General features: G+C 40.1%; 35 protein-coding genes (1 of these 35 running past the window's edge). 20 read left to right on the top strand and 15 right to left on the bottom strand.

What is annotated here, in order from left to right; all coding sequences use genetic code 11:
• Nucleotides 1–1497 precede the first annotated feature (1497 nt).
• Nucleotides 1498–4026, bottom strand: coding sequence for a S9 family peptidase (locus tag ACTIEV_RS07650; protein WP_322194464.1), 2529 nt, complete (start codon nucleotides 4024–4026; stop codon nucleotides 1498–1500).
• Nucleotides 4027–4264: 238 nt separating this feature from the next.
• On the opposite strand from ACTIEV_RS07650, the gene kynU reads away from it, so the two are divergent.
• Nucleotides 4265–5527: a kynureninase gene (gene kynU / locus ACTIEV_RS07645; RefSeq protein WP_439516313.1), complete on the top strand. Its 1263-nt coding sequence runs from the start codon at nucleotides 4265–4267 to the stop codon at nucleotides 5525–5527.
• 82 nt (nucleotides 5528–5609) lie between these two features.
• Nucleotides 5610–6218, top strand: coding sequence for an SGNH/GDSL hydrolase family protein (locus tag ACTIEV_RS07640; RefSeq protein WP_439516312.1), 609 nt, complete (start codon nucleotides 5610–5612; stop codon nucleotides 6216–6218).
• Nucleotides 6219–6316: 98 nt separating this feature from the next.
• On the opposite strand, the gene ACTIEV_RS07635 is transcribed toward ACTIEV_RS07640, so the two are convergent.
• Both ACTIEV_RS07635 and pyrF read right to left on the bottom strand, forming a co-directional pair.
• Nucleotides 6317–7246, bottom strand: coding sequence for a metallophosphoesterase family protein (locus tag ACTIEV_RS07635; RefSeq protein ID WP_322194470.1), 930 nt, complete (start codon nucleotides 7244–7246; stop codon nucleotides 6317–6319).
• 70 nt (nucleotides 7247–7316) lie between these two features.
• Complete coding sequence (gene pyrF / locus ACTIEV_RS07630) at nucleotides 7317–8126, bottom strand: orotidine-5'-phosphate decarboxylase (protein ID WP_322194472.1); 810 nt, start codon at nucleotides 8124–8126, stop codon at nucleotides 7317–7319.
• A gap of 125 nt (nucleotides 8127–8251) precedes the next feature.
• Here pyrF and ACTIEV_RS07625 point away from each other — a divergent pair, with 125 nt between their 5' ends.
• Nucleotides 8252–9334, top strand: coding sequence for a tryptophan 2,3-dioxygenase family protein (locus ACTIEV_RS07625; RefSeq protein ID WP_322194475.1), 1083 nt, complete (start codon nucleotides 8252–8254; stop codon nucleotides 9332–9334).
• 209 nt (nucleotides 9335–9543) lie between these two features.
• Nucleotides 9544–12342, top strand: a complete 2799-nt coding sequence (locus ACTIEV_RS07620; protein ID WP_439516311.1) for a M16 family metallopeptidase — start codon at nucleotides 9544–9546, stop codon at nucleotides 12340–12342.
• Nucleotides 12343–12463: 121 nt separating this feature from the next.
• Here the strand turns inward: ACTIEV_RS07620 and ACTIEV_RS07615 are convergent, their stop codons facing one another.
• A complete protein-coding gene (locus ACTIEV_RS07615) occupies nucleotides 12464–13345 on the bottom strand; it encodes a sulfurtransferase (protein WP_322194480.1) in 882 nt (293 codons plus the stop codon).
• A 138-nt stretch (nucleotides 13346–13483) separates the two neighbouring features.
• On the opposite strand from ACTIEV_RS07615, the gene pruA reads away from it, so the two are divergent.
• Nucleotides 13484–15115: an L-glutamate gamma-semialdehyde dehydrogenase gene (gene pruA / locus ACTIEV_RS07610; RefSeq protein ID WP_322194482.1), complete on the top strand. Its 1632-nt coding sequence runs from the start codon at nucleotides 13484–13486 to the stop codon at nucleotides 15113–15115.
• Nucleotides 15116–15303: 188 nt separating this feature from the next.
• Here pruA and ACTIEV_RS07605 read toward each other — a convergent pair whose 3' ends face one another.
• Nucleotides 15304–15816 carry a fasciclin domain-containing protein gene (locus ACTIEV_RS07605; RefSeq protein ID WP_322194484.1) on the bottom strand — a complete coding sequence of 171 codons (513 nt, stop codon included), beginning with the start codon at nucleotides 15814–15816 and terminating at the stop codon, nucleotides 15304–15306.
• Nucleotides 15817–16191: 375 nt separating this feature from the next.
• Between ACTIEV_RS07605 and ACTIEV_RS07600 the strand changes: the two genes are divergently transcribed.
• From ACTIEV_RS07600 to ACTIEV_RS07570, 7 genes are all read left to right on the top strand, one after another.
• Complete coding sequence (locus ACTIEV_RS07600; RefSeq protein ID WP_322194486.1) at nucleotides 16192–16671, top strand: hypothetical protein; 480 nt, start codon at nucleotides 16192–16194, stop codon at nucleotides 16669–16671.
• Nucleotides 16672–16834: 163 nt separating this feature from the next.
• The gene (gene pdhA, locus ACTIEV_RS07595) at nucleotides 16835–17830 is read left to right on the top strand and encodes a pyruvate dehydrogenase (acetyl-transferring) E1 component subunit alpha (protein WP_322194488.1); all 996 of its coding nucleotides are present in this window, start codon (nucleotides 16835–16837) and stop codon (nucleotides 17828–17830) included.
• A 46-nt stretch (nucleotides 17831–17876) separates the two neighbouring features.
• Nucleotides 17877–18566, top strand: coding sequence for a tetratricopeptide repeat protein (locus ACTIEV_RS07590; RefSeq protein WP_322194490.1), 690 nt, complete (start codon nucleotides 17877–17879; stop codon nucleotides 18564–18566).
• Entirely contained in the window at nucleotides 18566–19054 is a 489-nt protein-coding gene (gene ribH, locus ACTIEV_RS07585; protein WP_322194492.1) for a 6,7-dimethyl-8-ribityllumazine synthase, read from the top strand. The genes ACTIEV_RS07590 and ribH overlap by 1 nt, the downstream gene beginning before the upstream one ends.
• 3 nt (nucleotides 19055–19057) lie before the next feature.
• Nucleotides 19058–19777 carry a (Fe-S)-binding protein gene (locus ACTIEV_RS07580; RefSeq protein ID WP_322194494.1) on the top strand — a complete coding sequence of 240 codons (720 nt, stop codon included), beginning with the start codon at nucleotides 19058–19060 and terminating at the stop codon, nucleotides 19775–19777.
• A 21-nt stretch (nucleotides 19778–19798) separates the two neighbouring features.
• On the top strand, nucleotides 19799–20209 hold the full coding sequence (locus ACTIEV_RS07575; protein WP_322194495.1) for an EVE domain-containing protein: 411 nt from the start codon (nucleotides 19799–19801) through the stop codon (nucleotides 20207–20209).
• A gap of 10 nt (nucleotides 20210–20219) precedes the next feature.
• Nucleotides 20220–20906: an SIR2 family NAD-dependent protein deacylase gene (locus tag ACTIEV_RS07570; protein WP_322194497.1), complete on the top strand. Its 687-nt coding sequence runs from the start codon at nucleotides 20220–20222 to the stop codon at nucleotides 20904–20906.
• Nucleotides 20907–20994: 88 nt separating this feature from the next.
• On the opposite strand, the gene ACTIEV_RS07565 is transcribed toward ACTIEV_RS07570, so the two are convergent.
• A complete protein-coding gene (locus tag ACTIEV_RS07565; RefSeq protein ID WP_250685758.1) occupies nucleotides 20995–22227 on the bottom strand; it encodes a spore maturation protein in 1233 nt (410 codons plus the stop codon).
• A gap of 173 nt (nucleotides 22228–22400) precedes the next feature.
• Between ACTIEV_RS07565 and ychF the strand changes: the two genes are divergently transcribed.
• Genes ychF through ACTIEV_RS07550 form a run of 3 tightly spaced genes read left to right on the top strand, consistent with a single transcriptional unit; the run spans nucleotide 22401 to nucleotide 25594 of the window.
• The gene (ychF, locus tag ACTIEV_RS07560; RefSeq protein ID WP_322194502.1) at nucleotides 22401–23504 is read left to right on the top strand and encodes a redox-regulated ATPase YchF; all 1104 of its coding nucleotides are present in this window, start codon (nucleotides 22401–22403) and stop codon (nucleotides 23502–23504) included.
• A 39-nt stretch (nucleotides 23505–23543) separates the two neighbouring features.
• Nucleotides 23544–24749: an NAD(P)/FAD-dependent oxidoreductase gene (locus ACTIEV_RS07555; RefSeq protein ID WP_322194504.1), complete on the top strand. Its 1206-nt coding sequence runs from the start codon at nucleotides 23544–23546 to the stop codon at nucleotides 24747–24749.
• 47 nt (nucleotides 24750–24796) lie between these two features.
• Nucleotides 24797–25594, top strand: coding sequence for a glutaminyl-peptide cyclotransferase (locus tag ACTIEV_RS07550; RefSeq protein WP_322194506.1), 798 nt, complete (start codon nucleotides 24797–24799; stop codon nucleotides 25592–25594).
• A gap of 13 nt (nucleotides 25595–25607) precedes the next feature.
• On the opposite strand, the gene ACTIEV_RS07545 is transcribed toward ACTIEV_RS07550, so the two are convergent.
• From ACTIEV_RS07545 to ACTIEV_RS07530, 4 genes are read right to left on the bottom strand one after another with little or no spacing between them, the layout of a single operon-like run.
• Nucleotides 25608–26510: a class I SAM-dependent methyltransferase gene (locus ACTIEV_RS07545; RefSeq protein WP_322194508.1), complete on the bottom strand. Its 903-nt coding sequence runs from the start codon at nucleotides 26508–26510 to the stop codon at nucleotides 25608–25610.
• A 12-nt stretch (nucleotides 26511–26522) separates the two neighbouring features.
• The gene (locus ACTIEV_RS07540; RefSeq protein WP_322194510.1) at nucleotides 26523–27041 is read right to left on the bottom strand and encodes a hypothetical protein; all 519 of its coding nucleotides are present in this window, start codon (nucleotides 27039–27041) and stop codon (nucleotides 26523–26525) included.
• A 9-nt stretch (nucleotides 27042–27050) separates the two neighbouring features.
• Nucleotides 27051–28790: a hypothetical protein gene (locus tag ACTIEV_RS07535; RefSeq protein WP_322194512.1), complete on the bottom strand. Its 1740-nt coding sequence runs from the start codon at nucleotides 28788–28790 to the stop codon at nucleotides 27051–27053.
• Nucleotides 28791–28800: 10 nt separating this feature from the next.
• Nucleotides 28801–31842, bottom strand: a complete 3042-nt coding sequence (locus tag ACTIEV_RS07530; protein WP_322194514.1) for a tetratricopeptide repeat protein — start codon at nucleotides 31840–31842, stop codon at nucleotides 28801–28803.
• 161 nt (nucleotides 31843–32003) lie between these two features.
• On the opposite strand from ACTIEV_RS07530, the gene ACTIEV_RS07525 reads away from it, so the two are divergent.
• Entirely contained in the window at nucleotides 32004–32417 is a 414-nt protein-coding gene (locus tag ACTIEV_RS07525) for an acyl-CoA thioesterase (protein ID WP_322194516.1), read from the top strand.
• Here the strand turns inward: ACTIEV_RS07525 and ACTIEV_RS07520 are convergent.
• Both ACTIEV_RS07520 and dacB read right to left on the bottom strand, forming a co-directional pair.
• Nucleotides 32414–32842 carry a DUF6526 family protein gene (locus tag ACTIEV_RS07520; RefSeq protein WP_250685767.1) on the bottom strand — a complete coding sequence of 143 codons (429 nt, stop codon included), beginning with the start codon at nucleotides 32840–32842 and terminating at the stop codon, nucleotides 32414–32416. The two genes, ACTIEV_RS07525 and ACTIEV_RS07520, sit on opposite strands and share 4 nt — an antisense overlap.
• Before the next feature lie 43 nt (nucleotides 32843–32885).
• Nucleotides 32886–34274, bottom strand: coding sequence for a D-alanyl-D-alanine carboxypeptidase/D-alanyl-D-alanine endopeptidase (gene dacB / locus ACTIEV_RS07515; RefSeq protein ID WP_322194519.1), 1389 nt, complete (start codon nucleotides 34272–34274; stop codon nucleotides 32886–32888).
• A 42-nt stretch (nucleotides 34275–34316) separates the two neighbouring features.
• On the opposite strand from dacB, the gene ACTIEV_RS07510 reads away from it, so the two are divergent.
• The 3 genes from ACTIEV_RS07510 (at nucleotide 34317) to ACTIEV_RS07500 (ending at nucleotide 38146) form a co-directional block, all read left to right on the top strand.
• Nucleotides 34317–35573: a competence/damage-inducible protein A gene (locus tag ACTIEV_RS07510; protein WP_322194521.1), complete on the top strand. Its 1257-nt coding sequence runs from the start codon at nucleotides 34317–34319 to the stop codon at nucleotides 35571–35573.
• 210 nt (nucleotides 35574–35783) lie between these two features.
• Nucleotides 35784–37265, top strand: coding sequence for a dihydrolipoamide acetyltransferase family protein (locus ACTIEV_RS07505; protein WP_322194523.1), 1482 nt, complete (start codon nucleotides 35784–35786; stop codon nucleotides 37263–37265).
• 161 nt (nucleotides 37266–37426) lie between these two features.
• On the top strand, nucleotides 37427–38146 hold the full coding sequence (locus tag ACTIEV_RS07500; RefSeq protein WP_322194525.1) for a hypothetical protein: 720 nt from the start codon (nucleotides 37427–37429) through the stop codon (nucleotides 38144–38146).
• A 62-nt stretch (nucleotides 38147–38208) separates the two neighbouring features.
• Here ACTIEV_RS07500 and ACTIEV_RS07495 read toward each other — a convergent pair whose 3' ends face one another.
• Entirely contained in the window at nucleotides 38209–41127 is a 2919-nt protein-coding gene (locus tag ACTIEV_RS07495) for an alpha/beta hydrolase family protein (protein WP_322194528.1), read from the bottom strand.
• 281 nt (nucleotides 41128–41408) lie between these two features.
• Here ACTIEV_RS07495 and ACTIEV_RS07490 point away from each other — a divergent pair, with 281 nt between their 5' ends.
• Complete coding sequence (locus tag ACTIEV_RS07490) at nucleotides 41409–42743, top strand: PAS domain-containing protein (protein ID WP_322194530.1); 1335 nt, start codon at nucleotides 41409–41411, stop codon at nucleotides 42741–42743.
• Between the two features lie 7 nt (nucleotides 42744–42750).
• On the opposite strand, the gene ACTIEV_RS07485 is transcribed toward ACTIEV_RS07490, so the two are convergent.
• Both ACTIEV_RS07485 and ACTIEV_RS07480 read right to left on the bottom strand, forming a co-directional pair.
• Entirely contained in the window at nucleotides 42751–43632 is an 882-nt protein-coding gene (locus ACTIEV_RS07485; protein ID WP_439516310.1) for a DMT family transporter, read from the bottom strand.
• A gap of 78 nt (nucleotides 43633–43710) precedes the next feature.
• Nucleotides 43711–43849: the final stretch of a polyprenol monophosphomannose synthase gene (locus ACTIEV_RS07480; RefSeq protein ID WP_439516309.1), read on the bottom strand. It continues 608 nt past the right edge of the window; only the last 139 of its 747 coding nucleotides appear in the window; its start codon lies off the right edge, out of view; it ends in the stop codon at nucleotides 43711–43713.

The raw sequence follows: 43849 nt of genomic DNA, 5'->3' as shown, positions 1-43849 counted from the left end.
CCTTTTCGGTGCGATTTTCTTGCCCTTTTTCATAACGTTGACCTCCTTTTTTGGTCAACCTTTTTTATATACGGACAAATATTCTCATCTCCTCACAAACCACTCCAATCTCCCACACTGTTCACAAGCGCAGCAATTGGCGGAGCGGTCTGCCCAATCAAAACCAAAGAAGGCAGAGATAGAGCTGTTGAGTAATACTTTTTTGGTCCAAAAACGGTCATGTCCGCAGTGTGGGCAAACTAAGGCTTTGCCATGCAGCACAATAGTCTGCGCTTCCTGTTGTTTGAATAGTTTCATACACAAGTATTGATGGTAAACGATACGATTTTCTCTATGGGGAGGGAAAAAAGATGGGGGAACTCTAATGTAATACTTTTTTGATATGTCTGTATGTTTTCTTCGAGAAATTTCCGAAGCGCAGTACAAGACACTGAATTAAAATGTGGATAAGGCGAACTAAAGGTGAACCCCTAGTGAACCCTTACTGAACCCTTGGTGAATCCCCCTGTGCCCCTTCGTCGCCAACAAATTGAACACTGCCCATTTAGATCAGACCCTTGGTGAATCCCCCTGTGCCCCTTCGTCGCCAACCTTATCGTGAGCTCATCTCGACTTATTCGTGAGGCAATCGTGAGTAGTGAAAGGTGATTTTTTTTGACTTTTGACTTTTGATTTTTGACTTTCAAAAAAACGCATTATAAGCCCCATATAGCCCTTAAAATTTTCAACCTATAACCCCTTAAAAAGAAAAGATCATCGATTTTTCTCTAGGAAAACTACCCTGAGAATGGGTGTTTGCAGGGAAGGGGTTGCTGTTGTATGGTTGCGTGAGTAATCCGTGTTCCGGGTACTATCCTTCCTGTTTATATCTGTACTCCCTAAACCTTCCTCCTAATGATACCCCGTATTCCCCCCTAGGATACTTAGGTCTATCCCTTAGGATACCCTACTCTAGTCCTTATCTTTTTTAGCAAATTTAGCAAAACGCAAAACCGAATAAAACTTTTAGCCGAAAGCCGCATATTTTTTGCTATCCAGAGATGCCTGTGCTTTTGCTTGGTCACCTATTCGCTATCTGCAACCCCTCTGGGGGTTGGAAAATCAAAATCAATGTTTTTTCTACAGTCTGTTACCCCTCCGGGGTATTTGTAAGCGTAAGTAACCTTATTTCTTGATCCTTGTCCCTTCCTTGTTTCCTGTTCCTTATTTCTTGTTTCCTATTCTTTCCCTATGCTTTCACTATGGTTTGACTATGGTTTCCCTATGAAATCACTATCATTCTCTTATGGTTCTCTTATGACGCTCGTAACCCTCTGGTATCCTTTCCTTAGGTTTCTCGTAGCATCATCAGGTAGCTATCAGTACCTTGTCAGGCACCTGTCTTACCCTCACCCCGACCCGCCTCAGCGGATCGGTATGAAAAAAAAAGCAGTGGTCTTCTTTTAAAACCACTGCTTTAAAACTAATACCTAGTAGCAAGCACCTAGTACCTAATTCCTAATTCCTCCTCCCACCAGTACGCCCATTCTGCTCTACTTCCTTATTCATCTCTTCAATATCAGTTTCAGAACGTCCGGTTTTATCACCCAATAAATGTTCAGCAAAATAGTCGGCTTGTCTCCAGAAGAAATATTCTGTCATATCACCATAACCATGACGTTGTCCGGGTAAGATCACCAAGTCAAAACGTTTGTTGGCGCGGATCAATGCATTGGCCATACGAATGGTATTGGCAGGGTGTACGTTGTTATCGATATCACCATGCGACAACATCAGTTTTCCTTTCAGGTTTTTCGCCAGATCAGGATTCTTTTCGATGCTGTACAAGAAAGAGGTATCTCCTTTATCGCTGATCACTTCTTTCACACCATGATGTTGTTCACTCCACCAACGGTTGTATACAGCGTTATCATGGTTACCTGCTGATGACACGGCTACCTTGAAGAAATCAGGATATACCAACATCGCAGCAGTACTCATGAATCCACCACCTGAGTGACCATGGATACCTACTCTGTCGATATCAATGTATTTGTAACGATCAGCGAGTTGTTCTGCAACAGCTTTCTTATCAGCCAAACCATAATCGCGTAAGTTACCATAACCATAATTGTGGTACCACTTACTACGAGCAGGATGCCCGCCACGATTACCCAAAGTGATCACCACAAAACCCATTTGCGCCAAACGATCGGTTCTATCAAAACCACGACCAAAAGCTTTGTTCACCGCTTCAGTTTGTGGGCCCGGATATACATACTCGATCAGTGGATATTTTTTCGTGCTATCAAAATCAAAAGGTTTGTACATCACACCATAGATATCGGTGATACCATCATCTGCTTTAGCTTTGAATATCTCAGGGAACTTATATCCGGATGCAACCAATGAACTGAAATCAGCGGTTTCCAGATCCATGATCTTCTTGCCATCTCCGTTATACAATACCGATTTCGGAACCGTGTTCACGCGAGAATAGTTATCAATAAAGAAACTATTGCCATCATTCATACGCATGGCATGATCATAATCACCGGGGTTCAGCAACTTTAATCCGGTACCATCAAAATTTACGCGATAAGCATGCAAGTAGTATGGATCTTCTCCTGCTTCTTTTCCATTGGCAGAGAAATACAATACACGCTTGGTTTCATCAATCCCTAAAATTTCTTCACAATGGAAAGCACCTGATGTAATCTGGTTTTTCAACTTACCATTTTCATCATACAGATAAAAATGTGCCCATCCATCGCGCTCACTCCAATGAATGAATTCTTTACCACCATTGATCAATCCGATTCGATTGATCTCGATATAAGTGTTGAAACGCTCTTCTAATACAGGTTTTACCGCACCTGTAGCCACATCAGCCATACAAACATCAATACGCTTTAGATCTCGACTGGTACGCGTGAAGTAGAATTTATCTTTGGTACCTAACCAAACAGAAGGTCTCCAATCATCATCACGGGTATTTACTTTTCCTGGATCAGACCATACAGCTACTGCCTGGTCTTTGAATTGAGATACATTGAGTTCTTTGCTGGTTTTATTCGCTACATCAAACAAATACAGATGATCAGTTGGCGACTCTTTTTCACCCGGCATCCAATATTTATAGGTTTCCAATGTTGGACGAGGATTCGCTACACTATTGATTACCCAAAGATTTTTCACTTTGCGGTTGTCTACACGACGCAGTGTGAAATATTTTGAATCAGGCGACCAGAGTGTGAATACAGGTTTTCTTTTCTTTACCTCTTTTTCTTTCTCATCATCGGTCATACCACTGCCGGATAAATTACCATCGTTGTAGTAACCATATCCATCAATACCATCTATAGTCAATGCATATTCTACAATGGTAGAATCGTTTTCATTCTTCAAAGCTTTCTCATAATTGGCTTTGTCCATCCAGTAAATATTGTAATTCTTACCGAATACAATTACGTTACCATCGGGAGAGATATTCGCCCAACTAGGTTTTCTTTTTGGCTTTTTGAAATCAGGCAGTTCGATCAACTCACCTGTCTGCAGGTTGTATTCAAAATAGAATACCTTCTTAGCAGGCGTAGCAGCTGCTGCACCGGCAGCACCACGACGACCGGTAGTAGCAGTATCTTTTTTCACTTCATCCTGTGTACTCTTCACTTCAAACTGGATCCAGTTTTCATCGCGTACAAAACGCATACTGTCGAGTCCGAGGTTTTGCGCATCAAAGGGATCTTTCACAATACGAGTGATCTTAGCAGCCAAATCCGCATTGTTGAACAACTCTTTCTTCTCTCCTTTCACGGGATCAACGATATACCACTTCTTCCCTTCTGTGGTTTCATACATATACCAGAATTTGTCTGAATTCTTGAGCCAGTGTGGATCAACAGCGATACTGAAGATCATTTTACCCAACTTCTTAGGAGAAAAACGAGCGGCCAATGCGTAATTGGCCTTGGTAACGGGGGTTTGTTGCGCAGTAACAGCAAATGCCAACAACAGCCATACCGACAACAGCAAGAATTTTTTCATACAGTCATTTCGTTTTTTGAGAAGCTGAAAATTAGGCGAAACCGCTTAAATGACCCAATCGGATTGGTAAAATTCGGTGAAGGGGGCAGGGCATCAGGTTATCGGGAAATCGGGTGATCAGGTAATCGGGGGGCTGTTTCATGTCATAACACCTACACCCATCCACAATCACCCGATTGCCCGAACACCTGATCACCCAACAACCCAAAAACACTATTTTACGTCCAAATTCATACCGATGTTTGCTTTTACTACAGAACGATCTTATGCACAAGGGGCTGATGCTGCTGATCTGTTGGCCGGATTTAAGAAAGAATTTCATTTCCCAAAAAAAGGTGATCAGGATGTCATCTATTTCTGCGGTAACTCATTAGGCTTGCAGCCTCGCAGTGTGTCATCTGCAATTGAGACTGAGTTAAATACCTGGCGGGATCTGGCCGTAGGTGGATATTTTAATGGCACGAATCCTTGGTTATATTACCATCAATTTTGTATTCCCACATTGGCAAAAATGATGGGGGCGAACGAAAATGAGATCACCGTAATGAATGCATTGACCGTGAATCTTCATCTATTGATGTTGAGTTTTTACAAACCCACTACTTCCCGTTATAAAGTAATCATGGAAGCAGGTGCTTTTCCTTCAGACCAATATGCAGTGGAGACTTTGGTTAAACATTTTGGCTTTGATCCAAATGATACGATCATCGAGATTGCACCAAGAGCAGGTGAAAAAACATTAAGAACAGAAGATATCCTCGCTACCATTCAATCTACGGGAGATGCTTTGGCAATGGTATTGTTTGGTGGGATCAACTATTATACAGGACAACTCTTCGATCTTACATCCATCACAAAAGCAGCACATGCTGTTGGTGCCATCGCCGGATTTGACTTGGCGCATGTTGCGGGTAATGTTCCAATGCAACTGCATGACTGGCAGGTTGATTTTGCGGTATGGTGTTCTTATAAATATTTGAACGCCGGTCCGGGTGCCGTTGGTGGTGTGTTTGTACATGAAAAACATGCCGGCAATGCAGATACACCCAGACTCGCGGGCTGGTGGGGCAATGACGAGAAAAGCCGTTTTAAAATGGAGAAGGGCTTTATTCCAAAAACAGATGCCAGTGGATGGAATATTAGTACTTCCCAAGTATTTAATACCGTGGCATTGAAAGCTTCTTTGGAATTGTTTGAAAAAGCAGGTATTGAAAATCTGAGAAAGAAAAGTTTGCATTTAACAGCTTACCTGGAATACTTATTAAAGCAATTACCACAATTGAATTTTGAAATCATTACTCCTACTGATCCTAAACAGAGAGGTGCACAACTTTGTTTGTATTTTAAGGAAAGAGGTAAAGAGATTCATGATAAAATGATCAGCAGCGGCATTATCGTAGACTATCGTGAACCCGGTGTAATCCGCGTTGCTCCTGCGCCAATGTATTGTAGCTTTGAAGATGTGTATCGGTTTTATGAGATTCTGAAGACTAACTTTTAACTTCAGTGTATCTCTGTGCCTTCAGTGGCAATCAATAAGTAATTGCCACTGAAGGCACAGAAGATCACAGAAAAATGCTTTTATGACAAAACACCATTTCAGCTATCTCGCTTTAGGAGATTCTTATACAATTGGGGAATCGGTTCCTTTACATGAAGGCTTCCCTTATCAAACCGTTCAACTTTTGAGAAAAAAGGGATTGCATTTCCATGCACCGGAAGTGATTGCCAAAACCGGCTGGACCAGCTTTGAACTCGCTGATCATGTATTACATACCGCTCTCAATGAGCATTATGATTTTGTGAGTTTACTTATCGGTGTCAACAATCAATATAGAGGATTAGAAATCAATGAATTTGAAAACGACTTTGAATACCTGCTCAAAAAAGCCATTTATTTTGCCGGCAATAAACCCAATCGCGTGATCGTACTCTCCATTCCAGATTGGGGTGTTACTCCTTTTGCTGCTGATCGTGATACCACTAAAATTAGTAGTGAGATCAATGCTTTCAATAAAGTATGCGAAGACAAAGTCAAAAAACTAGGTGGACATTTTATCGACATCACCACACAAACCAGATTGGCTAAGAATGATGAGAGCCTGCTTGCATCAGATAAACTACACTACTCCGCAAAATCGCACGCAGTGTGGGCAGAAAAAGTAGCAAGCACGATAGAGAGAAATCTTTGATTTTTTGATCCCTGTCTGCCGACAGGCAGGTGTGATTGCTTGATTTTTTTTTACTTTTTACTTTTGATTTTTAACTTTCTTCAATCAAAGATCAAAAATCAAACTTCATATTCGATCATCTCTCGCTTCACCGACCCATCTTTAAAGAATTCGAAGACTGCATAGGCGGGTGCAAACCCTTTGAAAGCTCCGCCCCACCAGTTGCCGCTGATGGCTCCGTTGCAGTAATAATGAATGCCGCGGTATTCAACAATATCTTGTAAGTGTATATGTCCGCTTAAGCAGCAGCGAATATTCGGGTGATTGCGAAACAACTCTGTTAATGTAAAAGAATCTGTATGCAACAGCGCTCTGGAAATTTTCCGATCGCCATTGTCTTCTGTTTTATCAAAAAAGAATCCTGATACAAAGGATACGATGGGGATATGTGAAGCGATACAAATATGAATATTCGGATCCGTTGTTGAGAGTTCTTGCTTTAGCCATTGCATTTGCTCTTCATCCACTTTGGCAATGTATCCGCCATTGTTTTCATGAGCACTATCAAGAATGATGAATTTCCAGTTATCTTTAATAAAGCTGTAATATCTGCCGGGCATTTGATGTTGTTGTACTACCCAGGCTTTATTATACAATGGATCTTTTTTGATCTCGGGCTCTGTCATCTGCCAGCCCCATGCATCGTGATTACCAATACAATGATACATGGATAACTTATTTTCTTCTGCCAGTATTTTATTCCATAAAGCCCACTGTTCTTCTACTTTAGCTTTGGTAGCTTTCATTGCATCCATGATGGCATCTCCCCCATTGAGAATAAAATCAACCTTGGGTCTTAATGCATTCACATGTTTAAACGCACGTTGCATACCCTGTTCCGGTATAGCACCGGTTTTAATATGTACATCCGTCATAAAAGCAAAACGGATGGAAGGCTTGGCATTGGAAGCTACCAATCCACTCAACGGCAACGCAGAAACAGCAGCTGTTGTTAAAGCAGACTGTTGCAAAAAATTTCTTCTATTCATGTGAATGATTAAAATCTAAGAACTCCGTGCAACTCTGAGCCCAACTCTGCGTCCCTGTGGTTAAAAATCACTATAAATATTTTGCCATCTCTTCCTGATAAGCAACAGCCACTTTCTTGGCAGCCAAAGCAAAATCCTCTCCTCCCCCTGCAAAAATGATCGCCCTACTCGCATTCACCAACAATCCTGCATCCCTATTCAACCCATATTTGGATACTTCTTCCAAACTACCTCCTTGTGCACCCACTCCCGGTACCAACAGAAAATGATCGGGAATGATTTTTCGGATATCACTTAAATCACTGGCTCTGGTAGCCCCCACTACAAACATGAGGTTGCTTGGACTTCCCCATTTACAAGTGGTTTCCAATACTTGCTCATACAATCGTTTTCCGTCCATATCTGCCAATGACAAACGCTGAAAATCAAAACTACCGGCATTGGATGTAAGTCCAAGTACAATCGTCCATTTATTTATGTATTCCAAAAACGGACGCACACTATCTTCTCCCATATAAGGAGCAACGGTAACCGCATCGAATGGCAATACTTCAAAAAAGGTTTTGGCATATTGGGAGGAGGTATTCCCTATATCTCCACGTTTAGCATCCGCAATGGTAAAATGTGTTTTTGGAATATATGCCAAAGTCGCTTCCATGATCTCCCACCCTTTAATGCCCTGTGATTCATAAAAAGCAGTATTGATTTTATAAGAAACACAGTGATCTTTTGTAGCATCAATAATCGCCTTATTGAACTCCAGTACTCCATCCGGTTTTGATTGTAAATGACGAGGTATTTTCAGCGGATCTGTATCCAGTCCAACACAGAGATAAGATTTCTTGGAGAGTATTTGGGCTACTAATTCTTGGCGGGTCATGAAACAAAAGTAATAAAACAGAGGAACAGAGAAATATTGAACAGAAGAATTTACAAACTTGGATGTTGTAAATTCCTCTGTTCCTCTGTTTGTCTGTTCCTTATCTTGCAGCCAAACCCTTCATCATGGAAAAACAACCAATGTATTATGGCACTTACTTAGGATTGGATAAGGTATTGGATGCACAGCACCCGGTAAGTTTTCAACCGGGTAATGAACCCGCACATGATGAAATGTTGTTCATCATCATTCATCAGGCTTATGAGTTATGGTTTAAGCAGATTTTATTTGAGCTGGATTATGTCACGGGTGTATTTAGTAAAGAGAAGATCAATGATAATTCAGAGGATATGAACTTGGTTCGTCACCGACTCCATCGGATCATACATATCCTGCAACTGCTGAACAAACAAGTAGAAGTGTTGGATACCATGACACCTCTAGACTTTCTTGAATTCAGAAACTTATTGACTCCATCATCCGGTTTTCAGAGCAAACAATTCAGACTCATTGAAGCTCGATTGGGATTGGAGCTGGACAATCGTCATCATAAAGATTATTACAAACGCACCAATGAAGGTGGCTTTACGAAAAACGATTACCAACATATTACTGAAACCGAAGAGCAACCACATTTGCTGACACTGGTCAATCATTGGTTAGAACGTATTCCATTTTTCCGGGAAGATTTTTGGCAAGGATATGTATCTAAAACCGCGAATGGCAAACATCATCCTTTCTGGAATGATTATAGAGCTGTGTATGCTGCTGGATTAACAGAAAGAGAAAAAAATAAAATCCATGAATTTGATTGGGTCTTTTTTGAAGACAATGCTGCCGGTTTTACGGAAGAACAATTGGCTTCGTTAAAGACAAGTTTCTCTCCTACTGCTCTACGCTCTGCATTGTTCATTATGCTGTATCGTGATTTTCCTTTGTTCCAAACTTCTTATCAGGTATTGGATGCATTGATTGAAATCGATCATCTAATGAGTAACTGGCGACACAAACACCTCATCATGGTTCGTCGTATGATTGGTATGCGTGTGGGAACGGGTAACACTTCCGGCGCCGGATACCTGGAGGGGGCATTAAATAAACATTATGTTTATCGGGATCTATCCGGTTTATCTACCTATCTCATCGAAAGAAAAAAACTACCTGCACTACCGGAAGCTTTGATCCGCAATTTGGGTTTTCAACTGTAAGATATTGCCACTGTCCGCAGGACTCCTTAGGAGAGGGCACAGAAAGCCACTGAAGTATTTTTCTGTGCGTTTCTGCGTTTCCAGTGGCAATCAATTCATCAAAAGTCATATCTTAGTCATCCCTCCGCATCGTTCAACACGATGGTATAATGCATTAATAATTCAGGATATTCGTCTTAAGTTCAATTGATCACTTTTAAATTTTTGTCATGTTGCGTATCAGACAAACACTGCTCTTATTGCTTGTAACCCTAATGGTACAAGCCCAAACCGGATTAGATGCTAAACTGGGTATCGATCCAAAAATTAAAATTGGCAAACTAAGTAATGGTCTTACTTATTATCTCCGTAAAAATATCGAACCTAAAAATCGTGCGGAGTTAAGATTGGTGGTTAATGCAGGCTCCATACTGGAATCTGATCAACAACTAGGTCTCGCCCACTTTGTAGAGCATATGGCTTTCAATGGCACTAAGAATTTCAAGAAACAAGAACTGGTAGATTTTCTGGAGAAAAGCGGTGTCAACTTCGGTGCTGACCTAAATGCCTATACCAGTTTTGATGAAACTGTTTATGAATTACAAGTACCCACAGACAGTATCCAGATCTTTAAAAAAGCCATGCAAATACTAGAAGACTGGGCACATCAGGTAAGTTTTGAACCTGTTGAAATTGATAAAGAGCGTGGTGTGATCGTTGAAGAATGGAGATTAGGCAGAGGTGCAGATGCTAGACTACGTGATAAATTCTTTCCAGTGATCTTAAAAGGCTCTCAGTATGCCAAACGCTTACCCATAGGTACCAAAGAAAGCATTGAGAAATCTCCCTACAGTGAGCTGACAAAATTTTATAAAGATTGGTATCGTCCGGATTTGCAAGCGGTGATCGTTGTGGGTGATATTGATATCGCAGAAACTGAAAAAATGATCAAAGATCATTTTGGTAAGATACCTGCAGTCAAAACACCTAAACCCAGAACCAAATTTGGTGTACCTGCTTTTCCGGAAACCAGGGCTTCTATTCTCACGGATGCTGAACAGCCTTATAATGTTGTGCAGGTGTACTATTTACGTCCTGAGATCAAGGCTTCTAAAACTGAGAAAGAATATAGAGCCAGTCTGATTAGAAACCTTTTCAATCAAATGATGAGCAGTCGCCTTGAAGAGATTGCACAAAAACCGGAAGCACCCTTCCTGTTTGGTAGCAGTAGCTATGGCTCTTTTATTGGTGATAAAGATGCATTTAGCTTGATTGCTGTTGCTAAAACAGCTAAAGACATTGAAGCATCGATCAAAACATTATTGACAGAGAATGAAAGGGTGAAGCAATATGGCTTTGCGCAAACTGAATTGGATCGTGCCGTGAAAAGTACTTTATCTCGAATCGAGAACATGTACAATGAAAGAGATAAAACAAAATCTGTGGAGCTCTTGCAAGAGTATGTTAGAAACTATCTGAAAGACGAATCGATTCCGGGTATTGAAAAGGAATTTGAGATGCATCAAAAGTATTTGCCTACAATTCAATTGTCAGAAGTGAATTCATTGATCAAAGATTGGATCTCTACAGAGAATAGGTCTGTTGTGATCACTGCTCCTGAAAAAGAAAAAGCGGATCTGATGACAGCCGATCAGGTTACAGCATTACTCAATAAACCCATTGGTAAATTGGATGCTTATGTTGATAAAGTAACCAAAGGTGCTTTATTACCGGTTGAGCCTACTGCAGGTAAAGTGGTGAGTGAGAAAAAATATCCTTCGATTGAAACGACTGAATGGATTTTATCCAACGGTGCAAAAGTGATATTGAAACCAACCCAATTCAAAAATGATGATGTACAATTCTCAGCCATCAGTTGGGGTGGTTCTTCTTTGTATGATGATAAAGATTATGTGAATGCCGCCAATGCCTCGGTGATTGCCTCTATCGGCGGTATTGGAGATTTTGACATTCAGGCATTACAAAAAGAACTGGCAGGTAAAAATTGCTTTGTATCAACTTCGGTTGCGAATTACATGCAAGGATTGAATGGTAACAGTACCACCAAAGATTTGGAAACCGCTTTTCAGTGGCTGCATGGCTATTTTGTAGCGCCGAGAAAAGATGCTAATATGTTTGAAGTCATCAAGCAACAGATGAAAGTTCAGTTGGCGAATAAAGACAAAGATCCAGCTTCTGTTTTTGCAGATTCGGTGAATTATATCATGGGGAATTACCATCCGAGAAGAAAACCATTCTCCATGGAAACGATGCAACAATTAGCATTGGATCGTGCGTTTGAGATTTATAAAGAACGATTCAGCAATGCCGGACAATTCACTTTTACTTTTGTAGGCAATTTTGAATTGGAGAATATCAAAACCCTGGTTGAAAAGTATATTGCTTCTCTCCCATCCACCAATCAAAAAGAGCAGTGGAGAGATGTGGGTATCCGTTATCCGAAAGGGGTTGTGAGTAAAGTGATCAGAAAAGGTAAAGAGCCCAAAGCCAGTGTACGTTTAGCATTCACAGGAGAAGTGAGTGAGATCAGTGATCTGGATGAAGTACAGGTTGGACAACTCACCAAAGCACTCGCCATTAAACTCAGAGAAGTACTGCGTGAAGATGCCGGTGGTGTGTATGGCGTAGGTGTAGGAGGAGGTTTTAATCGTGAACCTGTGAACAGTTATGGCATCACCATACAGTTTGGTTGTGCACCGGAGAATGTTGATAAACTGATTGCATTGGTAATGGAAGAAATTAAAAACACGAAAGCCAACGGTGTTCCTGCCGTGAATATCGAAAAAGTGGTGGCCGAACAAACCAGAAGTCTGGAAAATGATATCAAAGAGAATAGTTTCTGGCGTTTTAGACTGGAACAGAACTTTTTCCGTGGCACTGATCCTACACAGATCTTACAAGCTGCTGATAAGATCAAGCTGATCACAGTTGATAAAACCAAAGAATTGGCGAATAAATTATTCAATGAGAATAATATGGTGAAGTTGATTTTGTTACCTGAGGAATAAACATCATCCCTATAAAAAACTTCTTGAAGCTTGGTTTCAAGGAGTTTTTTATAGCCACAGAGGGCACAGAAGCACACAGAGATATTTCAGTGCATTTCAGCGCCCTCTGTGGCAATAAATACTACTGTCTACTCTTCTCCATCGGCAATTCCGGCAATCGACTCCATTCCTGTAAAGATCCGTCATAGATGCGCATGGGATAGCCCAATAAACGACCTGCCAAATACAGCACACTGGCGGTTTGTCCAATAAAACAATACCCAATCATCTCCTTATTCTTATCGGTATTAACCCGATCAAAATATTGTTGTAACTCAGCCATGGGTTTAAAACGAGTGGTACTATCCATCAAATCAGGAAAAGGCAGGTTTAGTGCTCCGGTAATATGTCCGTCTCGTGGATTCCCTGTTGGATCTCCATCATAAAATCGTTTCAACCGGGCATCTACTACTAATTTATCTTTCTGCATCAATGCATCTTGAACATAGTTTTTATCCACCAGCAATTTTGCAAGCTGAACTGTAAAATTTCCTTTATTGACAATGGGCGAAGGTCCGGATACCAAAGTCAACCCCTCTTTTTTCCAAGCTTCCAATCCACCATCCAATAAGCTAACCCGATTATACAATCCCAAGTGTTCTAACGTAAGAAACATTCTCGCCGTAACTGTGATATCTGATTTGGTATAGACTAAAACAACATGAGACTCATTATTCACACCCAAAGACTGTAAGATACGGTTGGCTACATCTGTATTTGGCACGTTGAAATTTCCCTCAGGAGAATGAGCCGCCAACCAGTCGGGCCATAAAAACCGAGCGCCTTCGATATGTTCTTTCTCGTAATCAAGTCGGAGGAAATTTGCTTGCAGGATGACAAGGTCCTTATCAGACCGATGTTCTTGTAGCCATTTTGCATTCACCAAAATCGGTACTGGAACAGGTTTGGCGAATAATGTTATGGTACCGCAAAGAATGATGCTGAGTAATAATGATCGTTTCATAAGGATCGTATTTAGGTACAATCTACCAACTGTATGTAAAACAAAGTGCTAAAAGTGTTCAACGGCATCCTCCCCCTTTTCACTTTTCACTTTTGACTTTTGACTTTTCCCTACCTTGCAGCTTCAAAATCTATCACTATGAGTTTTGGTACTTTCTCCTATCCTATTCCGGCCAACGAACCGGTAAACAGTTATGCTCCCGGCACCCCGGAAAAAGCCGCTTTGAAAAAAGCTATCGCAGACCTCAAAAAGAAAACACTTGATATTCCGATGTATATCGGTGGTAAAGCGGTAAAGACCGGTAAAAAAGTAGCTATCCATCCCCCACATGAAATTGCGCATACCTTGGGACATTTTCATGCGGGTGAAGAAAAACATGTAAACCAGGCGATTGATGCAGCTTTAAAAGCCAAAGATGCCTGGACATCTATGAGTTGGGAGAACAGAGCGCATATCTTTTTAAAAGCGGCTGATTTGCTGGCGACCAAATATCGTTATGTGATGAATGCAAGTACGATGTTGGGGCAGAGTAAAAATGCTTACCAGTCAGAGATTGATAGCACATGTGAGTTGATCGACTTTTTACGTTTCAACGTTCACTTTTTAAGCGAAATCTATAAGCAACAACCGGTATCTGCCCCCGGTATGCATAACCGCATGGAGTGGCGAGCGCTTGAAGGATTTGTGTTGGCAGTTACACCTTTCAACTTTACAGCCATTGGCGGTAATCTTCCTACCTCGGCTGCCATGTGTGGCAATGTGGTGGTATGGAAGCCGGCAAATACACAGATATACTCTGCACAATTGTTCATGCGTATACTAAAAGAAGCAGGTTTACCGGATGGTGTGATTAATTTGATTTATGTGGATGGTCCGACCATTGGAAAAGTATGTTTCAATCACCCGGAATTTGCAGGGGTACACTTTACAGGATCAACAGGTGTCTTCAATAATATGTGGAAAGTGATTGGAGAGAATATCAGTAAGTATCGTTCTTATCCGCGTATCGTTGGTGAAACCGGTGGTAAAGATTTTGTGATTGCACATGCAAGCGCGAATGTTGACGCAGTTGTAACCGCATTAGCTCGTGGCGCATTTGAATACCAGGGACAAAAATGTTCTGCCGCTTCTCGCGCTTATTTGCCTGATAACATTGCTACTGAAGTAAAACAAAAATTGGTCGCTACTTTGAAAACTATGAAAATGGGAACAGTAGAAGACTTTACCAATTTCATCAACGCAGTAATTGATGAAAAAGCTTTTAACAGCATCACCAAATATATCGATGGTGCTAAGAAAGATAAAAAGGCAAAAATCATAGCAGGTGGTAACTACAGTAAAAAAGAAGGTTATTTTATCGAACCTACCATCATTGAAACTACAGATCCAAAATACAGAACCATGTGTGAAGAAATTTTTGGACCGGTACTCACCATCTACACTTACAAAGCCAATGAATTTGAAAAAACATTGGATCTGGTAAACAATACATCTGCGTATGCATTAACAGGAGCTGTTTTATCACAAGACAGAGCTGCAGTAGAATTGGCAACCAACAAACTACGTAATGCAGCCGGCAACTTCTATATCAATGACAAACCAACAGGAGCTGTTGTAGGTCAACAACCATTTGGCGGCGCTCGTGCATCAGGCACAAATGATAAAGCAGGAAGTATGCTGAATTTATTCCGCTGGTTAAGCGCCAGAACCATTAAGGAAACTTATAACCCGCCGGTGGATTATAAGTATCCGTTTATGAATGAAAAATAAGAAAGTTGACAGTTGATAGATGACAGTTGACAGAAAAAAGAGAGGTGAACAAAGTATTTGCTCACCTCTCTTTTTTATTACTTGACAGTTGTAAATATGAACCTACACTTTCACTATTTACTCTCTACAAAAATTATCTATAAAAATAAGTCTTTCCCATCTATCAACTGTCAACTATCAACTGTCAACTATTTTGGTAACACAACACTATCAATCACATGAATCACACCATTACCTGCTTTCAAATCTGTTGCAGTTACAGTAGATACTCCACCATTCTCATCTGTCAGAATTACTTTGCCATCTTTTAAAGAAGCAGTTAAGGAACCGCCACTTACTGTTTTTACTACTACTTTACCTTTACCATCTTTAATTGCTTTTACAACAGCTGCAGCATCCAAATTACCTACAACAACATGGTAAGTCAGGATTTTAGCCAACTGAGCTTTGTTTTCAGGCTTCAGTAAGCTCTCAACAGTGCCAGCAGGTAATTTGCCAAAGGCATCATTAACAGGAGCAAATACAGTGAATGGACCAGCACCCTGTAATGTTTCAACCAATCCTGCAGCTTTTACAGCAGCAACAAGTGTAGTGTGTGCTTTAGAACCAACAGCAACATCTACTACAGTTTTTTGGGCAGATACCGTAACAAATGCACCCATCAGCAATGCGATGGCAAAAGAGAAAAATTTCATTTTCATGTTTTTAGTTTTTATAGTTTGTGTAGATGATTACATGTGCCATCATTAAACAGTTCAATTAAAATTTTCTTTTTTAATTTTTTAACAGCCCTGTTGAAGCTTTCAGAATTTTTGAGTGTTTGGATTAGACAATTGGTGCTAGATGCTACTAGGTACTAGGTACTAGGTACTAGGTACTAGGTACTAGGTACTAGGAAAAAACTTTTCCTATGGGAAAATTATTGCGAGTGATCTATCTTTAATGCTTCATTACATCAGACATCAGACATCAGACATCAGACATCAGACATCAGACATCAGACATCTGCGATCTGCCATCAAAAATCTCTCAACTTTCTTCTTCCAAAAATGTTATTTTAGAATAAACAATTCCATATGGCCATTCCAACTTTAGCATTGATCGGAGCGCTGCGCGAGACTGCGAAGCGATTAGAAGAAGGAGCACAGTACGCATGGGGAAATCATGGTTCCTGTAATTGTGGGAACTTATTACAAGTGATCACAGATCTCTCCAAAGAAGAAATTCTCACTTATGCCCATACAGGTATCGGAGAATGGACAGAACTGGCAGAAGAATATTGTGGTGTTACCGATGCACCAATTAGTTTATTATTGAAAAAATTACAGGATACAGGGTTAACACCCACCGATATCCATAACCTCGAATACTTGGAGGATAGAACCGTATTGAACGCTTTACCAGGTGGATTTCGTTGGTTAAAGAGAAATCAACGAGCCGATGTGATCCTATATTTTAGAACCTATGCCGATCTCCTGGAGGAGCAACTGATTGCACAGATACCGCTTCCTTCCTTCGATTTGAAGGGTGAACCAAGTACAGAAGTAGCCTACTAATTGATCCTCAAAATCATTGACCCGGTTACCAAAAACAGGTAATCGGGTTTATTTTGTCATATAGTCCCTGAAATTCAAGGGATTGGGTTGTTTTCAACAGCCCCCCATCGTACTGACATTTTTGGGTTTTAACCCCTATATTTGCACCTCAAAATTTGACCAAGTGCCGACTAAATTCTCAAAAGAAACTTATCTCTACTGGTATGAGCTGATGCAGCTGATTCGCCAGTTTGAATTGAAAGCCGAGGAAATGTATAAAATGGCGGGTAAGATCCGTGGTTTCTTCCATGCCTATATTGGACAGGAAGCTATTGCCGCAGGATGTATGACCGCTACCCAACCCGATGACCCATTCATTACTGCATACCGCGATCATGGATTAGCACTGGCAAAAGGTGTTAGTGCCAACGCATGTATGGCTGAATTGTATGGCAAGGCAACGGGTTGTGCGAAAGGAAAAGGAGGAAGCATGCACTTCTTTAGCTTGGAGCATAAATTTTTTGGTGGTCATGGTATTGTAGGTGCACAAATTGGAACAGGTGCCGGATTGGCTTTTGCTGAAAAGTACAAAGGCACACAAAATGTAGTGCTTTGTTATTTTGGTGATGGTGCTGCCAGACAAGGGATGTTGCATGAGACATTTAACCTTGCCATGACTTGGAAATTACCTGTGATCTTTATTTGTGAGAACAATAACTACGCAATGGGTACTTCGATTGAACGTACCAGTAACGTAACCGATATTTATAAACTGGCTGATGCTTATGATATGCCCGCTGATAAAGTTGATGGCATGACTGCAGAAGCGGTACATGAAGGAATTGCCCGAGCTGTAAAAAGAGCACGTGCCGGCGAAGGTCCAACCCTCTTGGAAATGAAGACCTATCGCTACAAAGGTCACTCTATCTCCGATCCTCAAAAATATCGTTCTAAGGAAGAAGTAGATGAATACAAAGAGCAGGATCCTATTTCCAAAGTGCGTACTACCATCCTTGAAAATGGTTTTGCAACAGAAGAGTTCTTGAACGATATTGATAAACGCATTGATGCTGTGGTAGAAGAAAGCGTACGCTTTGCGGAAGAAAGCCCATGGCCGGATGATAGTGAAGTATTGAAAGATGTGTACATCGATCAGAACTATTCTTTTATTGTTGATTAATTTTTTTTAGATATATATCCCATTCAAAAACGAACAACTAACTAACATGAGTGATAAGCATGAAGTGATGCAAGACAATCAAGCACTAGCTAAAGCGCAAGGATTTTGGCAACAATATCAAAAAATCATTATTGGCGGCATTACTGCTGTTGTGATTGGTTTTGGTGGCTGGTATGCTTACAGTGAATTTATCGTGAAGCCCAAAGAAGAGAAAGCGGCAGAAGCCCTTTTCAAAGCAGAAGAATATTTCAGAATAGACTCTTCCAATCTGGTACTGAATGGCGATGGTCAAAGTCGCGGTGCTTTGTATGTGATCAAGAATTTTAGTGGTACAAAAGCTGCTAACCTAGCTCACTACTATGCAGGTATTAGTTATCTTAAATTGGGCGATTTCAATAACGCTGTTAAGTACTTGAAAGATTTCTCAACCGATGCACAACAAGTTCAATTACTAGCTTATGGTGCTTTGGGTGATGCTTATGCTGAACAAGGTAAAATAGATGATGCTGTTACCTATTATAAAAAAGCAGGTAGTATTTTCGAAAAAGACGACAATAACTCTGCTGAATACTTGTTCCGCGCTGCGCTTTTATTAGAAACAAAAGGAAAAACAACTGAAGCACTTGAAATCTTTAAAACTATTCAGGCGAAATTCCCTAAGACTGATAAAGGTTTTCAGGCAGACAGATATATCTATCGTTTAAGCATTGAAAAAAACGACCTAGGAGCTAACTAATGGCAACAAAAGGAAATACTTCATTAAACAAAGGCATCCCCGTTATAAAGGATGCCTTTGTTGTTATCGTAAAAACTGAGTGGAACGCACACATCATTAATAAACTGGAAGCAGGTGCTAAAAAAATTTTAAAAGAACAAGGTATCGTTTGTAAAACACTGGTTGTACCCGGCGCTTTTGAAATTCCATTCGCCGTAAAAAATCACTACGCTTATAGCCAGCAACCACCGGATGCCTACATTACATTAGGTACTATTATTCGGGGAGACACCCCTCATTTTGATTACGTATGTAAAGCTGTAACTGATGGCGTTGTTCAATTGAACCTTACACTCGATGTGCCTGTTGTATTTGGTGTATTAACCGTTGACAATGAACCACAAGCCTTGGAAAGAATAGGCGGTGTTCATGGTCATAAAGGTGAAGAGGCTGCCATTACTGCCATCAAAATGATATCACTCAATCGTAAATTGAAGAATCAAAAGTAAAAAATGCAAGTTCAGTTATTTGTACCCTGCTTTGTGGATCAACTATACCCCTCAGTTGCTTTCAATATGGTGAAAGTATTGGAGAAAGCAGGATGTACAGTTACTTATAACGCCAATCAAACCTGTTGTGGTCAGCCTGCATTCAACGCGGGTTTCTGGGGAGAAGCAAAAGATGTTTGTAATAAATTCATTCAAGACTTTAGTGGATCAGATTATATAGTTGCACCGAGCGCTAGTTGTGTGGGTTTTGTAAAAAATTACTACCAAAAGTTGTACGAGTCTTCCGCACAACAACAGACAGCCAAAAAACTGTCTGAAAGAATTTACGAGTTATCCGATTTTTTAGTCAATGTATTAAAAGTCGAAGATCTCGGTGCTCAATTCAATGGAAAAGTAACTTATCACGATAGCTGTGCAGCCCTTCGCGAATGTAAGATCAAAGAAGAGCCCAGAAAATTATTGCGTCAGGTCAAGGGACTTGAACTGATTGAAATGGCAGACAATGAAACTTGTTGTGGTTTCGGCGGCAGCTTTGCCGTAAAGTTTGAACCCATTAGCATTGCCATGGGTGATCAGAAAATTACCAATGCTGCTGCTACTGAAGCTGAATATATCATTAGCACGGATATGAGTTGTTTGATGCATATTGATGGTTGTATCAAACATAAAAGAAGTGGCTTGCAGGTACTGCATTTAGCAGATGTATTAGCATCATTTGATTGATCATAAAATATTCAAAGGATTATGGCATACTGGCTTATTAAATCCGAACCCTTCAAATACAGTTGGGAACAATTTGAAAAAGATGGTAGCACTTTTTGGGATGGCGTGAGAAACTACGCTGCCAGGAATAATTTACGCGCCATGAAAAAAGGAGACCTTGCTTTCTGGTACCACAGTAATGAGGGACTCGAAATCGTAGGTATCGCCAGAGTGATCAAAGAAGCATACCCAGACCCTACCATTGATGATGAAACCTGGTCAGCGGTTGACTTCGCTCCTGCTAAGAAATTAAAGAAACCGGTTGGGCTGGCACAAATCAAAACTGATAAGCGTTTGGCAAATATGGCGCTGGTTCGATTGGGAAGGCTATCTGTACAACCGGTGACAGATGAAGAATGGAAGATCATCATGGAACTCTCCGAAACTAAATAAAGCGCGAACGATGTCCACAAAGCCAAAGTTAGTGGTACTCACCGGTGCAGGCATTAGTGCAGAAAGTGGTATTAAAACCTTTCGCGATAGCGATGGCTTATGGGAAGGACATGATGTATACGAAGTAGCTTCTCCACATGGATGGAAAAAGAATCCCGCATTGGTACTTGAGTTTTATAACCAACGTAGAAGAGATATTGCCAATGCTCTCCCCAATGAAGCACATAAAGGATTAGCCGAATTAGAGAAAGCTTTTGATGTTCATATCATCACCCAAAACATTGATGACTTACATGAAAGAGGAGGCAGCACCAAGGTACTTCATCTGCATGGTGAGATTTTTAAAATGAGAAGTGAACAAAATGAATCTTTAATCTATCCTATTCAAACCGATATTATACTGGGGGATACTGCAGAAGACGGGCATCAACTCCGCCCCTTCATTGTTTGGTTTGAAGAACCTGTTCCAAAAATTGCTGAAGCTATTGAGATCACCCGCAGTGCAGATATTTTTGTTGTCATCGGCACCTCGCTAGTGGTATATCCTGCTGCCGGATTATTAGATTATGTACATCGATCGACCCCCAAATACATCATTGATAAACAGATACCGACTGTTGATACTGCTTTCATAACACCGATAAAAGCAACAGCATCAGAAGGGGTTAAAAAACTGAAGAAGATATTGAGTTCGTGAAAACAGGAAAAATATCCAATATCGAATGTCGAATATTGAACTTAATATATGATCAAATCAATATTCGACATTGAACATTCAATATTCATCATTTAAAAAAGATGTATCCAATCACAATCGCCATCACCACTCCTAACAAATCAGCGAGCATTCCTGCCCAGATGGCGTAGCGTACTTTTTTGATACCTACACTACCGAAGTAAAGTGCGATGATATAAAAAGTGGTATCAGCCGAGCCTTGAAAAGTAGATGCGAGTTTACCGGCAAAGGAATCAGGTCCATATACCTGCATTACATCCAGCATCAGTCCACGGGCACCACTGCCACTAAAAGGTTTCATAATAGCCACCGGCAAAGCAGGTGTAAATTCTGTATTCATACCAGTCTGCATGAGTACCCATGAAATTCCTTCAACGATATAACCCAATGCACCACTATCACGGAAAATGCGAATGGCTACTAACATGCCTACCAGATAAGGCAATATTTTTAGGATCACATCAAAGCCTCCTTTTGCCCCATCAATAAATGCGTCGAATACATTTACTTTTTTCCATACACCGCCAAGTATAATCGCTACTACGATTACCAATAACAATAGATTTCCTGTAATTCGACTGAATATCTCTTTCTCGGCTGGTCCCATGGATTGTACCCAATACAACATTAGCGCAACCAATCCCAATAAAGCACCGATCCAGCCAAACAACACTTTATCCCATTTTAGTTTCTGCCAGAACCCGACAATAAAAATGGATGCCAATGTGGTACAAATGGTGGCTAATACCAATGGAATAAATACACTCGCCGATTCTTTCGATCCCGATGCCAAACGATAAGAGATGATCGTTAACGGAATCAGTGTAAGTCCACTCGTATGCAACACCAAAAACATAATCTGTGCATTGGATGCTTTTTCTTTTTCCGGATTGATGGACTGCAGACTTTCCATAGCTTTTAACCCAAAAGGAGTAGCCGCATTATCAAGTCCCAACATATTCGCACTAAAATTCATGACCATTTGTCCCATAGCAGGATGTTTTTCCGGAACACCCGGAAACAGTCTTTTCATGAACGGATTGAGTATACGTGCCAGCCAATTGATGGCACCTGCTTTTTCGGCAATACTCATCAATCCCAAAAAGAAGACCATGGCGCCGGTCAAAGGAAATGCCACATCCACCACAGAGCTTTTTGCGCTGTCAAACATCCCATCCACAAGTGTCTTAAAGATCTCCGTATCATTCAAAAAAATGAACTTGTACAACGCAATCACAAATGCAATGACAAAAAATGCGATCCATACAATATTGAGTGCCATGGGAATGAATTATGGGGTGAATATAGGGAGAAAAGGGTTTAGTCGATAGTCCATGGTCCATAGTCCATAGTAGTAGAATATGGCTCTGCCATGGACTATGGACTATGGGCCAAAGACCATCAACTATGGACTAACCCACAAAAGCCTATATTTGCGGCTCGAAAAAAAGATGTATGGCTTTACAAGCAGGTATCGTGGGATTGCCCAATGTGGGAAAATCGACCCTTTTTAATGCGGTGAGTAATAGTGCTAAGGCGCAGGCAAGTAATTATCGTTTCTGTACCATTGAACCCAATGTTGGATTGGTAGATGTTCCGGATGAGCGTTTGGCTAAACTGGCTGAATTGGTAGTTCCGAATAGGATCGTTCCTACACAAATGGAGATCGTGGATATTGCCGGATTGGTGAAAGGCGCCAGCAAGGGCGAAGGATTGGGCAATAAATTCTTAGGTAATATCCGTGAAGTAGATGCTATTATTCATGTAATCCGTTGTTTTGAGGATGAAAACGTATTGCGTGAAGAAGGAGCCATTAATCCGGTGAGTGACAAAGAAATCATTGATACGGAATTGCAGTTGAAAGACCTGGAGAGTGTTGAGAAGAAAATGCAGCGTGTTGAGAAAATGGCGCGTGTTGGAACCGATGTTAAAGCAAAAGCAGAATTTGAGATCCTCTCCCGCTGTAAAGCACATTTGGAAACCGGTAAGAGTATTTATTCCCTAGGATTAACCAAAGAAGAAAAAGTAGCCGTTGCTGATTTATTCTTATTGACAGACAAACCTGTATTGTATGTAGCGAATGTAGATGAAGCCAGTATGCATACAGGAAACAAGTTTTCAGAGCAACTGAAAGAAGCCGTAAAACATGAAGGTGCTGAAGTAATTGTGATGTGCAACAATATTGAAGCACAAATTGCAGAAATGGAATCTGAAGAAGATAAGCAGATGTTCATGGAAGAATATAAAATGACGGAACCTGCTTTGAACAGATTGATCCGCAGCGCTTATAAATTATTGAACCTCGATACCTATTTCACAGCCGGTGTACAGGAAGTACGTGCATGGACTATCCACAAAGGCTGGAAAGCTCCGCAGGCTGCAAGCGTTATTCATACTGATTTTGAAAAAGGATTCATCAAAGCAGAAGTAATTGCTTACGATGATTTTATCAAGTATGGCAGTGAATCTGCATGCCGCGATAATGGTCGATTAAGAATTGAAGGAAAAGAATACATCGTGAAAGACGGGGATGTAATGCATTTCCGATTCAACGTATAACCCCTCCTCGAAACGCTGTGCCAAACTCTGCGTCACTATGTGGTAAAAGATATAACCGCAGAAGGAGAGCAATGGAGGTTACGCAGAGATTTGGTAATTTTATTTATGATTAGCTTGTCTATCTGGGAGAAAGAATCTTTTTACACCCCTCAGGATATTGTTATTGTTGGTGCTGGACTGATGGGTCTTTGGACGGCTTATGAACTCAAGAAAAGAAGTCCACAATTACAGATTACCATTGTAGAACGCAATACAAAACCATTAGGTGCATCTACCCGCAATGCCGGTTTCGCTTGTTTTGGAAGTCCCACAGAATTGATGAGTGATATGGAAACCATGGGTACAGATGAAATGCTGCGTATTGTAGAACTGCGTTATCAAGGCATTGAAAAGATCAAATCGCATTTTACTGAAAGCTCAATTGATTACGAATACTGTGGTGGCTATGAATGCATCAATCAAGATTCGAGGTATTGGTATGCATTTGATGACAGGGTGAGTCAGTTGAATAAACTTTTGAAAGACATCACCGGACAGCGATCCATTTTCAAATATGCAGGACAGAAAATGTCAGGATTAGGTTTGATGGGTTTTGATGTATTGGTGGAGAATAGTTCTGAAGCTGCATTACATAGTGGCAAACTGGTACAGGCATTAACCCAATTGGTTCGCTCATCAGGGGTGAATATATTGGATGGTTTTCAAGTACACAGTTGGGAAGCAGATCAAGATCGGTCAATGATCACTAGTACGAATGGCATTTCGATTCGATCTAAAAAACTTATCTTCTGTACCAATGCGTTTACAGATGGTCTATTAAAAAAGCCCATGGTTGAACCCGGAAGAGGACAGATCATTCTGACAACACCCATCCCCCATCTCCCGATGAAAGGTACTTTTCATTTTGATGAGGGATTTTATTACTGGCGTCATTTAGGAGATCGAATATTACTCGGCGGCGCTAGGAACATGGATTTTGATGGCGAACAGACACTGGATATGGACGGTTCTGATATGATCAAAAACGCATTGATTGATTTCTTGAAAAGACATTTACACCCTTCCCTATCATTTGAGATTGCAGATTCCTGGAGTGGTATCATGGGGTTCACCAAGGATAAGAAACCTTATCAAGGACGTACTGAACAGGGCTATTATGTAGCATTGGCTTGTAATGGAATGGGAGTAGCGTTAACACCCATGATTGCGGAACAAATAGCCGGCACTGTTTTGCAGGATTTTTAACGGAATGCTATTATTAGTTATTCTATTTTTGAAGTGAACCTATCAATATGAAAAAATTCCTACTGCTTTTGTTGCCGGTCTTAATGCTGGCTTGTAACGATACAAAAGAAGAATCTTCTTCGGATAATACTACCACCGCCATTCCTACACCCGTAAATATTGGATATACGATTGTAAAGGTGTATCCGCATGATATAACCTCATTTACCCAAGGGTTGATCTGGTTCAACAATACACTGTATGAAGGAACCGGATGGTATGGAGAAAGCCGTTTGATGAAAATGAATCTCGAGACAGGTAAGTCAACTCAGAAAATTAATATACCGGATGAATATTTTGGTGAAGGTATTACCATCTTGAATGACAAAATTTATCAATTAACCTGGGAACAACATAAGGTATTTGTTTATGATCTTTCCTCATTCAAAAAGATCAAAGAATTTGATTGGAATATGCAAGGCTGGGGCATTACACATAATGGTAAACAATTACTGATCAGTACCGGTGATAGCAATATCTATTTTGTAAATCCTGAAACATTTACAATTGAAAAAACGCTGGGTGTATACGACAATAACGGCTACCTATCTAATCTAAATGAGCTTGAATTTGTCAATGGCAGTATCTATGCGAACATATATATGAAGGACTATATCGCAAAGATCAATCCTGAAACGGGATTGGTAGAAGGTCGACTAGACTTTACTGGCTTGTTACAAAAAACAGGTCAGCCCATCACAGAAGAAACAGATGTATTGAATGGTATTGCGTTTAACCCCTCTACAAATAGTTTTTATATCACGGGGAAAAGATGGCCTGCTTTGTATGAAATCAAATTAAACTGATTGAATGCGCTGGTTAATTTCGGCTCAAGATATAGATCACTGAACTACACTTCCGCTGATCACCCAATGCTCCTAAATTCGACCTGAGTCCATTCCAAAAAGCCGCTAATAGATTGGACTCTCCTCTTTTGTACTGCTCACTCAACATCGACACATAAAAAGCATCGAACCACATTGGATGCATTTCCTTGATATTAAATCCTTTTAAATGAGCAAGCTGTTGTAAACCTGCGGGAGAAAAATGATATAGATGTCTGGGTACATCCCATGCCGCCCAATGTTGACCATAGATGGTTGCATCTTTACTCGTATAATTCGGCACCGCAATCACCAGCTTACCTTGTGGCTTCAATAATTGCTTGAATTGTTCAAAATATCCATGCAAATCATGTACATGTTCGAGTACATGCCAGAGTGTGATTACATCAAAAGAATCCTCAGGCAAAATATACATCTCATCTGATGAACGAAGTTGTAAACCATATTTATTGGCGGCATTTTCGCGTGCAACAGGATCAGGTTCCAGGGCAGTCACTTTCCATCCTGCTGCAACCATGGTATGTGCAAAAGCGCCTGTACCTGCACCAATATCTAACAAACTCCCCTCTTTTAATCCGCTGATGTTTTTGATCAGTCTGCGTTTATTTCCCAACGTATAAGAGCGAACCCAATGATACAATTGATTGATAAGCCCCTTATTGGTATCCGTATGCGACACATAAGCTTCAGCACGATAATAAGGTGCAATATGATGAAGATCAGGGATGGATTGTGTAAAGCGATTGGTACAATGTCCACAGTGCCAAATCTCGAAATTCTCTTTACTGACCGTATAATCTTTGGCCACCAACAATGGGTGAATATCCTGATGATGACAAAAGGGACAATCCTGATAATAAACAAGGCTTGCGCTCATGCAGACAAAACTTTATAGGTAATAATAGGCGATGGCGGCAACACCTAATAGTAATAAAATAATGGCATAGATCCACCAAGATGCATCTGATGGTGAAATTTCTTCTCCTTCTGCTGCCACTGTGGTTTCCAATACCACCCCTTCCGGTAATGAAACAGACTGATATCCAATTGCTGATTCGGGGGCTGTATGTATTATATTTCCATCCTGATCGAGTAAAAGCGTACCAATAAATGGCAATTCAACAGACTGGTGATCAAAAATTTTCTGTTTTAATTCCTGCGTCCACGCATTGAATTGACCTATTGCAGCAACTTCATCTGTTTCCGTTTCTGAAGACAAAAATTCAAACAAATGCTTATCTGCAGGAACCGGTTCTGCATGATACGTAATCAAAGATACAGGGCCTTTGATGGCTGTACCGGCAGCCACCACTTGCGCAGGTATACGTTTAACCTGAAATATACCGATATCTGGTATCCCTAATCGGCCATTTTGGATGAGGTATTTGATCAGTAGCTGTTGTATCATGGTTCCCATTTACCGGAACGAATATACAACTCCGCCTAAAACATTCAAGCCCAGAACTTCATATTGATGCCAACGGCGATATCGATTGTTCAGGACATTGTTCAATTGTACCCAGAGATTCAATTTGGGCATTACAGAAAACTCAGCACCAATATTGAGGTCTGCGGCAGGATCTAATTTAAAAGTGGCTAGATTGACGTCTCTATAGTGACTGCCATCCCACAAGAAAACATCCGCCTTTAATTGTAAGTCTTTGAACATTTTCCAGCGCAATGCTCCAGTTACTTCTAACGGCAATAATCCCCATGCTTTTTCAGCTGTTTGTAAAGATGTGAATTGACGGTAGGTAACTCCACCCAATATCGATAGTTTCTCTTGCAATGTATAGCCAATCTCACCATGCAACTGTACTACATCCATTTGTGGCTCGAAAAATACATCAAAGAATCTTCCTTCTATTGAAACTCTTGAGGTTGGGAACAAAGCTTGGTTATTCATTCGCATAAATGAGAGCCTGGCCCGATAGGTTAGATGATTGCCTGCAGCTCCGCGAATACCTGCATATTGTTCTCCAACTTTTGTGTTTTCAAGACGATTGGGCTGGAAAATCCATGGATTGATATCTGTCAGCGTACGGTATCCATTTTTTTGAAAATATCCTACCCATCCCAGTTCAACCAGTAGTCCTGTCTCTCCTACTTTGGCTTCTGCAGTTATATTGGGCAATGTTTCATACTTACCATTATTCCAAGATAGACGAATACCCGCATTGAGTTTGAAACTTGATGATTGAAACTGAACAGATGGGCTCACATAAAACAAATTGTTCGTGATCTTACTCTGATTGGGAGGTGCAAAAGTAGTACTTGCAATGTCTGCAAAGACTCCAAGATCAATCGCAAATTTTTTGGCGAAGGTCTTTCGTAATGGCGCTTCCAGTATGGCATTGTATTCTTTACCCTGACGATTATCAGCAAAATATTTTAAACTGAGTTTAGGAGCATATGTAATATTAAAAGCATTGGCTTTTTTATTCCTTAACCCAATCTCTATACCCGCTTCATTGAACCTTTGCAGTAAATCTTCTTTCTTGATATTAAGCGTGCTACTATCAAACCCATAAAAATAACGGGTTGTGTTTTTATAAGTTGCCTTGGTAGTCCATTCATTGTTATTGTTGGTATTAAATACAGACAATACACTCAGACCGAGTTTTGCAAACTGCTGTGCAAACAGGTCTCCTTTATTAGATAGATAATCTGCATTCACAATGGTATTACTCTTTACCCCATCTCCAAAAGAAAAGGAACCTGCCACCAAAAAGCTATTAAAATTTCCCAGTCCTGCTCGAATAGAATGATCATTCTGCCAACGATATCCTGTGTCTGCAGGCAATGCCAATGGCTTGATGGGCACCGGCTGATAAGAGAAAAATAAATTCTGAGCCGGAACAGCGTATGTTACCGGTGTACGTGAAGAGTCTACATAAGTAGATGCAGCCGTAAAATTAATTTTAGCAGCATTCTTCAGCGAAGGTTTAAATGCAGATGTAATGGTTACGACTCTGGGCGACGAAGTATCAGCAAGTGCCGCAGCATCCATTCGGGTTTCGTTGGATGTTGCTGGTTTACTTTCATTCCTTGCGACCGTTACTTTCTTCTTTGTACTGCGTCTTCTTTGGGCATCTGCATTACCCACAATCCAAAGAGAGATGAAGGTTAAGCAAAATGTATATAATATGCGCTTCATGTATGCCAATTTATTCTTGTTCTACTTTATTGATTTTATTTTTCTCTTCCAATACTAGTTTCAATTTTTGTTGTGCTTCTTCTTTTAATTCAATAATGGTAGCATTATCAACAATACTCTTGAAAGTAGCTTCTGCATTGAACAGGTCTTTTTGCTTGAAGTAAATATCTCCCAACAGTAAATAACTGCGGGTTACCCAAAACTCATAAGAGCCTGATTTTTTGATCACATCAAAAGCCGCCGTTTCGGCTTCGGTAAGTTTATCTTGCTGGAATAATATCTCTGCAATACGATACTGAGATTCTGCCCCATACTCTGATTTACCGGTTTGCATCACTTGTCGGTATGCGGCAATGGCGAGATCAGGTTGTTTATTCAACTGGTAATTTTTCGCTACCACCAAATTGGCCATCATGCGATCATCGGTAGCGATACCTGTTTGTTTTAATAAATCTTCCGCATTGGGAGCAGCTTCTGTCCATTTTTGTGCTTTAAACTGACAGCGAAGTAATCCACGCATCGCTTCCAGTTTGTTTTCCTGTTGTGTGGCAATCGTTTTCAACTGACTGAAATATTTTTCAGCATTGGTATAATCTTTCAACTCGAAATAATGAATACGTGCAGCCTGCAACACACTTCTTTCGGCAAATACACTCACTCCCTTTTCAGCCACTGCTGCATAAAAAGGCAACGCTTCTTTCAATAACTTGTCTGTTACAAAAATTTCTGCTGAAAAATAGTTGGCTTCAATAGCATATCTCCCATCAGGGAACTTCGATAAATAATCTTTGAAACCATTTTTAGCCCCCGACATATCTTTTACATCATAACGTAGCATCGCGGATTTAAAAGTCAGGGAATCTTCTTCGTTATAGGTAACAGGTCTTCCATTGGAACGCATAAAAGAAACAAACTCACCGGGCTGTTGTTTTTCTATAAATAAATTCCTGATATACTCTACTGCCGCATCAGTCTCAGCAGAATTTGGATAACCAGATACCAAAGTTTTGAATTGATTCAACGACTCTTCATTTTTATCGAGGTTGAAGTAAGCAATCCCTGATTTCAAATAGGCTTCAGGATGGATGCTGACTGCTTTTTGCGACTTCAATATTTTATTCAGTGGTATCAATGCTGCCTCATAATTCTCATCTGCTAAATAAGTATTGGCCTGTTCTAAAGCTGCATCAGCGATATATGCTGAAGAAGGGAATCTGGTTTCCAGACTTTGCAACAGCTTTAATTTCTCTGTATTCTGGTTCATCGCTCCAGCGATGACTGCTTTTTGATATAATGCATAATCAGCTGTATTCAATTGCATGCTCAGCACCTGATCATACATTCCCAAAGCTTTTTTGAACTCTTTGTTCATAAAGTAACAATCAGCTGCACGCAGATAAGCATCTTTTTCAATGTTAGATGCATTAGCTGTGATGCTTTTTGTAATCATTTCGAACTGCTCCTTCGCGGCGGGATAATTTTCCGTTTTCAACAAAGCATAACCCAAACTATACCTGGCATTCACCACGTTTACTTCTCCGTTGGTCACAGGATTTTTGATATACTCAGTAAAATGCTGAATAGCCGCTTCATTGTTACCATTTCGGTAAGCAATTTCTCCTTTCCAAAAACGTGTAAGTGCAACAAGGTTATTATTGTACGGGATTTCCAACAGTCTGTTCAACAAAGGTTCCGCCTGATTGATCTGCTGATCATTGATCAATTCTACCGATCTGCCATATAATAATTTGGGATAAATCTTCATGGCATTCTCACTTCTTACCGGTAAACTTTCATACAATGCAAGACCATCTTTATAATTACTGGTATTCGCCAAAGTACTCACCAAAAGTTCTCTTGCTTCCTGCAACATATTAGAAGAAGAATAAGCAGCTGTAAAAGACTGAAATCCTTTCAACGCTGCATCCATATAGCCCAAATCATAAGAAAGCTTAGCATAATTGAAGAGTGAGACTTCTTTTTGTAAAGCATTACTATTGTTATCGGAACAAAATTGAAAAGCATTGCGTGCATTTTGCTTATCATTCGTTTTTAAATAAGCATCTGCCAGCAGGTACATACTGTTTTGTGCCAAAGAGTCTTCACCACCGCCCAATTGTTTTAATCCCTCGATGGCTTTTGTCCAATTTTTGGCTTCATAATAACAATACGCCAACTCATACATATCTTCTCTTCTAACCTTTGGCGTACCTGCTACATATTTTTCGATATAAGGCAACGCTTTTGCATACTGCCGCTTTTCAAAGTATAAATGTCCAACCAACTGTCTCAATTGCAGATCATAGTATTGTCCACCTTTATTCAGTGCCGCCTCTCCATATTCCAGTGCTTTATTTCTATCTCCTTTGAAGTAGTAAATCTCAGTCAAATAAAAGGGAATGACATTTTGATAATCTTTGGATTGCTCGGCAATTTGAAAACTAGCAATTGCCTCATCATATTTTTTATCATTGAATGCGATGAAGCCATAATAATAATTGGCATCAATGTAATTCGGATCTTGTGGAATCTGACGAATGGCATTGAATAAAGGTCTGGCCTTATCAAATTGTACCATGGTGAAATAACCGTAAGCCTGATGAAATTTCATATCGGCGATCTCCCGGTTACTCAGGTTGGCAATATTTGCTTTTTCGTAACAGGCAACTGCTTCCGGCAATTGCTTCCTACGATAATAATATTCGCCCAAATGGAAACGCATCATTTGAACATGTGGCACATCATTCTCCTGTTCAACAAAATCTGCCGCCATGGGCGCAGCTGTAGAATCATTGAGTTTTAATCCACATAAAATATAATAGTACCGCGCTTCCAGTTGTACAGCAAACGACAAATTAGTAGTAGCTGTACCATGACTATATATTTTTTTGAAGACAGGATAAGCCAATCCATACTGGTCATTTTGAAACATTTCCTTTGCCTGTTTGAATTCAGCATCCGGATCCTGTAACTGTTGACTCAACTGTGCATTAACCTGTGTACTAACCGCCAATCCCGCGGTGAGCAAGCATATAGAAAAAAATTTGTTCATCATATTCGGTCTGCTTGGTAACAAAGATTTTTGTTTCTTTCTTAATGAAAAGCGAAAACCCTGTTTTAAAGGTAGTATTAGCGTTTTGTAAGGAAAGACTTAACATGCATTTGTGGAAAAACAGATGGAGGGTGTAAGTTTGTCAACAAATCAGGATAACTATGTACAGCCATGTGACCAACTTAAGAGTACGATATGCAGAAACAGATCAAATGGATATTGTATACTATGGCAACTATGCACAATACTTCGAGGTAGGCAGAACAGAATGTATTCGTGAGTTGGGTTTTACATATAAGACGATGGAAGAAATGGGGATCCGTATGCCGGTTGTTGAGATGGAAGTCCGTTACCTACGTCCGGCACATTATGATGACCTCATTACCATCAAAACCATCTTAAAAGAGTTACCAGCAGACCATAGCATTTCTTTTTACAATGAAGTGTACAATGAAAAAGGCAAGCTATTAACTACCGGTAAAGTCACTTTATTTTTCATCAATAGCGAGACAGGAAAAAGGGCTTCCATGCCGGAAACCCTGAGAGAAAAATTATTGCCTTATTTTATGAATTAAACCCTGCTGTAATCTGGTTTCCAATGTTTTATTGAAGCTTTGATTTCCTTATTGCCCATTTTTTCACGGGCTGCTTGCTCCGCCAATGCCGGGAATTCCTCATCAGAAGCAAAACGCAAGGCAATGATCTGTCTCAATCTTAATTCCTTAGGCAAAGGCTTACCTGTTAAGATAAAGTGACGGAATTGCTCTTCTGCTCGAATAGCCCTGTCTTGGGCTTTCAAGGCAAAAGCACGTACATACCAGAAAATCAATACCAAAATGACTGCAATCAAACAAATTAAAGAGGCAGAATAGAGATTACTTTCCGTAGCATCTTTTAGGTTATAAAATGAACCGATTAACAAACTGAATATGGCGGGTGCTGTTACATAGTGCCATAGGGGTACATAGCGTCTGTGGCTGTTAAAACTTTGTTGACTCATACTGCTGTTTTTTGTTGATAGAATGGCAATGATTGAAATCTATTTATTTTAATTCATCTAATACCAAAAACATTTTTCGTACAATCTCATTAGCAGACCCATTATAATTGTTTACGATGAAGGCAATTGTATAAGTGATCCCTTCTTTTGAAGTATGATACCCTGCAAATCCCTTTGAGCCTCCAATGGTTCCGCTTTTTAATTTCATTTTATTATACTCAGGAAATGCAGCCATATACTGCGCAAACCAAGAACGAGAACGAGCATACTGTAATACTTTTACCAAGCTATTGGTCGTTACCCGATTCTGAGGTGATAATCCACTCCCATCAATCATACGCAAAGCTGCCGGATCAATGCCTCGGGTTTTCCAAAAATCTTTCATGATCTCTAATCCATCTTCCGTTGCCCCTTTTCCATTTTTTTCAAAAGCAAATGTTTTCACAAGCGCTTCTCCATAGAGGTTTACACTCTTACGCATGAACCAATAATTGATGCTATCCAATACGGGGGAATATTGTACATGAATGGATTGAAAACTTTTTTGATTCGACTGCGCTCGTACACCCGGTTGCTTTCCGGCCCCGTCGGCTAAAGCAGCGGCTAATGTATAACCAAGTTGCATGGCGGGATCAGTCATTGACCCTGAAATAGTAAAAGCAGATTGCGCGGGTGGAATGGTTCCGCGGATAAATGCCCGATCATTATAAGGAGCTGAATAAATATACGCGTTATCACCACTACCCTTTTTACCTGCCACAAGTTCATTGGTAAAGATCATGTTATGCAGTACAGGGATCATTTTAGCGATCATGACTTTATCACCGGGATTGGGTCCGGATTTCAATATAAGATCATATTGATTTTCTCTCCAATTCAATCCGTAAGCACCCGCTCCGTAATAATTACCCATATCATCCCAAGGCCAGCCACCGGGAACAGAAGCTGTCTCCCATTGATCAGCATGTACCATAATTTGTCCATCGATTTTTTTGATACGCAAATCCCTGATCTTTTTCTGCCATTGTTTGATAATGGACGTATCACTGGTACCAGTGTATCGCCAACTACCCAAAGTGGGATCTCCAAATCCTTTAATATGTATGTTACCCGTCAATTTGCCATCTTTGATCTCTCCATCATAGCCAATTTCAGTTTTATAGCGATAGTTAATGCCCAATAATTCCAAAGCTGTAGCACTGGTCACCAATTTCTGACAACTAGCCGGGGCAAGTCCGGTATTTCCATTGTATTCGAGGAGTATTTGTCCGGATTCACTGTTCACCACTGAAATTCCCGCAATGGCATGCCGCATCTGAGGATCGGCTATGAATTGCTGAAAAGCCTTATCCAATCTTTCTTGTACAGATTGCGATGTGACAGAATGGATGAAACTGAATAAACAAATAGACATGTAAACAAGTCTTCTCATAAATGCGTTTTACCTTGCATTAAAATTAAGCGTCTGTAAAGTATGGAAAAAGTTTTTGCCTCCATTATAACGATCGGAGATGAATTGTTGATCGGACAGGTTATTGACACCAACAGCGCGTGGATTGCACAGGAATTGAATAAAGCCGGTATACTGGTAAAAAACCGTGTATCAGTGGGAGATGTTAGGGAAGATATCTGGAATGCATTGGAAACTGAACGTAAGAAAGCATCCATTGTATTGATCACGGGTGGATTGGGACCTACTGCTGATGATATTACCAAACCTTTACTCTGTGAATACTTTGGCGGCAAGATGATCATGGATGAAGCTACCCTAGCCCATGTCACGGATATTTTTGAAAGGATACTAAAGCGTCCGATGATTGAGCGTAATAGAAAACAAGCAGAAGTACCGGATGTGTGTACCGTTTTGAAGAATGAGCGAGGTACTGCACCCGGAATGTTGTTTGAAAAAGAGGGTGTCATTTTTGTTTCCATGCCCGGTGTACCTCATGAAATGAAGTGGATCATGAAGGCGCATGTAATTCCTTTGATTGAAAAAAGATTCAGTACCGGATTCATCAGACATCAAACCCTATTAACTGCCGGAATTGGAGAATCATTCTTAGCTGAAATGATACAGGACATAGAAACTGCATTACCATCTCATATCAAACTCGCGTATTTACCCAATTATGGAATGGTTAGACTTCGTTTAAGTGGTACAGGCTTGGATGCCGCTCAACTGGAAAAGGACATTGCCATTTATTTTCAACAACTATTACAACGTACTGAAAAATATTTGGTTACAGATAGTGACATACCTATGGAATTGGTGGTCGGCAAATTGTTGAAAGAGCGAAACCAAACTGTAACAACTGCTGAAAGCTGTACGGGTGGATATATTGCTCATCTCATCACCAAGCATGATGGATCTTCTGCATATTACAAGGGTAGTATCGTTAGTTACGCCAATGAGATAAAAGAGCGATTGTTGTCGGTACCCCATGAAATTTTAGCAACCAAAGGAGCAGTGAGTGAAGAGACGGTGAAAGTAATGGCAGAAACAGCACGAACCGCCATGAATACAGACTATGCGGTGGCAGTTAGTGGCATCATGGGACCTCGGGGTGGAACAGATCAAAAACCTGTGGGTATGGTATGGGTAGCTGTGTCATCCTCGGGAAAAACGATCACCGAGCTTTTTCAATTTCGATTTGACCGATCCAGAAATATTGAATTAACCAGCATTAATGCGCTGAATCTCTTACGAAAAATGATTCTCGGACATGTTTAAATTGACCGAAAATCCTTGTCTGGAAAGAGTCTGAAAATTGTGTGCATAACCTGAGGTTAGTTTTTTCACATTTGATCCTCAAATTGTCTATTTTCTCACTAATATTGCCCCCTGAAAACAAACAGGCGTAAGTTTTGCAGGGGATATCATGGGATAGATGGTTAGGCGTTTTCTGATTTTTAGATCATTATTTTAAACACTACGAACTGTATGGCAATTGCTGAACTGGTGATGCCCAAATTGGGCGAAAGTATTATGGAAGCCACCATTCTGAAATGGAATAAAAAGGTGGGCGATCATGTGAAACAAGATGAAACGGTACTGGATATCGCCACAGATAAGGTTGACAGCGAAGTACCTTCTACTGCAGAAGGTGTGATCACAGAAATTTTATTCAATGTAAATGATGTAGTACCCATCGGTACAGTCATTGCCAGAATCAATACTGCTGCAAATGGATCTGCAACCACTGTTCCGACAGCAGCTCCACAAGAGGAAATCAAAGTTGAAGAGGCGAGTATCGCCAAAGAAGAAGTGAGTACTGAACCCATTGCGGTTCCTCCTGCCCCGGTTGAAGTTAATGTACCGGAAACAATCCCATTTGTTCCTGCCGCCACTGCCTCTACAGAACTTCTTGACAAACCCGCAGTGAATCGCTTTTATTCACCGTTGGTACTCAATATTGCCAATAGTGAAGGGATTAGTCTGAGTGAATTGGAAAGAATTCCGGGTACAGGTATTGATGGTAGAGTAAGCAAAAAAGATATTTTACAATATGTAGCCAATAAAAAATCCGGCAATATTCCGGCACCGGCTGTTGCAACAACTCCGGTTGCTCCTGTTCAGGCATCACCTAGATTTGAAACAACACTTAAACCAACCGTTGAGGCATCTTCTGTAACAGAAACAACAAGTGCTGTTGTTACCCCTTCAGGAAAATTAAGTGACCCTTCTTCAGTAATAGTTAATGGCAATACTGAGATCATTGAAATGGATAGAATGCGCAAACTGATTGCCAAACACATGGTTGACAGTAAGCATACCAGTCCGCACGTAACCAGTTTTGCTGAAGCAGATGTAACCCATATGGTACAGTGGCGTGAAAAAGTGAAGCATGAGTTTGAGAAAAGAGAAGGCACCAAGCTCACATTCACTCCAATGTTCATTGAATGTATTGCACGTATCATTGAAAAATATCCATTGATCAATTGTTCGGTGGATGGAGATAAAATCATTGTTAGAAAAGATATCAATATTGGTATGGCTACTGCCCTACCATCCGGCAACTTGATTGTTCCTGTAATCAAAGGAGCCGATCAGTTAAATATTGTGGGACTAAGCAAAGCCGTAAATGGATTGGCTGATGCCGCTAGAAACAACAGACTGAAACCGGATGATACCACCGGTGGTACTTTCACTTTAACCAATGTAGGTACTTTCGGGAGTTTGATGGGAACACCTATTATCTCTCAACCACAAGTAGCAATTCTAGCTGTAGGCGCCATAAAAAAACGCCCCATGGTAATTGAAACCAAAGACGGCGATACAATTGGCATTAGACATATGATGTATCTCTCATTAAGCTATGATCATCGTATTGTCGATGGCAGTATTGGTGCCAGCTTCTTAACCGAAGTAGCCAAGGAATTTGAAAAGTGGGATGCCAACCGCCAATGGTTCCAGTACTTGTAGCCTTTAGCAAATAGTTAATGGCACATGGCGAATAGTATATGTCTTTCTAGATGCCATTATCTATTCGCTATAAGCTATCATCTATTTTCACATCCTGTTAATAAACATCTCATACAAATCTGTTTTTGAATGCTTACATTCAGAAAACAAAACGGATCGGTATGAAGACCTTATCTCAAACATGGTTTGCGGATGGTTATATTGATTTTGAATTAAAGAAATATACCCTTCTCGCTTATTTACAGGAAATCAATCGCTACTTCTGTCAGAACAAATTGTATCCGCAACTGGCAGATATCATTTTCCATTACAACAACCTCATTGCCTTCAAAGAGAATAAACAATACTTACAGGAACAGTTTCCTAAAAGATTGACAGGTATACAGATTGAAAAATTGCAACTCTTGTACGAGTCTATGGTAGAAGATGATGAACTGATGCAGGAGTTGGAGGAGATTATTCAGTATGCTTCTTCCAACATGAAAAAAACCATTACCAGCGGAACAGAGATCTACGAATTCGTAGAGAATAAACTCACCATCGAGCCTATTGGGTTGATTCCATTGGATCACAATGAAGGTTATTTTCTTTTATGCGAAGGCGCCTGCAGAAATACATGGGTATATCAATACCGCCTCAGCATCTTTGAAAAACATGATGAAAAATACCGAAGCATTAAAACCGAGTTTGTTGATGTTTGGCAAAGAAGTATTGTCAATTCTTATCAAAACATCAAAGCAGAATTGATCAGAAACAGATCTGACCTCCCCAACCCCGCTGTATACTCCGTTGAAACAGAATTGAGCTTACCCTTAGAAGAAACACTACTACCTATTGCAAAGAGAAGTTTGGTGAGATATATTTCTACGCAGATGGTTTAATTTTTGATCTGTGATTTTTTGATTTAATAAAATCAAGAAATCACAGATCAAAAAATCAAAGATCAATAGCCCAGCCCCATGTCTTTTCCTTTCATCGTAGCAGGTACTCCTTCTGTAATCCATTTAGAAGGTTTTTCTCCTTTGAGGAGATGATCAAAGAACTGCTGTTCACGAATCTGGATGTCTTTTCTGTTTTTGCGTTCTACGAGGTTATGTGCTTCATTATTATAATTCAGCATCCATACTTTTTTACCTAGTCTGCGCATTGCTGTGTAATACTCAATTCCCTGATACCAAGGCACTGCATCATCAGCATCATTTGCCATAATCACCAAAGGCGTTTTTACTTTCGGTAAATGGAACAAAGGTGAGTTTTCTATGTATAAATTCGGCTTCTCCCATAAAGTAGCCCCAATACGACTTTGTGATTGTTCATATTGAAACTGTCTGTTCAAACCTGTTCCCCATCTGATACCACCATAAGCACTGGTCATGTTCACTACAGGAGCACCTGCCCAAGCTGCAGCATATAAATTGGTTCTGGTAATCAAATGCGCGATTTGGTATCCACCCCAGCTTTGTCCCTGCAAACCCAGTTTTGTACTATCTACATACCCTTGCTTCACAACCGCTCTGGTTCCACTTAAGATATAATCATAAGCACCCTGACCTGGATATCCTTTTTTATACCAGATATCCGGTACAAAAACAACATAACCGCGACTTACAAAGAAAGAAATATTCAGTCTGGAAGGTGTGGGAGAAGGTGCAACATAACCATACAAACCTTGACTGCTTCTTTCATAGAAATACACAATCATGGGATACTTTTTCTTCGGATCAAAATCTTCCGGCTTGTATACAATACCTTCTGCTTCTTTTCCGGTATACGCTTTCCATTTGAACAACTCAGCAGTTCCCCAATTGTAGTTTGCTTGTTGTGGATTCGTATTGGATAATTGCTTGGCTTGTGTACCCATGGTGTGTACATATACATTAGGAGAGTTCTGGAAAGTTTCCTTTGTATAAGTCAATACATCTGCAGTTTTGGCCTTTTGAATAGCAAAACCTAAACTTACTTTCTCTTTGAAAACAACATTGAAAGTTTTGGTAGAGAGATCCAAGGTTGCGAGTCCTGCACTTTTATCTTTTTCATCAAATAAACGCAACAGCAATCTTTGTGAAGTAGTTATAAAACGTTCATTAGGATCTGTATTGACATATCTGATAACGGTTTTATCTTTTCTTCCACTTGTAAGACAAACAGAAGGCGCTACTCCCTCGGGATCTACTTGCCAGATATCATAACGATCGTAAATCAATACAGACTTATCACCTTCCATCCATTTCACAACACCATAAGCATTGGGATCATCCGGCACATCATTTTCTTCATCGCCTAGTGCATTTTTGATGTCTTTAGCGATTTGGTATACTTGTCCGGTAACACTGTTATAAGCAAAGTATTTTTGTTTACGCTCATCAAAGAATACGAGGTATTTACCTGTGTATGAAGGCTGCAAATTACCACCCTTCAGGTCTTTGGATATCACTTGTGATTGTCCGGTCAATGGGTTGATTCTGAATACATCATTGAAACTAAATCCCTGCCATTGTGTAGCTACACGTTTCCCAAAATCAGATACTCCGTAAAAAATATTGCCATCTCCTTCTTGCGTGGGCACGATATTGCGCATTTTTTCACTACCCAACTGTACAATTTCATTTTTATCTAAATCGAAATAAGCCAGATAACTTCTTCTCAATTCTGTATTGAGGTTTCTGAGTTGTACCGGTTGGATATAATCATCATTATAATGCCATACATCCACACTTACCCTGTCCATTTCAGGAACGGTAGTATCACGTACCGGCCATATGGGAAGTGTACCGAACATCAAACGATTTCCGGATTTACTGAATACAATACTTCCCGGATTATCACTAATGGTCCAATTGGCAGGTAAGCCTTTGGTTTTATTGTCAGCCAATAACCGAGCGCTATCCATTCCATCCTTGTAATAATAGAGTTTGTAAAATTTCTGTAATGCCTTACTGCTGCTATCTCTTTCTGCAACAAAGGCCACTTGCTTACCCTCTTCGTCCATTCTGAAACTTTTGGCTTCATTGAATTTTGCGAAAATGATACGGGTGTTATTATTATCCAGATTTACTTTGGTAATACTGGATAATGATTTGTCGTCACTATTTTTTCTGGTGGTCTCAATCAGCAATACATTGCCCTTGCGGTTGAAGAAATAGTCTTTCACCAATTCAAACCTGCGCTCCTCACCTGTTTGGAGATTGCGTAAAACCAGAACAGTACCTTCTTCTACGGGCTCTGCATTGGAACGTACCGGTGGTCTTCCGTTTCTGTTTTGAAGAACAGACATCCCGGTTGTTTTTGCTTCATTGGCTTTATTACGGATACTATCTGCAACACGTATCAAACTATCTGCCATTTTCAGCATATTGTTAAGTCGGGTTAAGGAGTCCGGTTGCTGAGGTCTGTTGGTTTCAGGCAATGGCTTATCGAGTAAATAAGCCAACCACATACCCGATTCATCGGGTATTTTGTAACTTTTGATTCTCGGAACCTTGGTAATATTTGTAGACCCTAAAGCAACATAGGCTAAAGTATCTTTGGGCATTTCATCCGGACGACGCTTTTTGATTCTGGCATCACGGGTATCTTTATAAAAAGGTCTAATTCTGCAAACCAAAAAACGATTGTCTTCCGTAATGGAAATACTATACCCGCGAGGAATGGTTACCTGATAATTTCCGTTTGTACTTTGTAAGTATACCATCCCATCCCCTTCTTGAGGATTCACGGCGTAGGCTACATATTTGCCGTCATTACTGATAACGCGTTCACCGATAGACTGCCAGTCATCATAAACAGAATGATCCAACGGCTTTTTCTGAGCGAAGGTGGATATACCCGGCAATAACAAAAATGCGAGTATTAGTTTTCTCATATTGGTAATTTTAGTGGCACCTAAGTTAATCAAACAATGCCGAGGTATTGAAGAATCATTGAATAAAATGACCAACGGGTGAATAAGGATGATAGATGAATGTTTAACGTACTGTACCCCCAAAAGGCAGCTGTTTAGTGACTACTTGGGATAAAACTTCTCTGAATAAGAAAGTAAATCGCTCAGAAAACAATTAATTGCATTTTAATCCATTTCAAAGCATTATATTGATTAAAAAATTGATATTACTTTGCTTATTATAGGTCGCTAGTCAAGTTTACATGAATACACATTCTCCTATGGAACAAATGATCACTACGCTTGAGCACTCACATGTGTTCATGTATATGATTATTGATCAACATGGGCAGTATCGATATATCAATCAAAAAATGTCTTCGATTACAGGTTGGGACAAAGCCTTGATCGGAAGCAGAAAATATGATGAGCAAGTTCACTATGCAGATATTGATTTTCTTAGGCAACAAGTAGAAAAAGCCTTTCAACATCCCGAAGAAAAATTATCAGTTATTGCACGATACCTGATCGACGAAAATCAGCATACGATACAATGGGAAATGAGCGCAGTTGATACCCCTGAAGGTGAATATGTTGTACAGGCCATGGGAGTATTATTAAGTGGCGATCCATTAGATGATTTTACGGCCTCCAGGTATACGCATCAATTCAATGAATACTTGGATGGGGTTAGCGATGGTTTTTTTGCTTTAGATCGTAACTGGACTTTTATCAAAGTGAATAGATTCTTTGAATCAGTGACCGGTTTATCCAGACAAGAAATGATCGGAAGAAGCTTTTGGGATTTCTTTCCGGATACCGATGAACAACCCTATGCAGCGGCTATGCGCAAAGCATTTGATATTGAAGAAACCATCACTTTTGAACAACCTTGGCCACCCGATTACCATTTTGCGGTTTCAGCTACACCATCCAAAGAAGGCATCATTTGCTATTTCATTGATATAACCTTGCAGAAAAAACAACAGCTGGAACTCCTAGCAAATGAAATCAAACTAAAAGCGATACTTGATAGTACCACTGATATCAATATCTTACTGAGTGCAGACCTGAAAATCTTGAATTTTAACCGCACTGCAGATCTGCTTTCAAAAGAGTATTTCAATGCGCAATTGTATATAGATGCTGATTTCAGTAATTATGTTCCGAAAGAATTAGATCAGTATTTTAAAGAACATTTTGAAAGAGCACTCTCAGGAGAAAAACTAACAACAGAGCGTCCTGTTGCTTTGTTGAATGGCGATGTTTTATGGTTTGAATTTTTGTATTACCCTGTTTATAGCGAAGTGGGTGATATGTTAGGTGTTGCCATGAATATCACCAATATTGACGCGAGGAAAAAAGCCGAGATGAAACTATTACAGCAGTATGACCGCATGCGTGAAATTGCTTACTTACAATCACATGAAGCAAGGGCCCCACTGAGTAATATTCTAGGTTTGATCAATGTCTTGATGTTGTACACAGAAAAAACAAATGATCCTGAGATATTGCAAGTGTTGGAGCTATTGAATATAAGTGCTACGAAACTTGATACGGTCATTCAAAAGATCGTATCCAATACCAGACAGGAATAAACGAAGCTCAGATATGCTTTTGCTGATGCTTTCTAACCACCCTGATCATTTGTAGTAAAACAGAGGTCGTAATAAGTGCCACTCCAATATAAAAACTACCGTTTAGTTTTTCGTTCTCTTTAAATAAAACAAAAGCCAGTAAAATTCCATATACGGGTTCCAGATTGAGACTGAGATTTTGTGTAAATGCGGAAACCTTCTTCAGCGCCTGCAACATCAAGTCCATCGCCAATACGGTACAGAGCCAACTTAAGATCAGCAACCAAAACCAGTCAGATAAAGTAGGAAGAATGGTTTCAACGGGGTAATAATATAAATATATCGGCATGAGAAGTGTGAGAATCAATAAGCCTCCACTAAGTTCATAGATCATCATCGTTCTTGGCTCTACTTTTTGAACTTGCCGCTTATTAAGTACAGAGAAAAGAGCGGCTAATATGGCTGAAGCAATCCCCGCAATAATTCCTTCCCGATATCTTGTATCCAATTGAAAAATAAGAATGATACCTAATAAACTTAGTAGCCCCAACCCTACATCCGGCCAACTGAATGAGCGATCGTTGAATACCGGCTCTAATAATGCGGTGAATAATCCGGTTGAAGCAAAACATACCAATCCGATGGAGACATTGGACATTTTAATACTCCCATAGAAAAAAACCCAATGCAGCGCAATGAGGGTTCCGATCCCTAATAATTTCCAAACCATGGTAGGAGCAACCTGTTGCAGTTGGTTCTTCCATTTCAATAGCGCCAGTAATGTAACCACAGTAATCATGATGCGATACCAAACCAGCAATCCCTCATTCATATGAATCAATATGCCCAACACTCCGGTGAATCCGGCCAGAAAAACAGAAATATGTAGCTTGATGAGCGCCTCTTTCATGAGGCTAAAGCTAATTCAAAGAAATAGAAAACAGCGTTTTGGGGAGATTTGATTTAGACGAACAATAACGTTCTATTTTCAAGAAGCACTTGATACCCTTTTCTTATAACTTTTGAAAAGACTATGCCATTGTATTTTTAAAACACCCAATACTCCTTCTTTGATGATGCCCTTGCTCATTTTACTCACACCAATCTTTCGATCAATAAATGTGATG

The organism is Sediminibacterium sp. (genome assembly GCF_051861365.1).
In the GTDB taxonomy this organism is placed as follows: Bacteria; Bacteroidota; Bacteroidia; order Chitinophagales; family Chitinophagaceae; genus Sediminibacterium.
Note: the sequence above shows the minus strand (reverse complement) of the source record. Positions and strands in the feature narration are given on the sequence as shown.

Excerpts from the sequence above, each read along its gene's own strand:
- kynU (WP_439516313.1), top strand. The coding sequence starts at position 4,265 with ATGTTTGCTTTTACTACAGAACGATCTTATGCACAAGGGGCTGATGCT.
- ACTIEV_RS07565 (WP_250685758.1), bottom strand. The coding sequence starts at position 22,227 with ATGGCACTCAATATTGTATGGATCGCATTTTTTGTCATTGCATTTGTG.
- ACTIEV_RS07500 (WP_322194525.1), top strand. The coding sequence starts at position 37,427 with ATGAAGACCTTATCTCAAACATGGTTTGCGGATGGTTATATTGATTTT.
- ACTIEV_RS07640 (WP_439516312.1), top strand. The coding sequence starts at position 5,610 with ATGACAAAACACCATTTCAGCTATCTCGCTTTAGGAGATTCTTATACA.
- ACTIEV_RS07525 (WP_322194516.1), top strand. The coding sequence starts at position 32,004 with ATGTACAGCCATGTGACCAACTTAAGAGTACGATATGCAGAAACAGAT.
- ACTIEV_RS07580 (WP_322194494.1), top strand. The coding sequence starts at position 19,058 with ATGCAAGTTCAGTTATTTGTACCCTGCTTTGTGGATCAACTATACCCC.
- ACTIEV_RS07485 (WP_439516310.1), bottom strand. The coding sequence starts at position 43,632 with ATGAAAGAGGCGCTCATCAAGCTACATATTTCTGTTTTTCTGGCCGGA.
- ACTIEV_RS07615 (WP_322194480.1), bottom strand. The coding sequence starts at position 13,345 with ATGAAACGATCATTATTACTCAGCATCATTCTTTGCGGTACCATAACA.
- ACTIEV_RS07505 (WP_322194523.1), top strand. The coding sequence starts at position 35,784 with ATGGCAATTGCTGAACTGGTGATGCCCAAATTGGGCGAAAGTATTATG.
- ACTIEV_RS07625 (WP_322194475.1), top strand. The coding sequence starts at position 8,252 with ATGGAAAAACAACCAATGTATTATGGCACTTACTTAGGATTGGATAAG.
- ACTIEV_RS07520 (WP_250685767.1), bottom strand. The coding sequence starts at position 32,842 with ATGAGTCAACAAAGTTTTAACAGCCACAGACGCTATGTACCCCTATGG.
- ACTIEV_RS07570 (WP_322194497.1), top strand. The coding sequence starts at position 20,220 with ATGTCCACAAAGCCAAAGTTAGTGGTACTCACCGGTGCAGGCATTAGT.
- ACTIEV_RS07605 (WP_322194484.1), bottom strand. The coding sequence starts at position 15,816 with ATGAAAATGAAATTTTTCTCTTTTGCCATCGCATTGCTGATGGGTGCA.
- dacB (WP_322194519.1), bottom strand. The coding sequence starts at position 34,274 with ATGAGAAGACTTGTTTACATGTCTATTTGTTTATTCAGTTTCATCCAT.
- ACTIEV_RS07620 (WP_439516311.1), top strand. The coding sequence starts at position 9,544 with ATGTTGCGTATCAGACAAACACTGCTCTTATTGCTTGTAACCCTAATG.
- ACTIEV_RS07510 (WP_322194521.1), top strand. The coding sequence starts at position 34,317 with ATGGAAAAAGTTTTTGCCTCCATTATAACGATCGGAGATGAATTGTTG.
- ACTIEV_RS07535 (WP_322194512.1), bottom strand. The coding sequence starts at position 28,790 with ATGAAGCGCATATTATATACATTTTGCTTAACCTTCATCTCTCTTTGG.
- ACTIEV_RS07495 (WP_322194528.1), bottom strand. The coding sequence starts at position 41,127 with ATGAGAAAACTAATACTCGCATTTTTGTTATTGCCGGGTATATCCACC.
- ACTIEV_RS07635 (WP_322194470.1), bottom strand. The coding sequence starts at position 7,246 with ATGAATAGAAGAAATTTTTTGCAACAGTCTGCTTTAACAACAGCTGCT.
- ACTIEV_RS07490 (WP_322194530.1), top strand. The coding sequence starts at position 41,409 with ATGAATACACATTCTCCTATGGAACAAATGATCACTACGCTTGAGCAC.
- ACTIEV_RS07530 (WP_322194514.1), bottom strand. The coding sequence starts at position 31,842 with ATGAACAAATTTTTTTCTATATGCTTGCTCACCGCGGGATTGGCGGTT.
- ACTIEV_RS07545 (WP_322194508.1), bottom strand. The coding sequence starts at position 26,510 with ATGAGCGCAAGCCTTGTTTATTATCAGGATTGTCCCTTTTGTCATCAT.
- ACTIEV_RS07540 (WP_322194510.1), bottom strand. The coding sequence starts at position 27,041 with ATGATACAACAGCTACTGATCAAATACCTCATCCAAAATGGCCGATTA.
- pyrF (WP_322194472.1), bottom strand. The coding sequence starts at position 8,126 with ATGACCCGCCAAGAATTAGTAGCCCAAATACTCTCCAAGAAATCTTAT.
- pruA (WP_322194482.1), top strand. The coding sequence starts at position 13,484 with ATGAGTTTTGGTACTTTCTCCTATCCTATTCCGGCCAACGAACCGGTA.
- ACTIEV_RS07590 (WP_322194490.1), top strand. The coding sequence starts at position 17,877 with ATGAGTGATAAGCATGAAGTGATGCAAGACAATCAAGCACTAGCTAAA.
- ACTIEV_RS07650 (WP_322194464.1), bottom strand. The coding sequence starts at position 4,026 with ATGAAAAAATTCTTGCTGTTGTCGGTATGGCTGTTGTTGGCATTTGCT.
- ACTIEV_RS07550 (WP_322194506.1), top strand. The coding sequence starts at position 24,797 with ATGAAAAAATTCCTACTGCTTTTGTTGCCGGTCTTAATGCTGGCTTGT.
- ribH (WP_322194492.1), top strand. The coding sequence starts at position 18,566 with ATGGCAACAAAAGGAAATACTTCATTAAACAAAGGCATCCCCGTTATA.
- ACTIEV_RS07575 (WP_322194495.1), top strand. The coding sequence starts at position 19,799 with ATGGCATACTGGCTTATTAAATCCGAACCCTTCAAATACAGTTGGGAA.
- ychF (WP_322194502.1), top strand. The coding sequence starts at position 22,401 with ATGGCTTTACAAGCAGGTATCGTGGGATTGCCCAATGTGGGAAAATCG.
- ACTIEV_RS07600 (WP_322194486.1), top strand. The coding sequence starts at position 16,192 with ATGGCCATTCCAACTTTAGCATTGATCGGAGCGCTGCGCGAGACTGCG.